Consider the following 56,937-nt stretch of genomic DNA (forward strand, 5'->3'; position numbering starts at 1 on the left):
CCTGGCTCCGACCGTGTGGGTACCGCTGGCCAACCATCCGGACCTCGAGACCCGCGATCTGTCTTCGCTCAAGAAGGCGCAGTACGGCGCCTCGATCATGCCGGTCACGGTGCTCAATCGTCTGCGTGAGCGTTACCCGGACATAGGCTTCTACAACTGCTTCGGCCAGTCCGAAATCGGTCCGCTGGCAACCGTTCTCCAGCCCGGCGAGCATGCTGATCGTCCGTCTTCTTGCGGGCGAGCAGTGTTCTTCGTCGAAACCCGTGTCGTCGACGCCGACGGAAACGACGTCGCCGACGGTGAGTCCGGTGAGGTTCTCTACCGCTCACCGCAGCTGTGCAACGGCTACTGGGAAAACCCGGAAGCCACGGCCGAGGCATTCCGCGACGGCTGGTTCCATTCGGGCGATCTTGTCGTGCGGGACGAAGAAGGGTTCATCACGGTCGTCGACCGAATCAAGGACGTCATCAACACCGGCGGCATCCTGGTGGCGTCGCGCGAGGTCGAAGATGCGGTCTACACACACCCGGCTGTGGCAGAAGTCGCCGTGATCGGTACGCCCGACGAGAAGTGGATCGAGGCCGTCACCGCGATCGTCGTGCTCAAGGACGGCAACGACGAGTTGACGCCTGAGGCGTTGATTGCCCACGTCAAGGAGCGAATCGCCCCGTTCAAGGTCCCCAAGCACGTGCGTTTCGTGGCCGAACTCCCGCGAAATCAGAGCGGAAAGCTGCTCAAGCGGGAACTGCGCACTGTCTGACACTTGCTATAGGTTCTGCCTTACCTTCGGTTCGTTTTCAGGTCTTTGACTCCGATTGCCTCACGGTATTGACTTCGGAGGACGGCATGGACTTCGGAAACAGCAAGGTGAGTGGTGGGAATGCAGGTCGATGCAGATGACTTCGCAGATATCTTGGCGACTGCGCGGGAGTTCATCCGCAAGGAAGTCGTGCCGCGTGAGCAGGAGATAGCCGACACCGACGCCATTCCTGAGGACATACGAAAGAAAGCCGCAGCCATCGGGCTCTTCGGCTACGCGATTCCTCAGGAATGGGGTGGGCTCGGACTCGACCTCACCCAAGACGTCGAATTGGCAATGGAATTCGGTTACACGTCCCTGGCGCTGCGTTCGATGTTCGGTACCAACAACGGAATTGCCGGGCAGGTGCTGGTCGGCTTCGGTACCGACGAGCAGAAGGCTCAGTGGCTCGAGCGCATCGCCTCCGGTGACGTCGTGGCTTCCTTTGCTCTGACCGAACCAGGCGCAGGTTCCAACCCGGCCGGTCTTCGGACCAAGGCCGTCCTGGACGGATCCGAATGGGTCATCGACGGCAACAAGCGGTTCATCACCAATGCTCCACTGGCACAGCTGTTCGTGGTGTTCGCGCGCACTCGCCCGGCGGATTCCGATGGTCCGGGAATTGCAGTGTTCCTGGTGCCGGCCGACACGCCGGGAGTCACAGTTGGTCCCAAGGACAAGAAGATGGGTCAGGAAGGTGCCTGGACCTCCGAGGTCACCTTCGACAACGTCCGGGTTCCCGAGTCGGCCCTCGTCGGTGGCGACCAGGACACCGGATACCGCGCAGCGATGACGTCTCTCGCACGCGGACGAGTCCATATCGCGGCCCTCTCGGTGGGAGCAGCGCAGCGAGCGCTCGACGAATCTGTCGCGTTCTCCGTGGTCACCGAACAAGGCGGCACCGCTATCGGCGACTTCCAGCTTGTTCAAGCGATGCTGGCAGACCAACAGGCCGGTGTCATGGCCGGGCGGGCGATGGTGCGTGAGGTGGCCGCGCGGTACGTCAGCGGTGAGGATCGACGTCTCGGCCCCTCGGCGGCAAAGCTCTTCTGCACCGAGATGGTGGGCAAGGTCGCGGATCTCGCCGTGCAGATCCACGGTGGCAACGGGTACATGCGAGGTGTGCCGGTCGAACGCATCTACCGTGAAGTTCGCCTGTTGCGCCTGTACGAGGGAACCAGTGAGATCCAGCGACTGATTCTCGGCGGTGGGCTCGTGGCGCAAGCGAAAAAGCGCAACCAGCGCTGACACATTTACCTGACGAGCTTTAACCTCACGAACGGAGTGGACATGGGATTGTTGGACGGCAAGGTTGCGGTAGTGACCGGCGGAGCCCAGGGCATCGGGCTCGAAATTGCGCGCACCTTCATCAAGGAAGGCGCGACCGTCGTTCTCGGCGACATCAACGAAACCGTGGGAACGGCTGCGGTCGCCGAACTCGGTGGAGAGTCGGTCGCCCGTTTCGCTTCCTGCGACGTGCGTGACTCCGGACAGGTCGAGGCCATGCTCGATCTGGCCGAAAGTGCCTTCGGTCCAGTCGATGTCATGGTCAACAATGCCGGCATGACGCGCGACGCCACGATGCGGAAGATGACCGAGCAGGACTTCGACGACGTGATCGCCGTACACCTCAAGGGCGCCTGGAACGGAACACGCGCTGCCGCCGCCCGCATGCGCGAGCGTGAGAAGGGCGCAATCGTGAACATCTCGTCGATCTCCGGCAAGGTGGGCATGCTCGGGCAGACCAACTACTCGGCCGCCAAGGCCGGCATCGTCGGATTGACGAAAGCCGCGGCAAAGGAGGTCGCGTTCAAGAACGTTCGGGTCAACGCCGTTCAGCCCGGACTTGTCCGCACGGCGATGACCGAGGCGATGCCCGAACGGATCTGGAACGAGAAGCTTGCCGAGATTCCGATGGGTCGCGCGGCCGAGCCCTCGGAGGTCGCTTCGGTTGTGCTGTTCCTCGCGAGCGACCTCTCGAGCTACATGACCGGCACAGTTCTCGAGATCACCGGCGGCCGCCACATCTGATCCGTCCTGTTCGAGTGCAAGAATCCTGAGTGCAAGAATTCTGAGCGTGAGACTTCTGAGTGTGAGAATTCAAGGGTGACTACTGACATGGGACAGCCGAACTCGGATCTTCCGCTCGACGGAATCACCGTGGTTGCACTCGAACAGGCGGTGGCGGCACCGCTCGCCACCAGACATCTCGCGGACATGGGTGCGCGGGTGATCAAGATAGAACGCGTCGGCGAGGGCGACTTCGCGCGTCACTACGACCAGGCGGTTCACGGTCAGGCGTCACACTTCGTGTGGCTCAACCGTTCCAAGGAATCGATCGCTGTCGACGTGAAGTCGGAATCCGGCCGGCAGATCGTTCTCGATCTTGTCGCGCGCGCAGATGTGTTCCTACAGAATCTGGCTCCCGATGCAGCTGCGCGACTGGGGTTCGGCGCGGAGGCACTGCGCGAGGAATTCCCTCGGCTCATCGTGATCGACATGTCCGGCTACGGTAGTGCCGGTCCACGGCGCGAGCGCAAGGCGTACGACATGCTGGTCCAAGCCGAGACCGGAATGATCTCCGTGACCGGCACACCGGAGACGGCCACCAAGACGGGTATCCCGGTCTCGGACATTGCCGCGGGAATGTACGCGCTGACTTCGATTCTGAGCGCCTTGTTCCGTAGAGAGCGAACGGGTAAAGGAGCGCTAGTCGAGGTCTCGATGTTCGATTCCACCGTCGAGTGGCTGGGGCATCCGATGTACATGAAAATGTATGCGGACAAGCAGATTCCGCGTGTCGGTCTCGGCCATGCCGCGATCGTTCCCTACGATTCGTACCCCACGAGCGACGGCGAGATCCTGATCGGCGTCCAGAACGACCGTGGGTGGCGTGCACTGATGGTGGACGTGTTCGAGCGCGAGGATCTGGTCGATCATCCGCGGTACCGCACCAACATCGTGCGCGTCGAAAACCGCGGCGAGGTAGACGAATTGGTGGGTTCGCTGACTCGTCTGTACTCGACAGCGGACCTGGATCAGCGTCTGGCCGCCGCCGGTGTTCCGGCCGCAGCACTCAACGACATGGCCGGTCTGCTGGAACATCCGCAGCTGGAGAAGCGGGCCAGGTGGCGGTCAGTGGGCACCGAGAACGGTCCGATCGATGCTGTGATGCCTCCGATGACGTACTCGGATGTCGAAATGCGTATGGGTGACGTTCCGGCGCTCGGCCAGCAGACGGATTCGCTACTGGCCGAGCTGGGACGGACGGGCGACCAGATCGCAGACCTTCGCCGCGACGGATCGATCGGTTAACGCTTCTCACGTCGCAGGTTCTCGAACACCGCTGCAATCCCTTGTCCACCACCGATGCACATGGTCTCGATCCCGTACCGTGCCTGGCGTCGGTCGAGTTCGCGCAGCAGATTGGCGAGGATCCGTCCGCCGGTAGCGCCGACAGGATGTCCGAGCGAGATCCCGGAACCGTTGACGTTGAAGCGCTCCTCGATGTCCTGCGCGCTCAATCCCCAAGCCTTGGCGCACGCGAGAACCTGTGCGGCGAAGGCCTCGTTGACTTCGATGAGGTCGATGTCGCCGAGCGACAGGTCGACACGGGAGAGGGCTTTCGCTACCGCTGGCACCGGGCCGATGCCCATCCGGTTCGGCTCCACGCCGGCGACGCCCCAACTGACCAGTTTCGCGAACGGACGCAGGCCCAGTCGTTCGGCGTTGGCAGCAGTGGTGACGATGGCCGCAGCTCCGGCGTCGTTCTGGCCGCAGGCGTTTCCGGCGGTGACTGTGGCTTCGGGGTCGACGCGACCTCGAATGGGGCGCAGTGCAGCAAGATCGGACAGCTGAATCCCCCGGCGCGGATGCTCGTCGCGAGTGACGACTGTCTGCTCACCACGGCGCCCGCGTACCGAAACGGGAATGGTCTCGTCGTCGAAATACCCACTGTCCTGGGCATGAACGGCCCGTTCGTGCGATCGCACCGCGTATCGGTCCTGCTCGTCGCGGGTGATCGAGTACTCCCGGCGCAAGTTCTCGGCGGTCTCGATCATGCCGCCTTCGACCGGAAAGTTGACCCCGCCGGAGTTCGTGCGCGGTTTGGCCAATCGGTCGTGAAACTCGACCGAAGGGCGCTTTGTGCCCCAACGCATATCGGTGGAGTAGAACTCGGTTCCGCTCATGCTCTCGGCGCCGCCGGCGATGACCAGATCACTCATCCCGGTCTGTACCTGCATCGCGGCGTAGATGATCGCCTGCAATCCCGAACCGCAACGGCGATCGAGTTGTATTCCGGGAACGGACACGTCCAGACCGGCGTCGAGTGCCGCGATTCGTCCGATGGCCGCGGCCTCTCCGTTGGCGTAACCCTGACCGAAGATGACGTCGTCGACATCGGTGGACGCAATGCCGGTTCGTTCGACGAGGCCACGCACAACAGTGCTGGCGAGTGTGGTGACGGGAACGTCTTTGAAGACTCCGCCGAATCCGCCCACCGGGGTGCGAACGGGTTCACAGATGACTGCGTCGTGCATGGAATGTGCCTGTCTCGAGGAGAGGTGGGGAATGCGTCGCGTGAACGGGCCGATCGAAGGGCCCACCGCGACCTGCTCACTCGAATATCCAGCACGCGTGGCGCGGTTGTCAACAGCAGGAATGACCTGTTCGGACATAGTTTCCGCCATACGGTTCGTATGCGAAATCGACTTTGACACATATACCGTTCGGGGATTGAATGGATGCAGCGTCTCTGCCGCACACACGTCGTGGTGGGATGAAAGTTCCTGGAGTCGAATCAGTTTCGTCGACAGGAGAGCACAAAGTACCGACTGACAGGTGGAACAGTGACTCGTTTGGCTCAGACGGCGGGATTGACCGAAACCCAGACCGATATCGTCGGGGCGGTACGCGAGTTCGTCGATCGGGTGGTCATCCCCGCGGCGCAGGAACTCGAACACACGGATACGTACCCGACCGACATCGTCGAGCAGATGAAGGACATGGGCCTGTTCGGTCTGACCATCGACCCCGAGCACGGGGGTATCGGCGAATCACTGCTCACCTACGCACTGTGTGTCGAAGAGCTGGCCCGCGGATGGATGAGCGTGTCCGGTGTCATCAACACCCATTTCATCGTGGCCCACATGATTTCCGCGCACGGGACGCCGGAACAGAAGGCGAAGTACCTGCCGCGTCTGGCTTCCGGGGAGCTCACCGGCGCTTTCTCCATGTCGGAGCCCGCACTGGGCTCAGATGTTGCTGCCATATCGACCAAGGCAAAGCGCACGGAGTCCGGCGATTACGTGATCACCGGGCAGAAGATGTGGCTGACCAACGGTGGTTCGTCGACGTTGGTGGCAGTCCTGGTCAAGACGGACGAGGGTGCGGAGAAGCCGCACAATAATCTGACGACGATATTGATCGAGAAGCCGGCAGGTTTCGGTGAGGTACTCCCGGGCCTGACCATTCCGGGCAAGCTCGAGAAGATGGGCTACAAGGGAATCGACACCACCGAGATGATCTTCGACGGTTTCGAGATCGGAGCGGAAGAGGTTCTCGGTGGCACCCCTGGCTTGGGATTTCGGCACATGATGGACGGTGTCGAGGTCGGCCGGGTCAACGTCGCCGCTCGCGCGTGCGGAATCGCCCAGCGTGCTTTCGAACTGGCTGTCACCTACGCCAAACAACGAGAGACGTTCGGCAAACCGATCGCCGAACATCAGGCCATCGCATTCCGGATCGCCGAGATGGGCACCAAAGTCGAAGCGGCCCATCTGATGATGGTCAATGCTGCCAGACTCAAGGACTCGGGCGAGCGCAACGACGTCGCAGCAGGTATGGCGAAGTATCTGGCGAGCGAATTCTGCTCGGAGGTCACACAGGACAGTTTCCGCATCCACGGCGGGTACGGCTACTCCAAGGAATACGAGATCGAGCGGTTGATGCGTGAGGCACCGTTCCTTCTGATCGGTGAAGGCACCAGCGACATCCAGAAGCAGATCATCAGCAAGGGCCTGCTGCGCACCTACAACTGAGCCGAGAAGCGGCACCGCGAACATGCGCGGTGCCGCTTTGTCGTGTCAGATCAGTAAGCGGACGGGTAAAAATCAGCGGGTGAAGGCCAGAGTCGTCACCGGTGACCGGTTACCGTATGCGTCAACGGCTTCGACACGGGCTTCGTATGCTGTGCCCGCTGCTGCATCGGGAATCGGAATGTCGAGGCTGTTCGGTCGTGGCATGAAGTAGAAGTCGGAGAGCACCTTCGACGAGACGACCTTCGCCCCGGTGGCTGTGTCCGTGATCTCGACGGCATAGTGATGGACCATCTGGTCGTCCTTCGCCTGCGCGATCCGTAGCGCTGCTTCACCGTTCGCTCCGGTGCTCACCGAGAGCGGGGTGGCCGTGGTGAATTCCGGTGCATTCGTGTTGCGTGCACCGGAGGTGTAGCGGAAGTTGTCCTTGATCTGCTGGTTGGTCGACCCGTCGAGTTCGACCGTCCACCCCGAGCCGCTCAGCGTGCCCGCGCTCGAGTACGGCGGCTGCCAGTTGGCCGACCACGCGCCTCCGGTGTAGATGTCGTGCTTGTCTGCCGCCATGTTGATGCGGTTGATTTCCGTGCGGTCCTGGTAGACCTCCACGAAGAGTGCTTGGGCAGTGGGTGATTCGAAACGGTTCGCGAGACCGGACTCGGTCACCATCTGGTAGCCGTGATCGATCTCGATGTACGACATCGAGCCGTCGTTGACCGACGTGAAGTCGCGCTGATGGATCGACCGGTCGTCGTTGTTGTTCAGGTGCGAGTGCCCGGAGAAGAAGATTGCCTGAGGGAAGGCACTCAAGTCTTCGGTCAGTCGAGGATTCGACGCCTGTTGGCCGTCCATGGCTGTGTTGCTTGCCGGCCGGTGTCCCTGGACCAAGATCGGCTTGGTCAGGTTTCCGGATTCCGAAGTGATTTCGGTCAGGCGGGACTTCAGCCAATTACGTTGCGCTGAATCATTGTTGTATGTCTCGGTGTTGACCGTGAAGAGATGGACACCGCTGACGTCGGATTCGTAGTATCCGCCACCGGAATCCGGGAACCACTCCGCCGGATATCCGGCTCTGATCGCCGCGAGACTTGCATCGTGATTGCCGTTGGAGATCAGGAGTTGTGTGTCGTTCATGCCCTTCCTGGCGAGGTTTGCCTGGAAGATTTCTGCGACGATCTTGTGGTCGGGCCCCTTGCCGTCTCCGTTGTCGTTGATCATGTCGCCGTTGGAGAGGATCGCGTCGGGTTTCGGGAAGATGGAACCGATTGTGTCGAAGAAGCTTTCGTACTTCTTGTCATTGTTCGCGTGATCGCCGACGTGGACGTCGGACATCACGACGACCTGAGCCAGCGGCTTTTCCGAGGTCTTGATCAGGTAGCCGAACGAGACGGCCGCGCTCGCGTGATCGCCGCGGAAAGCGGCGACAGTGACGTTGGTGTCCTGTGCGATCTGCAGCGGACGTCCCGGCGTGGCAGCTTGGCTGTCGGTGGTGGGTGTCGTTCCGTCCAAGGTGTAGCGGACGGTGGCGCCGCGCTCGGCGGTGAAGGTCAGGTCGACAGGGTGCTCGTACCGTCCGCCGGGGACGCTGACGCCGGGCGCTGCGGGTGGCGTGTTGTTCTCGCCCGAAGAGCTGCCCCATTCGAAGGACGAACTGCCCCAGCTGGGTTCGGCTTGGGATTCGGCGGGGGCGATGCCGGGAACGGCGAGAGCCGCGGTCACGGCTGCTATCGCGATGGTCGTACGTCTCACGAGGATTCCTTGTCTTCGACGCGGTGGTTCAGACCCATACGTAATTGGTCTGGACCAATTACGGTAGGCGGCGCCGGGTAGAAAAAGGTGTGTCCTGTATGTCCGACTAGTGAAGCGTGTATGAACACCGTCCGCGCTTGCCGGCGGTACTGTCGGCCGCGCTTATGGCAAAGTCGATGCCGTGGACCTACGTCAGATCGAGTACTTCCTTGCCGTTGCCGGTGGGGAGTCCTTGTCGACGGCTGCGCAGAATCTGTCGGTCACCAAGCCGTCGCTGTCGCAGGGTATTCGTGGTCTCGAGCGTGAACTCGGAGTCGAACTGTTTCACCGAGTCGGTCGTGGATTGGTTCTGACGGCGGCAGGTCGGGCGTTGGTAGGGCCGGCGAGGCAGATGATGCGCAGCAGTGCGGCCGCGTTCAACGTCGCGACCGGTACGGCCGACGAGCCTCGTGGGCGGCTCGACATCTGCTCCGCGGCACATGGTCTCGAAGGTCCGATCGCACGCATCGTGGCGGGCTTTCGTGAGCGATGGCCTGCTGTGACCGTTCGGGTCGGTGAACTGCCGCAGGATGCATCGTCTGAGCAGGTGTTGGCAGACGGCGCATGCGAGGTGGTCTTCAGCTATTGGCCACCCGACATGTCGGCGCTGTCCACGAAAGTGATCGGGGTGAACGAATACTGGCTGGCAGTGCCGTCGGGGGTTCATCCTGACGTCTGGCCGAATGGCGTGAAACCCGCTGCGGGAGAGCCGGTGTCATTGACGGCGTTGCCCGATCTCCCCGTGGTGGGTGTGCTCAAACACTCGCGGGCTCGGCTTGCCATCGAGTCGTCTCTGCAGGCCGCCGGGGCCCGGACTCGGATGTCGACGGAGTTGGCGCAGCGGGAGACCGTCGGCGCGTTCGTCTTTGCGGGTTTGGGTATGGCATTCATGGAGCGTTCGCTGGCCGAGAGATCGGTCGCGTCCGGCGCGGAGATATTTCCGGTGGAGCCGCCGATCTCTCTGAATTACGGCATCGAGTTCGATCCGGATACGCTCTCGCCGTTGGGCAGGCTGTTCGTGGACGGCTTGTGACGTGCGGAGACGTTCTCGATGTACGCAGACCCGGCCGGCGAGAGCGGGCCGTCGCGGTAGACCAAGATCGTCTGCCGCGTGATCGTTGGGAAAAGCGAACGAACCTCGGATGCTGGGGAGTCTTGTTCGGCGATCGATCTGGGCAGCAGCGCGGCGCCTACACCTTGCCCGACCATTTCCCGGACGGCAAGGCGATCAGGTACTTCCACGACGACGTTGGTGAGCTCCAGATCGTCGTCGATCGAATGCTCGCGCCGAAATGTCGATGCCTCGACCACCATCGGCAGGTGCGTAACCACGGCGCGCGGAACCGGATCGGGGAGGTCTGTGGCCAGGCGAACGGGGATCGACAAGACCGTTTCCTGGCTACTCACGGCAATTTCTCGAAGCCCGTCGGAGACATCGGTACCCGGGTGGGTCTCGAGAAACCCGAGTTCACACGTACCTGCTCTGACCAGTGCGCGCACGTCCTGCGCGTTCGCGACGGCGTTCGTGGAGAATCGAATTCCGGGTGCCGTCAGATGGAGGCGTCCGGCGACCTCTGCAACAGGGTCGATGGCAAGATCGGACTGAACAGCTATGGCGAGTTCCCCGGCGCGCAAAGCGGTTACCGCGGCCACGGCGGATTCGGCCCGAGCAACGTCGGCGAGCAACGCACGTGCAGAATCGGCAATTGCCAGTCCGACTGCGGTGGGAGCCAAACCGCGAGTGGTGCGCTCGAAGAGTGTGGCTCCGAGTGCTCGTTCGAGGTTGCGTACGGCCTGCGAGAGTGACGGTTGCGAGATACGCAGGACGTCCGCGGCGGCGGTGACGCTGCCGTGATCGACAACGGCGACGAGATACTGTGCGCTGCGTATGTCCATCCCGGGTGCCTGCATCTGACAAATTCTCCCAGATGACGGCGCCCTGGCGGTGGTGACTTACTGCGACCTGCAGACATAGGTCTGAGCTATGGCTCTGTGCGCCTTCTCGTCTTTGTGGCGCAGGCCATAGCGATGGTCGACTGTTCCAGTACCACCGACCGCGGTTCGTGCTCGGTGAGTACCTGGAACACAGGAGCGTGATGTGAGCGAGCTTCACCTACCCAACCGGATACGCCACTCGGCGTCGACACGGCCGTCCGATCCGGCGATCACGTGCGGCGACCGAACAGTGACATGGGCTGCGCTGGATGGCGAGACCAGTGCCTTGGCGAGTGCGCTGGCGGGAGTGACCGCAACGGGTGCTCGCGTCGGTGCGCTACTGCGGATGGGGCTCGAAGGTGCGGAAACCTTCATCGCGTGTGCGAAGGCGGGCGCAGTGTTCATCCCGTTGAACTGGCGGCTCAACCCACTCGAACTCGTCGACATCGCCGAGGACGCGGAGCTCGACGTCTTGATCGTCGACGACGAGTTCGCCGCGGGGGCGGCGGCGATGTCCTCAGCGTTGCCGGACATCGAGGTCGTAACCGTGGGAGCTGAAGGGGGTCTGCCGGATTCGCGAACCTGGGCGGAGTTTTTGGCGACAGGGACCGGCGTCGACCCCGGACAGGGGCACGATCCGGACGCAGCAGTTCTGCAGTTGTACACGTCCGGGACAACCGGCCGGCCCAAGGGCGTCGTGGCCACGCACCGGAATCTGTACAACGAGCCCGAGGGGTTCGACGTCTACGAATTCGGTTCGGATGCAGTCGCACTCGACGCACTTCCCCTCTTTCACATCGCCGGTGCCGGCTGGATGAGTACGTGCTTGTCGGCCGGGGTCCCTTTGGTGCTGCTCGGAGACCTGGCGCCGGCTCGGGTCGCTGATGCCATCGCGACTCACCACGTCACCCACGCATTTCTGGTACCTGCCGTCATTCAGACGCTGGTAGATCTGCCCACTCTCGACAGTTTCGATCTGACCAGCCTGGAGGTGGTCGCCTACGGGGCGTCGCCGATCACTCCGGCACTCCTCGCTCATGCGATGGCTGTCTTCAACTGCAAATTCGTCCAGCGATACGGGATGACCGAGACAACGGGTTCGGTATCCGTCCTTCGTGCTTACGACCATCACGTAAGCGGACCGCGTTCGGAGTTGCTCCGATCTGCGGGAAAACCGATGATCGGCGTCGAGATCTCCATTCGAGACGTCACCACTGGTGAGGTATTGCCGCCCAACAAATCCGGTGAGATCGTCGCGCGTAGTAGAAACAACACTCGCGGGTACTGGCGACGTGAACGAGAGACGGCGGAATTGTTCACTCAGGACGGCTTTCTCCGAACGGGGGACGCCGGCCATCTGGACGACGAGGGGTATCTGTTCGTCACCGACCGCCTCAAGGACATGATCATCACCGGCGGTGAGAACGTCTATCCGATCGAGGTGGAATCCGTTCTGGCCGAACACCCCTCGGTCGCCGAGGTCGCGGTGGTCGGGGTTCCCGACAAGCGCTGGGGTGAATCCGTCACCGCGGTGGTCAAACTGGTCGACGGTGCCGACATGCCAAGCGTCGACGAGTTGATCGCTTTCAGCACAGCGAAGTTGGCGTCGTACAAGAAACCTCGCCAGATTCATTTCGTGGACTCCCTACCTCGCAACGCGAGCGGAAAACTGCTCAAGTCGAGCCTGCGGACCATGCTGAACGCGAGCGGAGAAGCATCATGATCGTGACCGAAGACGTCGGTGTCGCACAACGTGAGGCGTGGGCGAACAAAGTTCTTCCACCGGTGGAACAAGTGCGGGACGGATTGTGGTCGATCCCTGTTCCCATGCCGGACAACCCTTTGCGCTACGTACTCGTCTACGCACTCGCGCTCGACGACGGACTTGCCCTCATCGACGTCGGCTGGGATCACGAACAGTCGTGGCAGGCTCTCGTCGACGGCATTACATCGATCGGATACCACGTTTCCGAAGTGCGCTATGCGGCAATCACCCACCTGCATCCCGATCACTTCGGCCTGGCACCGCGTCTTCGGCAGGTCAGCGGCGCGACGCTTGCGATGCACGTGGCCGATGCGACGCTTCTCGGATACCATGGTCCCGAGCAGACCCGCGACGACATCACCGGCTGGAACCTGCAGTTGTCCGAACTCGGTGCACCGGCCGAAGTGCTCGACGCGTCTCGGGTCGACCTGGTGCGGTTCGCTGAGCACGAAACCATCGACGTTGTTCTGGGAGAGGGGGATTCACTCGACCTACCCGGTTGGAATCTCCGGGCCCAATGGACACCGGGGCACACTCCCGGACATCTCTGCTTCGTGGAAGAGGACAGAGGCTTGTTGTTCAGCGGCGATCACATGCTGCCGAGGATCAGCCCGAACATCTCCACGATTCCCGGTGAACTCGAGAACCCGCTTCATCGTTATCTTCTTTCGCTCGAGGCGACGACGACACTGGGCGAATGCGAAGTGCTTCCGGCACATGAATATCGATTCCGTGGGATCGCCGATCGTGCACGTCAACTGATGGGGCACCACGAGGAGCGATTGGCGGAGATCGTGGCTGCGGTGCAGGCTGAGCCCGAATCCACGGCCTGGGAACTCTCGCGCACGATCTCCTGGTCTCGCCCGTTCGACCAGATGCCGCCGCGACTACTTCGCTTGGCAGTTCGCGAAACCCATGCTCATCTTGTTGTTCTGGCCAAGCGGGAGATCGTGACACCGTCCGGCGGCACGCCCGTGCGCTGGAGTCTTCGCGCGCAGTGACCTTTCAAGAATCTCATCACGGAAGTAGGAACCGAACATGAGCGTCGTGCTCACCGACTTCGCCGACGGCGTTGCCGTCATCACCCTCAATCGTCCCGAGGCCAAGAACGCGGTCAACCTGGACCTCGCAAAGGCACTCGCAGCCGCGATCGACGAGTTCGAGGAACGGTCCGATCTCACCATCGGAATTCTGACCGGAGCCGGTGGAACCTTCTGCGCCGGTATGGATCTGAAGGGTTTTGCCCGCGGGGAGCGGCCATCGCTGCCGGGTCGTGGATTTGCCGGTCTGACCGAGGCTCCGCCGTCGAAGCCGCTGATCGCAGCCGTCGAAGGTTGGGCACTCGCCGGCGGTTGTGAACTGGCCTTGGCGGCCGACTTGATCGTGGCATCCACGGACGCGAAATTCGGCCTGCCCGAGGTGAAGCGGGGGCTTGCCGCGGCGGCCGGCGGACTCTTACGTCTGCCGAAAATTCTCCCGTACCAGTTGGCCATGGAAATCGCGATCACGGGGGATCCGCTCAGTGCCACCGTGGCGCATCATCATGGCTTGGTCAATCGGCTCGCCGAACCGGGACAGGCGTTGACCGTCGCACGCGAGCTTGCGGCCCGAGTAGCGGCAAATGGTCCACTGGCTGTGCGGGCGACCAAGCAGGTACTGGCAATGTCCGCCAAGTACACCGATCCGGACGCCTTTGTCGCGCAACGCGAATTCATCGATCCGGTCTTCACCTCACGTGACGCCAAGGAAGGCGCCACGGCATTTGCCGAGAAGCGCTCTCCCGTGTGGAGCGGTTCATGAGTGCCGAGACGATAGAGCGCGCGGCCGTGAGCATCGAACGTGACGGTGCTGTCGCGACGATTGTTCTCTGTCGGCCGCAACGCCGCAACGCTCTCGATCTCGACGCCTGGATCGCTCTACGTGAAGCAGTCCTCGAACTTCAAGAGGACTCGCAGATTCGCTCTGTGATCCTGACCGGCTCGGACGGGACCTTCTGTGCGGGATCCGATCTGGACAAGCGTGGCTCGTCGCACCCGCTCGATCGCATGCGTGTCATCAACGCAACGGCGATCGCACTGGGCGAGTTTCCCAAGCCTCTGGTGGCGAAGGTCGACGGGTTTGCCGTCGGAGCCGGATGGAACATGGCGTTGCTCTGCGACTTCGTCGTGGCAGCCAAGGGTGCGAAGTTCAGCCAGATCTTTGCCAAACGGGGGTTGTCTGTCGACTTCGGGGGTTCGTGGATCCTGCCGAGACTGGTCGGCCTCCAACAAGCCAAGCGACTGGTGATGCTCGCCGAGACGATCGACGCACAGGAAGCCTACGAGCTCGGGTTGGTGACGTATCTGGTCGAACCGGCCGAACTGGACGAACACACGTCCACACTGGCGCAGCGGCTCGCCGACGGTCCGCCGGCCGCACTGAGTCAGTCTGCTGCGATGCTCGAACATCACACCTCACTCTCGTTGCGGGAAGCCTTGGACAACGAGGCGAGGGCCCAGGCGGTCAATTTTGCGACGGATGCTACCGACGCGGTTCGTGCCTTCGTGGAAAAGCGGGAGCCGGTCTTCACCGGTGAGTGGGCCGTACCAGGGGTAACTCGGGTGGAGTGAGCGTCAGATCGCTGGTCGTATGATGGATGAGTGGATCTGCACTTCGTTACCTACTTCGTCGCTGTTGTCGACCACGGTGGGATAACGAAGGCCGCTCAGGCTCTCTACATTTCGCAGCCCTCGCTGTCACAGGCAATTCGCACGCTCGAGCGTCGACTCGGCGCCACGCTCTTCGACCGGACCGGTAGGCGGTTGGTTCTTACCGACGCGGGCCGCACGTTCGATCTCGCGGCCAGGAGAATCCTTGCCGACGTCGAGCGCGCGAAGGCGAAAGTGACCGCCGTTCGCGAACTCGAGTTCGGCCGGGTGGACGTCGTCTCGTACTCGGCGTTCTCGATCGATCCGATGGTCGATTTGGTCAGGCGATTCCGCACCAACTTCCCCAAGATCGTCGTGCGCGTTCTCGACACGTACGGCCCGGCCGGGGTCGACAATGCGTTACGGCGAGGGTCGGCCGAGGTCGGCGTCACCGATCTGAGTATCGGGTACGAAGGTTTGGTCACGGCTCCGATTGCCACTCAGGAGTTGGTACTCGCCACCCATGCGTCGTTGTCCGGCCGGCTTGCAACGCCGTTGACGGATCCGGTTCCGCGAGCGCTCTTGCACAGTTTGCCGCTGGTGGTCGATCTCGGTGATCAATCGAATCAGTTCCGGGGTCTACTCAGCGAAGGCGCCGAAAACGTAGTCGTGGACTGCGTCCATCCTGTGACCACGTGGGAACTCGTGCGTCGAGGGATCGGCGCCACTGTCGTGCCGAGAAGGGTTGCACAGCAGCAGATGACAGACGTCTGCGCCTTCTCCTTCGATCCGCCGCTGACACGCGACGTCGGCATCGTCTATCGCTCGGGCGAGCAATCTCCGGCGGCCGCTGCATTCATCGCGACGGCTGCGGAAATGGCTACCTCCGCCGTTCCGTCCGAGGAAGAGGAGTGAACTGTGGAGTTCCGGCAGATGGAGTACTTCCTCGCGGTCGTCGAGAACAAGGGGATCAACGGCGCCGCAGCGGCTTTGGGAGTTGCTCAGCCGACCGTGTCACAAGCGTTGCGCGGGCTCGAACGTGAACTGGGAGTGAGGCTGTTCCATCGCATCGGGCGCGGCATGGTGCTCAGTGCGGCCGGTCGCAGCCTGGTCGGCCCGAGTCGACAGGTCCTGCGAGACGTAGCTGCGGCGGCTGAACAGTTGACGGCATCCGATGGCGCCATCGTCGGTCGCCTCGACATCATGGCTTTCCCGGCACTGACCTCGGGGACGATCGTCGATCTGATTGCGGAGTTCTGTCGACGGTATCCGCAAGCACGAGTCAGATTCTCGGAACTCGAGCGTGAGGACAATCTGGAAAGTCTCATCCGGGACGGCCACTGCGAATTCGCGGTGGCTCATCTGCCACTGGAGGCGGGAGAAGGGCTCGAGATCGTCGAATTGGGGGAGCAGGAGTACCGCCTGGTCTACCCGGCGGGAACCGAACTACCCGAGGGACCGGTACGCCTTTCGGAAATGCCGGAGATTCCCATGGTGTTCGTTCCTCGCGGGGCAGCGATGGGTGACGCGATAGAAGATTCGATCCGAAAGGCCGGTACCAGAACGGAACTCGCGGTGGTGACCGAGCAACGGGAGTCGCGGCTCCCGATGGTCATCGCCGGGCTCGGCGGTTCGTTGGTCGAGCGCTCGGTGGCCAAATCGATGCCAGGTCAGGTGGTGGAACGGGCCTGTGAGCCGAGATTCCTGCGTGCGTACGGTCTCGCCTTCGACCCCTCGACACTGTCGCCGGTGGGACAGGTATTCGTGAACCTGGTCCACGAGTACCTGTCCGACGAATCCCTGCCTGACGAATCCCTGCCTGACGAACGCCTGCCTGACGAACGCCGGTCACAGCACTAGAGTCGGCAGATACGTTCTCGAGCGGCAGCGTACTCGGCGGCGAGACGCTCTACTACTGCATGCGTCGGAAGGACTGCGTCGATCGCTCCGATGCCCTGTCCGGCGCCCCAGATGTCACGCCACGCCTTGGTATCGGTGTCGGTGGTCGCGAAACTCATTGCGGATGGATCGGATTCGGCCAGGTTGTCGGGGTCCAAGCCGGCGGCAACGATGCTGCCTCGCAGGTAGTTTCCGTGTACTCCGGTGAACAGGTTGGAATAGACGATGTCGGATGCCCCTGAACCCACGATCATCTCCTTGTACGCAGGATCCGCGTTGGCCTCTTCGGTGGCGATGAAAGCCGAACCGACATAAGCAAGGTCGGCACCGGCCGCGAGCGCAGCGAGAACCGAATCGCCATGAGCAATAGCCCCCGACAGCAGTAGCGGACCGGCGAACCACTCACGAATCTCACGAATCAGGGCAAACGGCGACTGCCTACCGGCATGACCACCAGCCCCGGCAGCCACCGCGATCAGTCCGTCGGCGCCCTTCTCGATCGCCTTGCGTGCAAAACGATTGTCGATGACGTCGTGAAGGACGATTCCACCGTATGCGTGGACTGCGTCGTTGATGTCGGTGCGAGCGCCGAGGGACGTGATGACGATCGGGACCTCGAACTCGGCGATGGTCGCCAGGTCCTCTTCCAGGCGGTTGTTGGACCGGTGGACGATGAGGTTGACGGCAAATGGCGCCGACGGATTCTCCGGGTGCTCACGATCATGTTCCTCACGAGCCACGGTGATCAGTTTGAGCCAATCCCGAAGTGCCGACTGCGGACGAGCATTCAGTGCCGGGAAGGACCCGATGATCCCGGCGGTGCACTGCGCGATGACGAGGTCAGGAGTCGAAATGATGAACATCGGTGAAGCGAGAACCGGGACACGCAGTTGCGACGTCAGGTCTGCGAAGGTCGTCACCTGGAACCGCCTTTCTGATCGACGGATTCGAGAAGTCTCGAGCGGAGGTCGGTCTTGAGAACCTTACCGGCAGCCGATGTCGGGAGGAGTTCTACCTCGACGACTTCGCGAATCTTCTTGTACGGCAATACCTGCTCGGCGACAAACGCTTTGATCTGCTCGGCGTCGAACTCGGCGCCCGGAATCATCACCACGAAGGCTACGGGCTCCTGGCCGTTGCTCCCCACTTCGCGGCCGACGACCGCAGCAGTCGAGATCGCCGGGTGCGAAACCAGAATCTCTTCGAGTTCACGCGGATAGACGTTGTACCCCTTGTAGATGAGCATGTCCTTTGCCCGGTCACAGATGAAGAGATATCCGTCCGAGTCCAGGTACGCGATGTCTCCGGTATCCAACCAGCCGTCGACGAACTGTTCTGCGGTGGTTTCCGGGTGTCCGAGATAGCCGTCGGTGACCTGAGGTCCACGCACCCACAGTTCGCCGCGTTCGTTCTCGCTCAGAACAGTCTTTCGGTCGAGCTGATCGCGAATCTGGATTTCGGTGTCGAAGATCGGGAGGCCGACGCTGCTCTGCCGGTACTGCGAGCCGTTGATCAGCGGAGCGGCCGTGACCACACAGGTGGCCTCGGTAAGCCCGTACCCCTCGACGACGAGCGCTTTGGGAAATGCCCGGCGGAGTGCGGCGAGGGTGACGCTGTCGATCGGGGCAGCGCCCGAAGAGACGACGCACACGCTGTCGGTGTTGCGCACCGTGGCGTCGGGATGAACCGACAGTGCGTGCCACATGGCGGGAGACCCGGTGAGATAGGTGGCCTCGTGCTTTTCGATCAGCTCGAGCATGCGGCCGGGTTCGAACCGACCGGCAAATACCTGGGTGAGACCGGAAATCAACAGGAACGACGTGTTGAGCAATGAATGTGCGTGGAAGAGAGGTGAGACGACGATGGTCGCCCCGGTCCCCGGCGTCGGACCGAGCACGTCGAGGCCTTCGATGCGTCGAGGCGTGACGAGACCGTCAGGACCTGCTTCCAACTCGTGCCCGGTTCTCCACCCACACATCTGCGTGATGTTGCCGACGACGTTGCGGTGAAGAACACGAACACCTTTGGAGACTCCGGTGGTTCCGCCGGTGAACGCGATGTGTGCGATGTCGTCGCTACGAACGGAGGCAGGGGTGAATTCGGTGGGTAGATCGGCGATGAAGGTGTCGAACGCGACGACCGACTCCGGTGTATCGAGCGTGCCCTCGGTGTCCTGAACCATCACGATCGTACGTACGGAGGTTCCTGAAGAGGCTGCAAGCAGTACGTGCAGCTGCGAACTCTGAGTGACCGCAGCAACGGCGGACGTCTCCTCGATCTGCTTGCGCAGTCCGAGTTCTGGCTGCAGCGGGTTGACCAATGTCACGGTCGCCCCGGCCTGCAGGCAGCCGTAGTAGGCCTGCAGGAACTCGACACAGTTCCCGAGATGTAGCAACACGACATCGCCGACGCCGACCCCAGCCCGCCGCAGTGCACCGGCGAATTGCGCACTGCGCTGCCCGAGTTCGCGGAACGTGCACGTGCGCTCGCCGTCCACGACGGCGAGGCGATCACCGTACAGTGCCGCCATGCTGGGTGCCCAGTACGCCATGGTCGTATCCGGGTAGTGCATGTTGTGGCGCAGTTGTGGATTGGCGATCACGCTGGTGCCCGTCACCGGGGAGCCATTCGGATAGCGCCGTCGAGTCTGATGGTTTCGCCGTTGAGATAGCCGTTCTCGAGCATCGAGACGGCGAGCTGGCCGAACTCGTCCGGGCGACCCAGCCGTGAGGGGTTGGGAACCGAGGCTTCGAGGGCCGTGCGCACGTCTTCGCGCAGGCGCGCCAGCAGGGGAGTGTCCATGATGCCGGGAGCAATGGTGTTGACGCGGATTCCGCGGCTGGCGAGATCGCGGGCAGCGGTGACCGTCATACCGACGATGCCGGCTTTGGACGCTGTGTAGTTGATCTGACCGATCTGACCTTCGAATGCTGCGACCGACGCCGTCATGATGACGGCACCTCGCTCACCGTCCACGGCGTCGAGTTCCGCCATCCGTTCGGCGCCGAGACGGAGTGCGTTGAACGAACCGACAAGATTCAGCTTGACGACGAACTCGAAATCTTCGACCGATCCGGCTTTTCCGTCCTTGTCGAGAATGCGCATGCGACGTCCGGCACCCGCGCAGTGGACGACGCCGCGAAGGCCGCCGCGCTCGTGCGCCGCGTCGAGTGCTTCGGCGAACTGTTCGCTGTCGGTGACGTCGGCCGGGGCGAATTGTGCGGCAGCTCCGAGATCGGCCGCCACCTGCTTACCGTCGGACGAAGGCAGATCGATCAATGTGACCTGCGCTCCGGCGTCGAGCAGTCGTCGAGCGGTAGCCAGGCCGAGACCTGAAGCGCCGCCGGTGATCGCGGTGGAAAGTCCCTCGAGTTTCATGAATCAATTCTTCTTTCCTGCTGGATGACGTGTCGGCCCGAAAGCGTTGTCGGGTCAGATCAATTCGAGAATGGTCGCATTGGCCATGCCGCCGGCCTCGCACATCGACTGGAGTCCGTATCGAATTCCGTTGTCGCGCATGTGATGTGCCAGGCGAGTCATCAAGATCGCGCCGGATCCGCCGAGTGGGTGGCCGACCGCGACAGCGCCGCCGAGAGGATTCACACGATCGATGGCTGCGCCGGTTTCAGCCTGCCAGGCAAGGGGGACGGGGGCGAATGCCTCGTTGATCTCGAACGCTCCGATGTCGTCGATGGACAGGCCGGAGCGATCCAATGCCTTTGCGGTGGCGGCAATCGGACCGGTGAGCATGATGACCGGGTCGTCGGCTGCGACCACTGCGGTGTGAATACGGACGAGCGGCTTCCACCCGCGTGCGCGGGCGTACTCGCTGGTCGTGACGAGTGTGGCGCCCGCCCCGTCGGAGATCTGAGAAGAGTTGCCGGCGTGGATGACACCGTCGGCGTCGAAGGCCGGGGGCAACTTCGCGAGCGACTCCAGACTTCCACCTCGCCGAATGCCTTCGTCCTGGGACAAGCCGGCGATCGGAGTGATCTGCCCGGTGAATGCTCCTGCATCGGTGGCACGGCCCGCGAGTTCGTGTGAGCGGAGGGAATATTCGTCCAGAGCCGTTCGAGTGAGTGCCCATTTCCGGGCCATCATCTCGGCGCCGGTCCCCTGGCTGAAACTGTCCACACCGTAGCGTTCGAGTACCGAAGCCGGGAAATGCTCACCGTTCTTGCTGGCGGTTCCCATCGGAACTCGCGACATCGATTCGACGCCTCCGGCTACGACCACGTCGTTCTGCCCGGAGATGACGGTGGCCGCAGCAAAGGAAACTGCCTGCTGGCTCGATCCGCAGGCCCGTGTCAGTGTCACGCCGGGAACGCTGTCGGGCCAGCCGGCGGCGAGTGCTGCTGTACGGGCGATGCTTCCGGCCTGTTCGCCGACCTGACTGACGCATCCCCAGATCACGTCGTCGACCGTCGCCGCGTCGAGTCCGGTCCGTTCAGCGAGTGCACGCAGCACATGTGCAGACAGTTCGGCCGGATGGATCTCCGAGAGGGCGCGGCCGCGACGGCCGATCGGTGTACGTACTGCGTCGACGATGACGGCATCTCGCATGTATCTCTCCTGCTGTTCGTGCCCGGTTCTGCGACTGTGCGGTCGGGGCGTGCCTCGAGTCGATCACGAGCGGGTCGACCCGGCAATGTCTTTCGGTGAATAGCTTTGTTAGCGAATGGCTATACGTGGAGTACTCAGCCGCGAATGAGCTTGCGATCGCGCTCGGGATTGGCGAAGACGAGGACCAGAACCGCGGCGATGACTCCGATGACGCCGATTGCCTGGAAGGACTGGGCGTAACCGTCGGCCGGGGTTGCAGCGTTGTCCACGATGACTCCCGTTGCGTAAGGAGCGATCAGGCCACCGATCGACATGATGGCGAGGAAGAATCCCATCGTTCCGGCAGTCTGCTGCGGCGGGCACAGTTCCGAAATTGCAGCGTTGATGAGCGGGAAGGTGATTGCCGAGAACCCGTAGCCGATCGAGACCATGGCGACAGCGACGATGGGAGTGGAGATCTGTGGCAGGAACAGGAGAATCGATCCGCAGATCAGAACGCCGACGCAGGGAACGATGACGCGGACCGTGCGAGAAGTGAAGCCGCGGCCGATCAACTTGTCCGTGACGGAACCGGAGGTGATCATGAGGACGAGACCGACGATCGAGGGCAGCGCGAACATCGAACCGGCTTGCATCGCACTGTATCCGAGGCCGACCTCGAAGTACGACGGCAACCAGGTGAGAACGACGGTGGTCAGCGCGTAGATGGTGGCGATGAGGAAGCAGCAGCTGACGAAGGTGCGGGAGAGCAGGATCTTGCGCCACGGAACGTTGGGCTCGGTGACCGTCTTCGTGGCTGCCTCGGTTGCTTCTGTATCCGCAGTCTTTGTCGCCTTGACGGCCTTGCTCGTGTACGGGCCCTCGGACCAACCGGCCAACCAGCAACCCATCCACACGAGACCGAGAACGGAGAGCGAGAGAACCGCTGCGCGCCAGCCGTAATGAACGGCGATGAAGGTCAGTACCGGCGCGAGGGCGATCTTTGCCACAGAGGCGGATCCGGCGAGCATTGCGCCGGGAAGGCCGCGCTTGGCCGGCGGGTGCCACGAGTACGCCGCGGTGTGCATCAGCGCCGAGCTGGGACCCTCGGCGAATCCGAGGAGCATACGCGAGACGATCAACATCGCGAGGCTGGCGCCGAGAACGAGGGGGAGCATGACCACAGACCAGATTGCGGCCAGGATCAACAGTGCCCAACGTAGGGTCAGGTACTTGTTGAGTGGTCCGGCGAGGAATCCGCCGATGCAGAACATCAGGAAGAAGAGCGAGCCGACCATGCCGATTTGCGAAGACTTCAGTCCGAGCTCACGAGCGAGGGGCTGAGCGATGATTCCGAGGACTGCCTTGTCCGCGTAGTTGACGATGTAGAGGAAGACGACGAGCCCGGTCATCGTCCACGCACGCTTGCGGGTACCGAAGACGGGGACTGCTGACGAATCTGGCGTTGCTGTTGCTTCGGGCTGGACGTCGTTACGCTGTGGCGCGATGGGGGTCACGTGGCGTCCCTTCGAGACTGGTGGGCGGATGCGATCGTGCTCGAAGCGCGGCCTCGAAGCGATCGATGGTGTTGTGTTTGCCGGCTGACCCATTCAACGTGTTCTGGATCACTTTGGGCAATGTCGCGTCGATGATCGGAACGATAGCGGTTGCCTATGTATCGCAGGTCAGGCCATATTGGTACGCCCTATCGGAGCAATAGCCGATGAGTGTTGGATCGGATGCGGAACATTGAGGCAAGGTGAGATCAGGATCACCCTGTTCCCTCGACCGACTGGAGTTCATACATGCAGCGCACCGTGTTCAACGAGGATCACGAGGCATTCCGGGCTACCGTCCGCGATTTCATCGCGAAGGAAGTAACCCCGGTCCACGAGAAGTGGGAAGAGGACGGTCACCCGCCCCGCGATTTCTACCGACGACTCGGAGAGTTGGGCGTACTCGGAATTCAGGTGCCGGAGGAATACGGCGGAGGCGGCGAGAAGTCGCTCAAGTTCAACGTCGTCGTCGCCGAGGAAGTTGCTGCCGCCGGGGCTTCCTTCGGCTCGCAGTCGGTGCATACGAACCTGATCCTGCCCTACCTGCTCGAGTACGCGAACGACGAGCAGAAGAGTCGCTGGTTGCCGGGCTTCGCTTCCGGAGATCTGATGTTCGCGATCGCGATGACCGAACCGGGAACAGGGTCGGATCTGGCGAACATCGCGACGACGGCCAAGCTGTCGGAGGACGGTACGCACTACGTGGTCAACGGTTCCAAGACGTTCATCACCGGCGGGGTACTTGCCGATCGCGTCCTGGTGGTGTGCCGCACCGCGCCCAGCACAGCGGAGAACCGACGCACCGGGTTGTCGATTCTGGTGGTCGACACGTCGTCGCCCGGATACTCGGTGGGGCGCAAGATCAACAAGATCGGTCTCAAGACCTCCGACACCGCGGAGCTTTCGTTTGTCGACGTACAGGTACCCGTCGAGGACAGGCTCGGAGAAGAAGGCGACGGATTCAGCTACCTGACCCACAACCTGGCTCAGGAGCGCCTGACTATCGCGTTCGGAGCGGCCGCCACTGCCAGTGCAGCGCTTCGCTTTGCCATCGACTACGTCAAGGACCGCAAGGTGTTCGGCAAGCCGGTTGCGGCATTCCAGAACACCAAATTCGTTCTGGCTGAATGTGCCACCGAGGTCGATGCCATCCAGTTGGTGTCCGACAACGCACTCGAATGTCATGACCGTGGCACGCTGACGATTCCCGATGCAGCGAAGGCGAAACTGTTCTGCACCGAGGCGGCAGGTCGAGTGATCGACAAGTGCCTCCAACTCCACGGCGGATACGGGTACATCACGGAGTATCCGATCGCACGCCTCTACGCCGATACGCGTGTCACGAGAATCTACGGTGGCACAAGTGAAGTCATGAAGACCATCATCGCGAAGGATCTTGGTCTCTGAATTGCTCGTTGCATGTTTTCGGCCTCGGAACTGTGTTCCGAGGCCGAAAGTAAGTTCGTGAGTGGGTCAGTTCGCCGGAACCCCGACGACGCCGTCCGCAATGAGCGTCGAGGCGTGATCAGCGGTGGTTCCGAGGATGTCGGTGAGCACCGCGACCGAATCGCCGCCGACCTCGGAGGCCGGTCCGGTGCTCAGATGCGTGCCGTCGAACGACGCCGGGTTGGCGGCAGCGAGATAACTTCCGATTCGAGGCTGGTCGAGTGCGGAGAACATCGGGTTGTTCTCGAGTTCACCGGATTTCACAACCTCCTCGAAACTACGGTACCTCTCGAACAGTACTGACGACTGGTCCAGCGCGGCAGTGATCTCGGCGGCGCTGTGTTCCCGGAACCAGTGTGAGAACAGGGCTGTCAGGACCTCTCGATGACGGTAGCGGTCCGCTTCGGTGGAGAAATCGGCTCCGAGGGCGGCTTCGACGGCGTCGACAGCCGCCGCGGTGCCGGTGACCGACGCAAGGTCACGGAAATGGCGAGTAGTGAGTGCAATGATCATGAACCGGTCGTTGTCGTTGGAGACGAAATCGATTCCGTACGTGCCGTAGACGGCGTTCCCGCCGGACTCGCGACTGCGGCCGTTCACCTGTACTTCGGTGAGGTAGCCGAGGGTTCCCGCGGTGGCCAATGCGACGTCTTCGAGTGGCAGCGTGATCTGCGTGCCGTGTCCGGTCGAGTCACGTTGGCGCACAGCGGCAGTGATCGACAGGGCGGCGTAGAGCCCGCACGCGACGTCCCAGGCCGGCAAGGCGTGATTGACAACTCCGGCGTAGTCCGCGGGGCCGGTGATCTGTGGGAATCCCAACGCGGCGTTGACCGTGTAGTCGACGCCGGGGCTGCCGTCGCGGCGTCCGAGAACCTCGAGGGTGATGACGTCGCTACGCAATTGGGCCAGGGAGTCGTGGCCCATCCAGGTGCGTCCGCCGGCATTGGTGACCAGGATTCCCCCGCCGGGTCCCGGAGCCGTGACCAGCTGCCGAATCAGTTCTTGGCCGCGCTCGGCGCGCATGTCCACTGACAGTGACCGTTTACCTTTGTTGAGTCCGGTCCAGTAGATGCTTTCACCGTTGTCGGTGACTGGCCAGCGCTTGTAATCGGAGGCACCGCCGATCGGGTCGATCCGGATCACCTCGGCGCCGAGCTGGGAGAGAGTCAGTCCGCACAGGGGCGCGGCGACAAAGCTCGAGACCTCGACGATTCGAAGCCCGGACAACGGGCCAAGGGTCTGATTCATCTGTGTTCCTCCGTGGTGGAAAAGTGTGTGCTCATGCCATCAACACAGTGAAACGCCAGTCGAGGACCGGGGTGTGTGCTGCAGAAGCATTGTGAGAGAACACGAGTGAACGTAGCTGCACTGCGGTTCCATGTTCGAGGGGCGACGAGCCTTCGACGTGTAGTTCGCTGGTGAGGGTATCGCCCTCGTGCACGGGCCCGGTGTGATCGCACGAGTGCCACCCGAGCACTGTCACCAAGTTCGGCAGAGCGCGGGTTGCCTGGGCGAGTGCAATCCCGATGGTGTGGCCGCCGTAGACGAGGCGACCGTGGGCGCCGACGCGCTCGTCGTGGTGCGTCGCTGCGATGTTCAAGCTCAGCCGGGCAAGCTCGGGGGCGCTGGAGACGACGTCGCCGCTGCTGCGAAACACCGAACCCAACAGGTCGGATTCGAAGTGCCTGCCGGGTACGCGCTCTCGATACGTGTCGAGGTCCCAGCCGTCAGGTGACAGGTACGGATCCGGTTCGGACGGACCGATCGCCCCGAGGTCGTCGGCGTGGCGAACTCGCGCCTCGATCGGATCGGGGCTCAGTGGGAGCATGGCGCAGCGGTAGAAGTCGAGGACCGTGTTGCCGTTCTGGTCGGTGGACGTCATCCGCAGCGCGGCAAGACCGGTGCAAGCGCGTCCCGGCTTGGCCGAGTTCTCCCTCAGCCCGACCACCTCGGTTCGTGTGTACAGGGTGTCGCCGAGCACCGGGAAGCGGTGGAATCGCAGTCCACGGTAGAAGAGGTTTGCCTTGACGTGGTGTGTGACCACGGTCGACTGGCCGATGGCGATGTCGGTGACGAGACCTGGATTCGCCACTGGTGCAGCGGAACCCGTGACACTCGACGACAGATGTGCGTCGAGCGGCAGGCGCATGCGGTCGCCGAGGATCGCCTGATGGGCGGCGGCGAGTCCACTGGTCAACGTGACCGCGGGGGCTTCGTCGAATACCTGTCCGTGGGTGAGGTCGTCGAAGTACGGTCCTCCGACGTAGTGCTCGCTCATACAGTGACTCCTTCGGCTCGGGCAAGCGTACGACGCGCTGCCACGGCCACTGCCTCGTCGAGCATCTGGCCGTCGAGCTGGGCGGCACCCGAACCCAGGGTTTCGGCCTCTTCGAGTGCGGTCAGTACCCGTCTGGCGTCACGGACGGCGTCGTCCGAGGGGGTGAATGCGATAGTGGCCGAGTCGATTTGCGCCGGGTGGATGACCCATTTGCCGTCGAACCCGAGAGCGCTGGTCCAGTGCGCGGCGTGTCGGAAAGCGTCGTCGTCGGTGATGCCGAGGAAGGGCCCGTCGATTGCTGCGACGCCGGCTGCGCGGCAGGCGATCAGGATTCTGTCCTGAATGGCAAGCCAGTGTTCAGGCAGTGCCGAGCGTGAGCGACCCAGCGCTGCACCGAGATCGGCGTATCCGATGATCGCGGCCTGCAGACGAGGAGTCGCGCGGGCGATGGAGTCGGCATTCTGGACGCCGAGCGGAGTTTCGATCAGGGCTTGCAGGGTGGTGTGGTTCCCACCGGCAGTGAAGAGGATGTGCTCGGCCTCGAGTAGTTCGTCGGCGGACTCGACCTTCGGGACGATCACGCTCGTCAGCGATTCCTCGAGGCTGCCGCAGGCGATCAGGTCGTCGCGGGCCCACGGCGTGGTCAGGCCGTTGATTCGGACCGAGATGGTGCGCGCCCCACCGAACTCGAGCACCAAGGAGCTCACGAGGGTTCGTGCCAGGTCCTTGTTCGACGAAGTGACGGCATCTTCGAGGTCGAGAATCACCTCGTCCGCGCACGAAGAGAGTGCTTTGCGGGCCTTGCGCTCGTCCGAACCCGGTGCGACCAGGGACGCGCGGCGTCTGGTCGCGCGGTAGTGGTTCTCGTCCATGTGTGTCGATTACCTCGATCTGGGGATCAAATGTACGGCCAGTTGCGAAATAGATGAGCTGCCGTGAACGGCGTTGATGTGCACCGAACTGCCTCGATGCTGGCAGTTGCTGCGTATCGATGTCAAGGCCGGTATTGACATTGCGCGAACAATATCGAAATATGGCCGTACAAACTTTTTCAAGTCGAGGCGGATTCATGCTCAAGCTCAACGACGAAGAGACATTTCTGATCGAAACCGTGCGCCGGTTCGTCGACCGAGAGGTCAAGCCCACGGTCCAGGAGGTGGAGCACGCGAACGAGTATCCCGAGAAGTGGATCGATCAGATGAAGCAGATCGGGATCTACGGCCTCGCGATTCCCGAGGAGTACGGCGGATCGCCGGTGTCGATGCCTTGTTATGCGCAGGTGACGCAGGAACTGTCGCGAGGGTGGATGTCCTTGGCGGGAGCGATGGGTGGACACACGGTGGTCGCGAAGCTCATCTCGCTGTTCGGTACCGAAGAGCAGAAGGTGAAGTACCTGCCGCGAATGGCAACCGGCGAGATCCGGGCAACCATGGCGCTCACCGAGCCCGGCGGAGGCTCCGATCTGCAGGCCATGACGACCAACGCCAAGAGTGACGGCACAGATCTGATCATCAACGGCGCAAAGACATGGATCACCAATGCCCGCCGGTCCGGCGTGATCGCATTACTGTGCAAGACCGATCCCAGCGCAAGCCCTCGTCATGCGGGCATCTCGATCGTCCTCGTCGAGCACGGCGAAGGGCTGACCGTCTCTCGCGACCTCCCGAAGCTCGGATACAAGGGCGTAGAGAGTTGCGAACTGTCCTTCGACAATTACCGCATCTCCGAGTCGGCCATTCTGGGCGGTGCTCCCGGAAAGGGCTTCGCGCAGATGATGAAGGGGCTGGAGACCGGCCGTATCCAGGTGGCTTGCCGCGCACTGGGCGTCGCCACGGCCGCTCTCGAGGATTCACTTGCCTACGCGCAACAGCGCGAGAGCTTCGGCCAGCCGATCTGGAAGCACCAGTCGATCGGCAATTACCTCGCCGACATGGCAACGAAACTGACCGCCGCGCGGCAGCTGACCTGGCACGCGGCGCAGATGTACGACAGCGGCGAGCGCTGTGACATGGAGGCAGGCATGGCCAAGCTGTACGCCTCCGAGGTGGCGATGGAAATCGCGTTGTCCGCCGTCCGCATCCACGGCGGCTACGGCTACTCGACGGAGTACGACGTCGAGCGGTATTTCCGTGATGCACCACTGATGATCGTCGGGGAGGGAACCAACGAAATTCAGCGCAACGTGATCGTTTCGCAGCTGGTTGCCCGCGGCGGTCTGTGACGGAGCGGTGAGCAAGTAGGATCATGTCGCTATGAGCGGTAAGGAAAGAGAGACGGAGCCGGCGTACCAACGCCTCTCTCGTGAGCTTCGTCAGCAGATCTCTGCCGGTACCTACCGCGACGGCATTCAACTGCCCACCGAATCCGAACTGGCGCAGCATCACGGCGTGAGTCGGCAGACGGTCCGCCGAGCCTTTCACGACCTGGTTGCCGAGGGCATCGTGTACCGAGTACCCGGGCGCGGAACGTTCGTGACCGAGAACAGCGGCCGCTATCTCCGTCATCTCGGATCCATCGAAGATCTCATGAACCTTTCGCGGGACACGACGATGGAAGTTGTGTCACCGCTGCAACGGCGCGTGGACATCGAGGCGGCCAGTCGGCTTCGGCTCGACACCGACGTCGTGTACACCGTGGTCTTCCGGCGGATACACGAGGGAGTTCCGTTCGTGCAGACGACGGCGCATCTGCCGGAGGCGATCGCGCGGCAGATCATCGACCTGCCCGCCATGGCGGCCGGTGCGGTGAGCGCCAATACGGTGATCGGCCTGCTGGAACCGCTGATCGACAGTCCGATTGTCGAAGCAGCACAATCGATCACGGTGTCCCCGGCAACGGCGGACGTTGCCAGGGACGTCGGTTGCGAAATCGGCCACGCCATGTTGCGGGTGGACCGTTTGTACTCCAACGCGCAGGGCGTTGCCAACGAGTTGTCGGTGAGCTACTTCTTGCCGGAGCAGTACACGTATCGGGTGACACTGCGCCGGGGCGCACATTAGAACTGCGCCGGGGCGCACATTAGAACTGCGCCGGGGCGCACATTAGAACTGCGCCGCGGCGCTGTTGCTTTTCTTTGCTGTTCAACACCTTTCAGGAGAGAACTATGCGAATTTTCAATGGAATCGACGACGTGGAGACAGCTGTCGGTGAGCACTTGGGCTACAGCGCGTGGTTCCCGGTCACGCAGGATCGGATCGACAAGTTCGCCGACGCCACCGAGGATCACCAGTGGATTCACGTGGATCCCGAGCGGGCAGCGCAGGGTCCGTACGGCGGCACCATCGCCCACGGCTATCTGACTCTTTCGTTGTTGCCAGTGCTCGGTGCTCAGGTGATGCGTGTCGACGGAATCTCCATGACCGTGAACTACGGCAGCAACAAGGTGCGATTCCCCGAACCGGTCAAGGTCGGTTCTTCGGTGCGAGCCGGTGCGGAGATTCTTTCTTTCGAGCGCTCCGCGAAGGGCGCGACGATTGTCGTGCGGTACACGATCGAAATCGAAGGAGCGGGTAAGCCTGCGCTGGTGGCGGATACCGTGCGCCTGTTGGTCTCCTGATTCCTTTTCCATTCTTCCAGAACGAGATTCGAGGTCAGTTGTGAAACGAGCAGCATTGGTCGCGCCGGTCAGAACCGCGGTGGGCCGGTTCGGAGGGGCACTTCGTGACGTGTCTGCGGAAAGTTTGGCTGCCACTGTCGTCAAGGAGACCGTGCGTCGCAGCGGAATCGATCCGTCTCGCATCGACGACGTCGCGATGGGGCAGTCGTATGCTAATTCGGAGGCACCGTGCATCGGCAGGTGGGCGGCGCTCGAAGCCGGGTTGCCGATTTCGGTAGCCGGCTTCCAGACCGATCGCCGATGTGGAACGGGTCTGCAGGCCATCGTTACCGCAGCCATGATGGTCCAGACGGGTGCGGCCGACGTGGTTCTCGCGGGTGGCGTCGAATCGATGAGCGGGATCGAGCACTACACCACCGGGGCGCGGTGGGGCACCAAATCCGGTGGGCTGCAACTGTTCGACCGCCTCGATCGTGGCCGCGAGCGCTCGCAACCCGAGTGGCGATTCGGCCGGATCAGCGGAATGATCGAAACGGCCGAGAACGTCGCGACACGCTGCGGGATCACGCGGGAAGAGTCGGACGCCTTCGCTGTCGAGAGTCACCGAAAAGCAACACTGGCAAGAGATTCCGGCCGATTCGATGCCGAAATCGTTGCCGTCGAACAGACTGATCGAAAAGGGAACGTCACACAGTTTCGTGCTGACGAGGGGATCCGTCCGGATACCTCACTCGAAACCCTGGCACGGCTGCGTGCGGTGACACAGGGAGGCGTCGTGACCGCCGGTAACGCCAGCCAGCAGAACGACGCTGCGGCAGCGATGTTGGTGGTCGCCGAGGATCGTCTGGACGAGCTGGGGCTGGAACCCATCGGGTTCCTCGACAGCTGGGCCGCGGCCGGTTGTGAACCGGCGCTGATGGGCCTCGGGCCGGTTGCCGCCGTCTCGAAACTGTTTGCTCGAACAGGGGCAGGCTTTGACGACTTCGATCTGGTCGAGCTGAACGAGGCGTTTGCGTGCCAGGTTCTCGGCGTCGTGAAGGAATGGGGCTTCGAGGACCTCGATCGCCTGAACGTCAACGGTTCCGGCATCTCACTAGGGCACCCCGTGGGAGCGACGGGTGCGCGTATGGCAACGACCGCGCTTCACGAACTCGGCCGACGCGGCGGCGGAAAAGCACTGTTGACCATGTGTATCGGCGGTGGCCAGGGTATGGCGGCCGTGGTGGAGTCCGCCTGACGGGGTTCGCTTCTGGGTACACTTGCGGCGGGGGATCGGAAGTTCTACGGAGGCAGTCGGTTGACGAATGCAGGTGCAGCAGACACCAGCGGCGCGCTGAGCATCGAGGATGTTCGTCGCGCCAGGGCTGCACTCGAGGGTCTGGACGTCACCAGTTGGTCCGGTCGCTTCGAGCTGCTCTCCGACGCAAACCGTCTGCGTCTGCTGCTCTGCCTTCACCACGCACCGGGGATCTGCGTCACGGATCTGTCCGTGGCGCTGGGGATGAGCGGCACTGCGGTCTCACATGCGCTGCGCCTACTGCGTAGCCAGGGGTGGGTGAGCGCGACGCGCGACGGCCGATCGATGCGATACCAACTGGCAGACGACACCGTTCACCAGCTGTTGCATTCGATCGGCGCCACACATTTTCACGACGAGACACCCACCCCCGGGCACACGCACAGCTGAGCGTCTCTCAAGGAGTCGCGAAGAACTTCTCGACGGCCGGCGCAGCGTTCGGGTTTCCGTTGGTGATTCCCGCGCCGACTCCGGCAACCGTGCCGATGACTCCACCGACGATGCAGCCGGCGATGAAGTTCGGGAAGATCGACAGGCAGCCGATTCCGACGCCGAGGTTGGCTCCGATGAGCGTCGACTGCAAGCCGCCGTTGTTCCAGCCGATATTGACCTCGTTGGCCATCGTGTCGAACGCGGCTTGCTTCGGATCGTTACCGGGGAAGAGCATCAACGCCGCCTGGCTGTTCGACTCGGCGGTCGGGGTCAGTAGGGGCTGGGACGGATCGAAGCCCGCATTCGGGGGCGCTGCGACCGCGGTGCCGGCTCCGGCGCCGACTGCGGCGACAACGAGAACGGACATGGTGAGAGTTCGGGACAGTTTCATGGGGACGGCCAATCTGTCTGTGTGGAACCAGTCGTGAATGGTGGCGGTGCAGTTCGTTAGCCAGAACTCCACCGTCTGGATCGATCGTGCGGACCTCCTCGGGCACAACGGGACCCGTCGTCTCCGCGCGACGGGCCGTGTTTGGTGGCTACCCGACTCCGGGTGCCCTGAAACCGCCCAGTCTCATTCGTTCTTCGACAAACGCGCGCGCAATTCCTCGACCTCGGCTGTGAGCCGGTCGACCTCGGCTTGCAGGGGTTGGCGTGCCAGAGCGAGGGATTCGTCCATGCGCTCCTTGTCGAAGCGAGGTGTGATGTTTCGACTGCAGTTCCAGTCGAACGCTTCGACCTCGATGACGATGGAACGCTGGGCTTTTGCGGTCATGGTGCCGCCGGGAACTTGCAAGAGCTGTTGCAGTAGTGCAGGGTCCTGGTCCGCCTCGATCACCTGCGCATGCCCGTAGATCTTCAATCTCGTCCGCGTCGGGTAGTCGATGACGAACAGCGAGATGCGATTGTTCGCTTCCAGATTGCCGAGTGTCACGAATTGCTGATTGCCGGGAAGATCGGCGAATCCGATTCGATTCGGACCCAACACATGCAGGATTCCGCGCGGGCCGCCGCGATGTTGGACGTACGGCCACCCGTCGGGCGTCACCGTGGACATGAAGAAGGAATCCACGGATTTCACGAATCCCTGAGCGCGGAAATCGAATTCCATCGGGCCTTCGTCGGGCTGATCGAGTTTCGAACCGTAGACGGTGAAACTCCCGGTCGACCGCTGACGCTCCACCGCAGCGGGGGAGAAGGCGATGTGTGCGTATCGGGTCGACATTTCTTGTCTCCTGGTTCTCGGTGCAAACCCTCAGTGCCAGCGGTGGTCGGCAACGGCAGTTCGCGGACCGAACTTGGGTTTGACGGCTTGGCCGCTGACCTGCAGAAGCCTCACGGCGCGGTATCGATGCGGTTGAAGGGGCGCGAGGTACTCCACCATCTCGGCGTCGTCTATCGGTTCACCCAGCAGTGACCACCCGACGACGGCAGCGAGGTGGTAGTCGCCGACCGAGAGTGCATCGGAATCGCCGAAGGCGCGCTGAGCCACTTCGGCGGCAGTCCAGATTCCGACGCCGGGCACCGCTCGCAATCGTTTGGTCGCTTCGGCCCGGGGGAACGTGGATGCCTGCTCGAGGCGGTCGGCGACGCGAGCACACTGAACGATCGTCTTGGACCTCGCGGGATCGACGTTCGCGCGATGGAACTCCCATGACGGCATTCGACGCCATTGGTCCGCGGTGAGTGGAACTCGCATTCCGTCGGGTGCCGGGCCGGGCGGGCGCTCACCGAACTTGGTCAGCAGGCGGCGCCACGCGGCAAACGCGTCGATGCCGTGGACGCGTTGCTCGAGGATCGCGGGAACGAGAGCTTCCATGACGCGGCCGGTGCGGCCGATGCGCAGATGCGGGAAGCGTCGATGAGCTTCGGCGAGCTTGGGATGTTCGGGGGCGAAATCTTCGGCTTCGTCGTCGAGACCGAGCAACGCTTCGGCGCCGATCAGTAATTCCGTGGCGCCGGGACCCCACGCCTGCACCCGCACCGAGTGGCGATCCGACTGAGTGATGCGGTAGGTCACAGGACCCGAAAGTTGGCGGGAAACTCGCCAGATCGCTCCGTCGGCGGACCGCCGATGTGCGGGGTCGCCGGGTCCGCGCTGATGCGGGCTGAGCGTCAGCGCGGCATCGAGTGGTCGCTGAGAAGTCACCGTGACTTCGTCGACCGGAGATAGCGGCGTCATCGAGGTCAGCGTATCGCCACCGTCCATCCTCCGTTAAGGCGTGTGTCGGTGGCGCAACGTATTGTCCGAGCCATGATCATCGTGAGCACCGACGGATCCTGTCTGCGAAACCCCGGCGGGGCTATCGGCTGGGCGTGGGTCAATCACGAGGGTCCGAGCATGTCCGGCGGAGAAGCGTCCGGCACCAACCAGATTGCCGAGTTGCGTGCTCTGTTCGAGGCCGTCGTCGCCCATCCCGGTGCAGATCCTCTGCTCATCGAATCCGACTCGCAGTACGCCATCAAGTGCGCTTCCGAATGGTTGCCCAGCTGGAAGCGCAAGGGCTGGAAGACCGCGAGCGGCGGGGCGGTCAAGAACCTCGAATTGGTGCAGAGTATCGATCGAGCCATCACCGATCGTGTCGGACCGGTGCGCTTCCGCTGGGTGCGCGGGCATGTTGGCAACCACTACAACGAAATGGCAGACAAGCTGGCCGGCGAAGCCGCACGCGCCATCGTCTCGGGGGACATCGCGTCGGTGCCGCTTGCTGCCCCGGTGAAGAAGGAGCCGACCGCCGTGAACTCTCCGTACAAAGAGAAGTCCACGACGGCCGAAGAGCCGGCAGATCTTTTCACACTTTTCTGAGCGGTTCAGAAACCGTCGGCAACCTGAACCAGCGCACGGCCGGTGTACTTGCCTTCGCGTACCTGATCGATCACCGAGACGACGTCGCGGACGGCAACGAGGTTCGTGATCTCTTTCAGATGACGTGGTGCGAGGTCGGAGCCCAGACGGGCCCACAGCGCGCGACGGGGTTCGATCGGCATCAATACCGAGTCCATGCCCAGCAGTGAGACTCCGCGGAGAATGAACGGCAGCACGGTCGTAGGCAGCGCGGCGCCACCGGTCAATCCGCTGGCGGCCACAACACCGCCGTAGTTGATCGTGCTCAGAACGTGAGCGAGGGTCTTTCCACCGACGCAGTCGACGGCCGCCGCCCACTGAGATTTTCCGAGCGGGCGAGGCTTGGCGTCGGGATCCTCGGGGAGCCGGCCGATCACCGAAGACGCACCGAGTGAGACCAGAAGGTCTGCCGCGCCGGGCTTGCCGCTGGAGGCGACCACGTCGAAGCCTGCGCTTGCCAGAAGGTCGACACTGACGGTGCCGACTCCGCCGCTCGCGCCCGTCACCAGGACGGGACCGTCGGCGGGCGTCACTCCGCTGGCCAGAATGGCTTGGACACTCATGGCCGCGGTGAATCCTGCCGTGCCGATCGCAGCAGCGTCGGCGGTGGAAATGCCGTCGAGCTTCACGACCCACTCGGCAGGCAAACGGGCGATCTCGGCGTAGCCGCCGTTGCGGGCGGTCCCGATCTCGTAACCATGTGCGACGACCTTGTCGCCTGGGGCGAATGCGTCGGACTCGGAGGCAATGACCTCGCCGGCGACGTCGATGCCGGGGACGATCGGGTACTCGCGAACTACCCCGCCTTTCGGGGTGACCGCGAGCGCGTCCTTGTAGTTGACGCTCGAATACTCGACGCGAATGGTGACCTCACCTGCGGGGAGGAAGGACTCGTCGACGGTTTCGGGGGCGAAGTCGATGGTGCCGTCGCTTTCGCGGGCGACCCAGGCGTTGAAGGTAGTCATAGGTCGAACATAAAGGCCTTCGGCCCTGTGCGCCTTGTCGGTAGTGCGAACTACCGGAAAGGCGCACAGGGGGCGGAGCCCCTAGATCAAGCTGCCCTCATGCACCGCTCGATCGAACGCGGGCAGCGGACCACCGTCGCGCAGGGTCGACGCCAACGCCGGATCGGCGAGATGGAGGCGGCCGATCGCGATCAGATCGAACTCACCGCTGCCGATGCGCTCCTCGAGCTGTGGGATGTTGTCCACCACCGGCGCAACGCCTTCGATGCGGCTGTCCCGCAGCGACTTTCCGATGCCGACGCTGCCGACCGCCATCGTGACGGCGCCGGTCAGTTTCTTCGCCCAACCCGCTAGCGAGAGATCGCTGCCTTCGAAGGCCGGGACGTCGAAACGCCTGATGCTGGCATCGAGAACGTCGACTCCGGCGTCGACCAGCGCGCCCAGGATGACGCCCAACTCCTCGGGAGTTTCCGCGATCTTGGCGGTGAAATCCTGCTGCTTGTGCTGCGAGAAACGGTAGATGATCGGCAGATCCGGTCCGATGGCCGCACGGATCGCAGCGACGACGGCGGCCGGGAACTTGGTACGACGCTCCAGGTCGCCGCCCCACGCGTCGTCGCGCTGGTTGGTGCCCTCCCAGAAGAAGGAGTCGAGGAGGTAGCCGTGACCGCCGTGGATCGCGATGCCGTCGAAGCCGAGTTCGACGGCGTGCTTCGCGCTGCGGACGTACGCGTCGATGACGTCCTGGATGTCCTGCTCGGTCATCGCTTCGGTGCTCGCCTGTGCGCGCTCGACGTAGGCAGCAGAGTACGAGGTGACGCCGAGCGGGCCCCATTCACCGGAGGGGCGCATCGGCTTGAGTGAGGGGTCCATTTGCGTCATCGCACCCCACAGCGGTCCGACGTGCCAGAGCTGAGGCACGATCTTGCCGCCCGCAGCGTGCACGTCGTCGACTACCTTGCGCCAGCCGGCCTGAGCGGCAGGGGTGTGGAGGTTGGGGACATTGGCGTGATCGACAGCAGTCTCGTGATCGATCGCGACGCCCTCGGTGACGATCAGTCCGGTTCCGCCCTCGGCGCGTCGGCGGTAGTAGTCGGCGACGTCGCGCCCGGGCACGCCCTCGATGGAGTACGTGCGCGTCATCGGCGACATGACTATGCGGTTGGACAATTCGAGCGAACGGATACGGAGCGGTTGGAACAGCGGGTTGGTCACTTCGTCACAGCGCTTTCATGAATCGGAAGAATCCGGGGTCCTGGTCGACACGGAGCCGCGTGAGCGTTCGGTAGCTGATCAGCCACCTGCCGTCTTCTTTGCGGTATTCCTCGTGGTAGTGGCCGTAGCCGTGTAGATGCAGTTCTTTCTCGCCGTCGTTCCACCACAGCATGTCCTCCATCGCCCAGATACCGGTTGCGGTGGTGGGCGAGGTCAGCACGATTTCGGGAGTGTGTGCGTGGTGTGCCGTGGTGAGGGGGATGTCGCCGTCGAGCATGTTCCGAATTGCCGCGGTGAGCTTGTCGATACCCACTACCTGGTTCGAGGTGTCACCGGTCTTGGGTTGCTTGTCCGTCGGGAGTCCGCCCCACGTCTCACTGACGACGTCTGCGGTGTGCAGGGTCGGGTAGACGTGCCACTGCTTGGTGTCCATGCAGCGTAGGCGCGCGGCGAAGACACGTTTGATTTCCTCGATTGCGAGCAGTTCCTCGACGGCACTGATCGACCCCACTTCGGACTCGGCCTGAGACATTCAACCTCCAACGGTGATCGGCAAGATGGGTTCACACTCGGGTGCTCATGGCGGGCCGTCAACGACCTGTCCCGGTGAGCGCGACGGCGCTCGGTATGGTCGAGCGAACGAAAGGGGTGTCAGACGTGTGTACCGAAGAGGTCCCATCGACCGGACCGGAAGAGATCGCCGAGGTTCGGGCTTTCTGGCGCGAGTTGGGTGTTCCGGGCGTGATCGACGTCCATACCCATTTCATGCCGAAGAGCGTCATGGACAAGGTGTGGGGTTACTTCGATTCGGCGGGCCCGATGATCGGGCGACCATGGCCCATCGCCTACCGCCTTGCCGAGGAGGAACGGGTACACCGTCTCCGCGAGTTCGGCGTCCGAGCTTTCACGTCCATGATCTACCCGCACAAGCACGCGATGGCCGAGTGGCTCAACCAGTGGGCCGTCGAGTTTGCCGCGCAAACACCCGATTGCCTGCACACGGCCACTTTCTATCCCGAGGAGTCGGCAGCGTCGTACGTCGGGAAGGCGTTGGAGTCGGGTGCGCGAATCTTCAAGTCCCACATCCAGGTCGGCAACTACGATCCGAACGACCCTCTGCTCGACAACGTCTGGGGTCAACTCGAAGACTCCGAGACACCCATCGTGATCCACTGTGGATCGGGCCCGGCGCCGGGGGAGTACACGGGGCCCGATCGCATTGCTTCGCTGCTGTCACGGTACCCGCGCCTGTCGTTGATCGTCGCGCACATGGGGATGCCCGAGTACAGCGAATTCCTCGATCTGGCAGAGGCTTACGGCAACGTTCGCCTGGATACGACCATGGCCTTCACCGACTTCACGGAAGAGCAGTGTGCCTTCCCGAAGGCCGACGTGTCACGGCTCGTCGACATGCAGGACCGCATCCTGTTCGGCAGCGACTTCCCCAACATCCCGTACCCGTATCTCACGGCCTTGCAAGCGGTTACACGCTTCGATCTCGGAGACGAGTGGCTGCGAGCCGTCGTGCACGACAACGCTGCCAAGCTCTTCTCGGTGAGCTGAGTCTCACCGAGAAGTATTTCGCTCAGCGCAATTTGATGCTGCCGCCGTCGGCCATCAACGTCTGTCCGGTCATGTACTTGGAATCCTCGCTCGCCAGGAATACCACGACGGGAGCGATGTCGGTTTCGGGATCACCGATGCGTCCGAGCGGTACCTTGGCAACCGATGCGGCTGCACGTTCGGGGAAGGCTTCCTGCCACTTGACGACGCCTTCGGTGGCAGCGAACGGGCAGACCACGTTGACCCGAATGCCTTCCGGCGCCCACTCGTTGGCGACGACGCGCGTCAGGCCTCGCACAGCTTCCTTGGCCGCAGCGTAGGACGTCTGGGTGGGCATTCCGTCCAAACCTGAACCCGATGCGAAGTTGACGACCGAACCCTTGGTCTTCGCGAGTTCGTCGTGGCACGCCTGCATCAGGTGGACAACGGGGTAGAAACCGGTGTTGAAGGACAGGTCGAACATGTCCTGCGTGGTTTCGAGCAACGGAGCCTGACGGGACGCGTGAGCGTTGTTCACCAGGATGTCGAGCTTGCCGAAAGCCGCGAGCGCAGCGTCACGGATCTGCTCGGCCGAACCGGCAGCAGCAAGGTCGACGTTCAGAAACTTGCCGGAGCCGGCCAGTTCTTGTTCGAGGGCCTGGCCCTGCTCGTCGTTGATGTCGACGAACAGGACCTTCGCGCCTTCACGGGCGAAGACTCGGGTGATGGCGCGACCGATTCCACCGGCGCCGCCGGTGACGATCGCTACCTTGCCGTTCAACCTCATGAAAACGCTCCTCTTCGTCAGTGCTGCTTAAACTGTTGCGGTCTCGTCGACTGCAAGTGCGATCTTTTCGAGGCCGGCGACGCTGTAGGCGGCATAGGTCTCGTACGGCCCACGGCCGGAGAAGTAGGACGAGAGCTGGCCACCGAGTTCTTCGACCGTGAACGCGGATCCGGCTGCGTCGAAACGGTTCTCGACCTTGGGTGCTTCCATCAACGCCACCATCTTGCCGTAGACGACGAATACCTGACCGTTGATCTCGTCGGAATCGGGGGATGCGAGGTAGCTGACCAGGGTCGCGACGCGCTCGGGTGCAAGCGGATCGAGGCCGACGACGCCGGTGTTGTTCTCGCCGAAGGCTTCTGCCGTCATGGCGGTGCGGGCGCGGGGGCAGATCGCGTTGGTGCGGACGCCGTAGCGGGAGAGACCTGCTGCGCTCGAGAGCGTCAGCGCGGTGATACCGGCCTTGGCTGCCGAGTAGTTGGGCTGTCCGGCGCTGCCGAAGAGAAAGGCTTCGGAAGAGGTATTGATGATGCGGCCGTAGACCGGTGCGTCGGCGGCCTTGCTGGCTGCGCGCCAGTGGACTGCGGCTGCGTGTGAGGTGGCGGCGTGACCCTTGAGGTGTACGCGGATGACGTCGTCCCAATCGGATTCGGTCAGGTTGAAGATCATCTTGTCGCGCAGGATGCCTGCATTGTTGACGAGGATGTCGAAGGATCCGAAGTTCTTGACGGCCTCTTCGATGATGCGCCCGCCGAGTGACCAATCGGAGACGTCGCCGGTGATGGCGAGTGCCTGTCCGCCTGCTGCCTTGATCTCGTCGACCACGTCGTTGGCCGCTGCCCCCATGTCGTTGACGATGACGGCTGCGCCGGCAGCGGCGAGTCCGAGTGCCTCGGCGCGACCCAGGCCGGCGCCGGCGCCGGTGACGGCGGCAACTTTGCCTTCCAAGCTCAGTGATTGCGTCATGTCGTGCTCCTTCGATCCGGTCTGGCGAGTAGGTTCAACAAAATTAGTATTCATTCTAATTTGAAGTCGAGAGTTCGGTTGTCGTTCCGAAAAAATCATTCGAGCAAAATCAGAATTAGTTCTAGTTTTGAGCAGAAGATCGGCCGAAAGACGAGTAGTCTCACTGAGCGGGAGCGGTGATCTGGGTCACGAGCGGCGCATGCCACCTTGGGTCGACGCGGCGACCCCACCGCGTACGCGCCCTGCGTCACCACCGATCCTGTCCCGGAGCCACCATGGTTGTCGACACCCAGAAACGTCCCCATCTCACACCGCCGTCGGAGATCCTCACGGCGGGATCGGCTTTCGCGACTTCTGGTGGCGCAACGGGTGAATCCGCCCAGTTCTTGGCCGCATTCGTCGGCACCAGGGTCGGATAGTTCTCACCGAAAACGCAGTACGGTCGGTCCCGAATTCCCCGGGCCGGACATCAAGGAAGGCACCAGTAGTGTCACTGAATTTGGCAGATCTGTACGAGGGCATTTCGGATTTGATTCCGGACCGCACCGCACTCGTGTGCGATGGCCGTCGTCGCACCTACGTCGAACTGGACGAGGGATCGAACCGCATTGCCCGGCACTTGGCGAGTGTCGGTGTCGGGCCGGGCGATCACGTCGCTCTGCACATGCGCAACAGCATCGAGTTCGTCGAGAGTTTGCTCGGCTGCCTCAAGATTCGCGCAGTCCCGATCAACGTCAACTATCGCTACGTCGACGCCGAACTGACCTACCTGTACAACGATTCGCAGTCGGTAGCGCTGATCGTGGACGAGGAGTTCGTTCCCGTCGTGGAGACTGTCCTCCCGGCCGCGCCCGGAATCAAACACGTCGTTGTCGTCGGCGAGTCGGTGGTCCGCGACATCGAAGGCGTCGACGTCGTTCGATATGCCGACGCTGCCGCGGAGCAGCCCGCTACTCGTGACTTCGCGCCCCGCAGCAACGACGACCTCTTCGTCATCTACACCGGTGGCACGACGGGTATGCCCAAGGGGGTCATGTGGCGTCACGAGGATTTCTACTTCGCGGCACTCACCGGCGGAAATCCGTTCGGTCCGCCGCACACCACCGCTGAAGCTCTGTACGCCGCGGTCCCGAACGTGCCCGCGATGAACATGCTCAGCACTGCACCGTTGATGCACGGCGCAGCGTCGTACTCGCTGTTCACCGGATTCTTCATGGGCGCCAACGCAATTCTCATGGCGCGCTTCGACGCGAAGACGACCCTGCAGCTCGCCGGGAGTGAGAAGGCCGTCTCCATCACCGTCGTCGGAGATGCGATGGCGCGTCCGCTCGCAGACGAATTGGCTGCCAATGCTGCGGATTACGATCTCAGCACGGTCGGAATGGTCTCGTCGGGCGGAGCATTGTTCTCGCTCTCCCTGCGCGAGCAGCTCAAGTCCATACTCCCGAACCTGGTGATCCGCGACGGATTCGGCTCCTCGGAGTCGGGCGTCGACGGCAATCTCGAGATCGGCGAAGACGGTTTGATGCGCATCGCGGCTCGCGACGAGACCCGCGTCGTGGACGAAAGGATGCGGCCGCTGGAGCCGGGATCTCCCGAGACCGGGTACATCGCTCGCAGTGGTCACGTGCCGGTCGGCTACTTCAATGATCCGGTCAAGACCGCGGCTACGTTCCCGGTGATCGACGGGGTGAGGATGTCGGTGCTCGGCGACGTCGGACGTGTCGAAGCCGACGGCTCGATCGTCCTGCTGGGGCGCGGTTCTCAGTGCATCAACACCGGTGGGGAGAAGGTGTATCCCGAGGAGGTCGAGCAGGCACTCAAGAGTCACCCGGCTGTGCTCGACGCACTGGTCGCGGGAATTCCGGATGCGAAGTTCGGTGAGCGCGTCGCTGCGGTCATCACGACCCGCGAAGGCTTCGACGTCCCGGACGCTGCCGAGATCGGTGAGCATTGCGCGTCGCAGGTCGCTCGGTACAAAGTGCCGCGCACCGTCATGAACGTTCCGTCGATCAGGCGTTCTCCCAGCGGAAAGGCCGATTACCGCTGGGCCAAGGCCACTCTCGCCGAGCAAGCCTCCTAGTCCGGCCGGAGCCGTCCAGCGCGTTTGTGAGGGACGCGTTGGGTGGCTCCGGTGCTCTAGCCTGTCACCGTCAGAACCAGCAGAGCGACGTTGAGTGCAACGATCAAGCCCGCCGCAATCCACGCCGCGACGGTCGTGATCGGGGCATTTCGCGCGTCGCCCATGAGTTCGGGGTCCGAGGTCATACGCACCAGCGGGATGATCGCGAAGGGGATGCACAGGCTCAAGACCACTTGGCTGAGCACGAGCGCCAGCGTCGGGTCGACGCCGAGTCCGAGAACGATCAGCGCCGGGATGAGAGTGACGATTCGGCGTGTGATCACCGGAATGCGAATGGCCAGAAGACCGTGCATGATCTCGGCGCCGGCTGCGCATCCCACGGAGGTCGACGCGAGTCCCGAGGCGAGGAGCCCGATTGCGAAGACAACGGCCACGCCCGGGCCGAGCGAATTCTCGATCGCGGCATGCGCGCCGTCGATGGTGTCGGTGCCGGGTACTCCGCGCAGAGCCGAAGCGGCCAGAAGCAGCATGCCGATGTTCACGCCGCCCGCGATGATCAAGGCGACGACGACATCCCAACGGGTGACTTTGAGTAGTCGCTGCAACCGTGGCCCGGGTTTGATGTGGCCGTGGCGATCACGTGCCAATGCGGAGTGAAGGTAGATCGCGTGCGGCATGACCGTGGCGCCGAGCATGCTGGCGGCGAGCAGTACGGTCTCGGTGCCTTCGAAGCGGGGCACCAGTCCCGCGACTGCTTCGCTGCCGGAGACGTCGGTGAAGGCGAGCCCGGTCAGGAAGCCGATCGTGATGATGGCCAGTAATCCCATGACCACGAACTCGAAAGTGCGCTGTCCGCGCCGACTTTGAATCGTCAGGATCACCATCGACACGCATCCGGTGATCAGCCCGCCGAGGAAGAGCGGGATGTTGAAGAGCAGGTTGAGTGCGATGGCGCCGCCGATGACTTCGGCGACGTCGGTCGCGATCGCCATCATCTCGGCTTGGAGCCAGAACGCGCGACGGTTGTTCTTGCGTAGCCGCTGACCGAGCATCTCGGGCAAGGATCTGCCGGAGACCAACCCGAGTTTCGCGGACAGATACTGCACCAGGACGGCCATCGCGTTGGCGAGGACGAGCACCCAGATGAGGAGATAGCCGTACTTCGCGCCGGCTGTGAGGTTGGCGGCGACGTTGCCCGGATCGACGTACGCGATTGCCGCGACGAACGCCGGACCGAGCAGAGCGATGGATCTCCCCGTAGGTCGTCGGCGCGGAGTCGTCGGCTCTTGCGTACTGGTGCTCATCGGTCTCCTGGTCACACGTACTCGGACCTGTTGGTTCGAATAAGTGAACTATAGAGTTCGGGGAGCCAAACTTTCAACAGCTGTGCGCGGTTAGCGACCGCAGAGGGTCCTTAACCGCGCACAGGGGGTTAGGCCGTCACCCCGGCGGCCAGGAGAGCGCGGGCCTCGGGCCGTCCGTCGAGGAGGGCGTTGGTACGCAGTTCGACCTTCCACTCGCCGTCCGTCTTGATCAGTTCCCAGCGGTTCGCGGTGATACGGAGGACCTTGAACCCCGTCGGGTTCTCGGGGTCCTTGATGACCAACTGTGAATGGCAGGTTGCGACGGCCTTGTTGCCGTCGATGCGGATGTGCGCTGGCGTCATCATGTGGGCCGCGCCGTTCATGATCCAGTTCTGGTGAGAGGCGCTGTGAACCATGGCCCGGAGTTCGCCGCGGCCGTGCATCGCGCCGGTGTCGACGTCGTAGACGCCGTCCTCGAGCCACAGGTTCGCGACCGCGTCGGCTGATCCACTGTCGACGGCAGGGCTGTAGGTGGTCAGCAGTTCGGTGATCGCGAGTTTGTCCTCGAGCAATTCCACTCGGGCCAGCAGAGATTCGATCAGGGCGGTCGTGTCGGTCATGGGTACGTCCTTTACTCGGGAAGGTTGACGGATCAGGAAGTGGTGAAAGCGACGCCCTCGGTGAGGGCGATTCGGTGAAGTTCTTCGAGTTGTTCGCGGTAGTGCTCGACGTTTCGAGCGCCGATCGAGCAACTGGCGATGGTCGCCCCGGCGTCGCGGACGCGAGTGAGGGCACGAAGCGTGGATTCGGGATTGCCGAGGGGGTCGAGCGGAGCGCCGGCGGGGAGGACGACGTCGAATCCGTCGGGGAGCGTCGTGGCGTCGAGCATTTCCTTCAGTTCGGAGAATCGCAGCCCGAACGGAACCCAACCGTCGCCGTGTGCGGTGGCCCGGCGCAACGACCTCTTGGTCCTGCCGCCGATCCACAGGGGTACGCGCTTCTGGACGGCATGGGGTTCGACGACGAATCCGGAGTAGTCGTAGAACTCGCCGTGATACTCCGGAGTCGGCGTCGACAGTGATGCACGAAGTGCTGCCAGAGCATCGTCGGCACGCGCTCCCCGGTCGACGAACGGAGCATTTATGAGATCGAATTCTTGTTTCAGAGTTCCGACTCCGAGCCCGAGTATCAGGCGTCCGTTGCTGACGCGATCCAGTGTTCCGTAGCGCTTGGCGATCTCGAGTGGGTGGTGATAACCCAGTACCAGCACCTGCGTCGCCAAGAGGATTCGCGACGTGCGGGCGGCCAGATAGCCCAGTGTGGCGAGTGGATCCCAATAGGTTCCGCCGCGTTCGGTGGCAATCTCTTCGGGAACTGCTACGTGCTCACTGCAGGTCAGATGATGGAAACCGAGTCGATCCGCCGTAGCGGCCACTGTGGCGATCTCACCGATGTCGGCACTCGCCTCCCACTCCGAACGTGTGCTCGGGTGCTGAATCAGGACCGGCGTGACGATTCCCAGGTGCATCGGGCGTTTATAGCCCTCCTGCTCGCGCGGCAGCGGGGGAATTACCGCTGATCGGGATCGAAAAGGTGGATTCACTTTCCAGGAACTGTGACCTGGGTTATAGTCGGTAGAATCAATTCCAGTTTTCGGGAGGCGTCCATGACCATCGTTGACATGAACGACACACTGTCCACCGTCCAGACTGCCGGTGGGCAACCCAAGAAGGATCTGCCGCCGTCGATGGTCGAGCGGATGACGCTGATTCTCGACGCCTTCGACGGCCGTGCCGCGCGGCTGACGCTGGAAGAGGTCGCGTGCCGTACTCAGTTGCCGCGGTCCACCGTCCACCGCATTCTCGATCAGCTCGTCAAGCTGGACTGGGTCGATCACGCATCGTTCGGCTACTGCCTCGGGCGCCGCGCACTCGGCCTCGGTGGTGGCGACGGCGGCCACAGCCAGATCCGCGAAGCCGCAGCACCGCTTCTGCACGAACTGCACCTGCAGACCGGCATGGTCGTTCACCTGTCGGTGCTCGACGGACGCGAGAGTGTCTACCTCGACAAGGTCGGCGGACGGTTTGCCGCGGCCCTGCCGTCCCGCGTCGGCGGCAGAGTGCTCGCTCATTCGACGGCCGGCGGCAAGGCGATGCTGGCATGGATCGACCCCGAGCGCGTCGACGCTCTGTTCGGGTCGGCTCTTCCCCGCTGCACCGAGAACACGATCACCGACGTCGCTGTGCTCCATCAGGAACTGAACCGCATCCGTCAGCGTCGGGGACTGGCCTTCGAACGCGGGGAGTCGGCGCGTGGAGTCGCGTGCGTGGCTTCGGCAATTCGCGGACACGAGGGTCCCGTCGGCAGCATCGCGTTGTGTGGCGACATGCGGACCGCTCAGCTCGAGCGAGTTGCTCCGCTGGTCGTCGACGCGGCTCGTGAGGTCTCGCGGACGTTGTACCCCGAACTGGGTGCTCCTCGCCGCGGCCGCAAGACGCCTCCCGTTCCGACCAATACGTTCTCGGCGGAGACGATGGATCGCCTGCTGGCAGCGTCGTCCGACCACTGGATCTGACGTATTTCGATCGACTTGTCTCGCTGATCGGGACGGGTCATAGCAGCTCAGCGGTACTGATGGCACCGTTCGGACCATGACGACTGAACTGAGCTACGAGGGAACTCTGAAGGAACTGCAGACCGATCTCGGTGTGCTCCGGTACCACGAAGCCGGCGACGGCCCGCCGCTCCTGCTGCTGCACGGATCGGGCCCCGGTGTCACCGGTTGGCGTAACTACCGTGGCGTTCTCGCGGACTTCGCGGAGCACTTCCACTGCTACGTTCTCGAGTTCCCCGGATTCGGCGTCAGCGATCCCGGCCCCGACCACCCGATGATGATGGCGCAGGCATCGGTCGGGATGTTCCTCGACGGCCTCGGACTCGGACCGGTCCACATGATCGGCAACTCCATGGGCGGCATCGTCGCCACCAAGGTCGCGATCGACGAACCGCACCGCGTGAGCAAGCTCGTCACCATCGGCGGAATGGGCAAGAACACCTTCTCTCCCGGTCCCGGTGAAGGCATCAAACTCCTCATGGAGTTCACCGACAACCCCACCCGCGAAGCTCTGGTCCGGTGGTTGCATTCGATGGTCTTCGACCGTGCCGTCGTCACCGAGCAACTCATCGAAGAGCGTTGGGCCCTGGCCACCGAGCCGACGACGCTCGAGATCGCCCGTCGTATGTACAGCAGCAAGGCCATGGCCGCCATGGGCGCAGCTGCCGCTGCATCGACCGCCGTGCCGTACTGGGCGCAGCTGAACAAGATCAAGGCACCGACGCTGTTGACCTGGGGACGCGACGACCGCGTCAGCCCCGTGGACATGGCCATACTGCCGATGCGCGACATCCCGAACGGCGAAGTTCACATCTTCCCCAACTGCGGACACTGGACGATGATCGAAGCCCGTGACGCCTGGGTTGCGTCCGTTCTGGCATTCCTGACGCGTCCAGAAGGCAAGTAATGGGTGCTCCCACTCACCGGGAAGCGTTTCTGCACTTCGGCGGGCTACCTGCCACCGTTTCACCAACAGATTTTCATTCTGCCTAGGCACTCGCCGGGTACCGAAACCAGAAAGCCGGAAAAATCATGGGTCAGGTTCTGGACAACATCTCACAGTTCGCCGACGAGATCCGCGCCGACGGAGTCGAGGGCGACAAGCTGATGCGCTTGACGGACGGCAGCGCGAAGCGACTGCGCGACTCCGGCGTCATTCGGATGTTCCAGCCGAAGGAATTCGGAGGCCTCGAGGCACATCCGCGTGAATTCGCCGAGACGGCAATGGCTATCGGCGCGATGGACGGTGCCACGGGTTGGGTCAGCGGCATCGTCGGTGTGCATCCGTGGGAGCTTGCGTTCTTCGACCGCAAGGCTCAGGAAGAGGTGTGGGGAACCGATCCCGATACGTGGATGGCGTCGCCGTATGCGCCGATGGGCGTAGCGAGGCCGGTCGAGGGTGGGTACATCCTCAACGGTCGCTGGTCGTTCTCGTCCGGTACCGATCACTGTGACTGGATCATGATCGGCGCGATGGTCGGTGACGAATCCGGTAAGCCGTTGATGCCGCCGAAGCACCTGCACGTACTGCTGCCGCGCTCTGATTACGACATCGACCAGGACAGCTGGAATGTCGTGGGCCTGCGCGGAACCGGGTCGAAGGACCTGATCGTCAAGGACGCATTCCTGCCCACCTACCGCACGATCGACGCCGGAAAGGTGTACGACGGGACGGCGTGGAAGGAAGCGGGCCGTACGGAGACGTTGTACAAGTTCCCGTTCTCGTGCATTTTCCCGCTGGGAATCACCTCGTCGTTGATCGGTATCGCGGAGGGTGCGTTGGCGTGCAACATGGCTGCGCAGCGTGAGCGTGTGACGGTCAGTGGTGTTCCGATCAAGGAAGATCCGTACGTGCTGTTCGCGATCGGTGAGGCGGCGGCCGAGATCGCTGCTTCTCGGGCTGCGATCTTGGAGACGGTGGATCGTTTCTGGGACATGACCGAGAAGGGTCAGGAAGTTTCGTTCGAGCTTCGTGCGATCGGTCGCCGTACGCAGACTGCTGCGGCGTGGCGGGCGGTGCGGGCGGTGGACGAGATCTTTGCTCGTTCCGGTGGTGGCGCGTTGCAGTTGAACACGCCGATGCAGCGGTTCTGGCGTGATGCGCATGCTGGTTTGGCGCATGCGATTCACGTGCCTGGTTCCATTTTCCACGCGTCGACGCTCTCGCAGCTCGGTGGCGAACCTCAGGGCATCCACCGCTCGATGATCTAGTCCCACAATCACTCTCGAAGCAAGGACGGTTAGGCATGACTGAAATTCGGGGCCTGGGGTATCTCAGGATCCAAACGCAGGACGTGGCTCGCTGGCGCGAGCTCGTGGTCGACGGACTCGGCCTCGCGGTCGGTAGTGGCCCGGAAGCCGACGGCCTCTACTTGCGCCTGGACGAGCGTCGTGCGCGACTGATCGTCCTGCCCGGCGAGACGGACAAGGCCCTCGCAGTGGGCTGGGAAGTGCGAGATCAGTTCGCGCTCCAGCGCGTTCGTGAAGCAGTGGAGAAGGCCGGAGTCGAGGTCGAGGTTCTTTCCGAGGTCGACGCAAGCTACCGCGATGCCGAGCAGGTCATCGCATTCGACGATCCCAACGGCAACCGCGTCGAGGTCTTCTTCGGACCGGTGCTCGACCACAGCCCGTTGGTCACCCCGCACGGCGGCCGTTTCGTCACCGGCGATCAGGGCCTCGGCCATGTGGTGCTTCCGGTTACGCGTTTCGACGAGGCGTACACCTTCTACACCGAGGTGCTCGGATTCCTCCCGCGCGGTTCCATCCGTCTCGGCGGAATCGATGCGCCGCCGCCGGCTCGCCGCGTTCGCTTCATGGGTGTCAACCAACGCCACCACAGCCTGGCGCTGTGCCCGGCGCCGCCGGTGGACGAGCCCGGTCTCGTGCACCTGATGATGGAAGCAGAGACTCTCGACGCCGTCGGTCAGGCTCTCGATCGTGTTGCCAAGCTCGGCTTCTCGATCTCCTCGACGTTGGGTCGCCACACGAACGACAAGATGGTGTCGTTCTACGTGCGCGCACCGGGTGGCTGGGATCTCGAGTTCGGTTGCGAAGGCATGCTTGTCGACGAAACCTTCTACACCGCTGAGGAAATCACGGCGGACAGCTACTGGGGCCACGACTGGTCCGACAGTGAACCGCTGGCCGCGTTCACTCCCAAGAGCTAGTTCTGACGCAACGAAAAAGCTCGGTCCCGACGCTTGTCGGGACCGAGCTTTTTCGTGTGCTCGATCAGGAAGCTGCTGCTGCCAAACCGGTTTCGAGGTCGGCGAGGATGTCGTCGATTCCTTCGATACCGACCGCGAGGCGGACGAGCCCCGGGGTGACGCCCGAAGCGAGCTGCTCCTCGGGGGTGAGCTGTGAGTGCGTCGTCGAGGCGGGGTGGATGACGAGTGAGCGAACGTCACCGATGTTGGCGACGTGGCTGTGCAGCGTCAGTGCGTTGACGAACTTCTTGCCTGCGTCGACTCCGCCGGCGAGCTCGAACGCGACGATGGCGCCGGTTCCCTTGGGCGCCAGCTGCTTTCCGCGCTCGTGCCAGGGTGAGGATTCCAGTCCGGCGTACGCGACCGACGTGACTTCGGCGCGGCCCTCGAGGAACTGCGCGACCTTCTGTGCGTTGGACACGTGGCGCTCGATACGCAGGCTCAATGTCTCGATGCCCTGCGAGATGAGGAAGGCGTTGAACGGTGCGATGGCTGAGCCGAGATCACGCAGAAGCTGAACGCGCGCCTTGAGGGCGTAGGCGGGTGCACCGAGATCGGCGAAGGTGACGCCGTGGTAGCTGGGGTCAGGGGTGGTGAAGTTGGTGTGGCGTCCCTGGGTCCAGTCGAAGGTGCCACCGTCGACGATGACGCCGGCGATCGCGGTGCCGTGTCCGCCAAGGTATTTGGTGGCGGAGTGGACAACGATGTCAGCGCCGTGCTTCAGCGGCTGAATGAGGTAAGGAGTTGCCACCGTGTTGTCCACGATCAGGGGGATGCCGTGCTCATGGGCGACTGCGCTGATGCCGGGGATGTCGAACACGTCGTTCTTGGGGTTGGAGATGGTCTCGCCGTAGAACGCCTTGGTGTTCGGGCGGATTGCCTCACGCCAGTGATCGAGGTTGTCCGGGTCTTCGACGAAGTCGACGGTGATACCCAGCTTGGGCAGCGTGTAGTGGAAGAGGTTGTACGTGCCGCCGTACAGGCGAGGACTGGAGACGATGTGGTCACCGGCTTCGGCGATGTTGAGGATCGCGAAGGTCTCGGCGGCCTGGCCGGACGCAACCAGCAGAGCCGCGACTCCGCCTTCGAGTGCGGCGATCCGCTGCTCGACGGCGTCCTGAGTCGGGTTCATGATGCGGGTGTAGATGTTGCCCGGCTCGGCGAGGCCGAAGAGTGCTGCCGCATGGTCGGTGTTGTCGAAGACGTAGCTGGTGGTCTGGTAGATCGGAAGTGCCCGAGCGTTGGTGGCGCTGTCCGGGCCCTGTCCGGCGTGGACCTGCTTGGTTTCGAACGACCAACCGGCGGTCGGATCGGTGTCGACGGGGGTGTTCTCGCTCATGAATTCATACTCCGTGGTGAAGGTGGGTTGATGCGGGTCAGGCGGTTTCGACGACTGTATGCACTGGGACGGGATTGCGGGTGAGATCGAGTACGGGGCAGTGGGCGTCGACCGTCTCCTGCAGCTCCAGGTAGCGTTCGCGGGTTTCCGGGCCGGTCAGGGTCACGACCACGCGTACCTCGGAGAATCCCGGACGGACGGCGTCGTCGAAGCCGAAGAATCCACGAACGTCGAGGTCACCTTCGGCTCTGGCCGAGATGTCGTCGAGAGCGATACCGAGCTTGTCGGCCCAGACGCGGTAGGTGACCACCTGGCACGACAGAAGCGAAGCAAGGTAGTACTCGACAGGATTGGCTGCGGTGTTCTCGCCGCCGAGGGCCGGCGGCTCGTCGACCTCGACGCTGTACTTACCGAGAGAAATGGTGCTGGCAACGGCGTCGTGCGCCTGGGCGGAAGCCTTGAAGACGACGTGCGCTTTGCTCGCGTCCTTGTCGATGGCGTCGGCGTTGGCTGCTACGACGGAACTCAGGTGTGAGATGGAAGCGGTGGTCATGACAGAAATGTCCCCTGATCTGGGTGTACATACGAGTATCGACGTGAGCGGCGCTCACGTCGTAGGTCCGATCAGTAGATCGGACACCCGGATGTACAGACATGCGCAAAGTCGACATGGCGCCGCCGCGTCAGCAGCGTGCCCGTCTCGTATGCGCCGATTCCCGTCACAGGAGAGACTGTAACCGGTTCATACCCTTTCCGACCAGACGTATAGGAAATCTGTCTCGGATCGTGGTCGCTCATGCGGGCGGCAATCCGCTCCATCGGGGTGTCCGACGACTGGCAAAGGCGTCGAGCCCTTCGGCGATGTCCGGGGAGCGCAACACTGCATCCTTGGCGTCGTCGGTGACCTCCCATCCGACGGCGTCGGCGTCGGCGTAGAGCGCGTCGATCGCCTTCAGGCTCAAGCTCACAGAGGTGGGGGAGGACTCGCAGATCTCCGCTGCCATCACCAGTGCCTCGTCGAGTGCTTTGCCCTCGGCAGTGACTGCATTGACGACGCCGAGGTCCTTGGCCCGTTCGGGATCCAGTGTGCGGCCGGTGATCAAGAGTTCGCGGGCGACGTTGATCGGAAGCGCGCGAGGCGCCCGAAAGAGCGCACCGGACGTCGCAACCAGGCCGCGTTTGGTTTCGGGAAGGCCGAATTGTGCTGTGGCGGAGGCGACGATCAGATCGCAGGCCAATGCGATTTCGAAACCGCCACCCAGCGCGTATCCCTCGACTGCAGCGATCAGGGGCTTGTTCCGCCGGCGCCGAATGACGCCGTACTCGCCGCCGCGGGGCATGCGAAGATCGGCCCGCTCTCGGATATCGGTTCCGGCGCAAAAGATGCTGGGGGTTCCGGTGATGATGCCGACCCACAGATCGGGGTCGTCGTCGAGAAGGTTCAGTGCGGCTTCGATTCCCTCGGCAGTTTCACGATTGATCGCATTGCGACGTTCTTCGCGTTCGATCCTGACGATGAGAACGCGGTCGTGGTGGTCTGTGGAAACAGTCGACATAATTGGACTGTAGTCCATCTATCGAAGGGGTGGTGCTTCAACTGGCGAGACCGACATTGGACACATTCCGGACTGTGGCGAAGACTGTGTCCTGAGGCGGAGAAAGGCAGGTCGACGTGATTTCCAAACGAGAACAGAACAAGCGCGATACCAACGACAGGTTGCTCTCGGCTGCTCGAATTCTGTTCTCGGCGCAGGGTTTCGCCAGCACGACCGTCGACGACATCGCCGAGCGGGCCGAGGTGTCGCGAGCCACCTTCTTCAATTACTTCCAGGGCAAGGACTCGGTTCTCGAGGCGCTGCACAGTGATCACCTCGATCAGCTTGCGGCACTGGTGGATCAGCTCATGGAATCACCGATGCCGACCTCTGATCGGATCTCCAGGATTTTTCAGGACTTTGCGCAACAGGCGATCATGCATCCGCGCTATCTGCGCATGGTGACTGCAGAACTGGAGCGCGACTTCGCCTCCTCCGGAGCGGGGGCGGCCCACGATCATCGGTTCCACGTGGAACTCCTGCGGATCGTCACTGCCGGTATCGAAGCCGGCGAAGTGAGATCGGACTACCCGCCGCTGTTTCTCGCGCAGATGATCGGTGGTACCTACGGGGCGTTGGTCCGCTTCTGGCGGCAAGACGCCGATTACGACGTGGTCGGCGAATTCGATCGCGGAGCCAGGTACGTCGCGGAAGGCATCGCTGCCCGCTGAGTCGACTCAGGGTGTGGGCACGACCAGGGGCAGCATCTGCTGGACGCTCTCCGAAAGATAGTTCGCAGCAGTCTGATCACCGGACAGATGGCGCAGCAGACTCTGCTGGAACAGGCCGTCGAAGATCGCGTACATCGCCGGCGAGGTGACCGATGCTTCGACGTCGAGAAGCTCGGCGTAGCGAGACACGATGCGCCAGATCATGTTTTCGAGACTCTCGTCGATCGCGGCCACGTCCGTTCGGAACGACTCCTCGAACATCGACTGCGCGCGCAGGTCGTACCAGAGGCGGTGCATCGTCGGTTCTTCGATCATGGTCTCCGCGAGCAGCGCGCCGAAACCGGCTTTCAGTTCCTCCGGCGTCTGAGCGGTGGCGACGATGCCGTCGTAGCGGGTGACGCAGCGCGCCTTGTAGTGGCGCACACAGTGGGTGATCAGGTCGACTTTGTCGCTGAAGTAGTAGTGCAGAACGCCGTGTGAGAACTCCGAATTCTGGGCGATTTCGCGCAGGCTCGTGCGTGCGTAACCCAGTTCGGCCAGTGTTTGCAGTGCCGCCTCGGCCAGTTGATCGCGTCGCTCGGAGAACTTGTCGACCTGGCGACGTGACACCTTGTCGGCGTTGGACCGCTTCTCCGAAGAGGCAGGAACCGCCTTTTTTCCTGCCCCACTTGGCTTCTCGACTGTCGTGGTCACGATGGCACGTCCTGTTCCCTGCGGTTTCCACAGCGGCACGATCGCCGCGTTCGACCCAGTGTAACCCCTGGTCTTTGACGAGCGTGTAACAAAATCTTGACAGTCGTCAAGATTTCTCTTGACACTCGTCCAAAGTTGAATACTCTGTGACTCACACCACTTGGCAGCGTCGCTGTGAACGGTGGCATCGCGAGAGTCGTTTCAGTCATGGAGGCAGTCGAAAATGAGTGTGTTTGATCTCGAGGGACGAAAAGCACTGGTCACAGGTGGTGCCAAGGGGCTCGGAGCCGGTATGGCTGAGGCGTTGGCAAAGGCGGGAGCGTCAGTGATGATCGGCGACGTTCTCGAAGACGAGGGCCGCGCCACCGCGGAGGCTGTCGGTTCCGGCGGAGTGAAGACCGGCTTCGTGAAGCTGGACGTCACCGACGACGCGAACTGGGGAGAGGCGGTTGCTGCCACCGCGGAGACTCTCGGCGGCTTCGACATCCTCGTCAACAACGCCGGCATCGAGATTTCCTCGCTGGTGGTCGACCTCGATCCAGGCGACATCCGGCGCATGTGTGAGGTCAACATCCTCGGAACGGCGCTCGGAACCAAACACGGACTGCGCAGCATGCGTCCGGGCGGAGTGGCCGGCACCGGCGGTTCCGTCATCAATATCTCCTCGGTCGCCGCAACCATTCCCTTTCCCGGCATCAGCGGGTACTCCGCGACAAAGTCCGCGGTCGATCGCTTCACCAGGGTTGCCGCCGCAGAGTCGGGCAAGCTCGGCTACGGAGTCCGCGTCAACTGCATCTACCCGGGCCTCGTAGCCACCGAGATGGGGCTCGGACTCGCGGCGGACATGGAGAAGCTCGGCCTCTGGCCCAGTGCCGAAGCAGCAGTCGGTGACGTCATCGGTCTCACCCCGCTCGGCCGTCTCGGTGAAGTGAACGACATGGCGGACGCCGTGGTGTTCTTGTCTTCCGACGCCGCACGATTCATCACCGGTATCGGCCTCCCGGTCGACGGTGGAATGGGCATGTAACTCGCCCCCGATTCGTAACTATCCCCTTCTCTCGTCTTCGAAAGGTTCCACGAACATGTCCGAAAAGAAGCCAGTCATCGTCTACGGCGTCTCCGGGTACACCGGTCGCCTGGTGTGTGAATACCTGCGCGAGTTCAACATCCCGTTCATTGCAGCCGGCCGGGACGCCGCTCGCATTCAAGAGGTGCTCGACAAGATCCCCGGTTTGGACACCGTCGATCACGAGGTCGTCGAGGTCGAGCACACTGTCGAGGCGCTCACCGAATTGTTCACCGGTGCACAGGTTGTCAGCAACATGGTCGGGCCGTTCATCAAGCTTGGCGGCACCGTCGTGGAGGCCGCGTTGAATGCCGGTTGCCACTACATGGACACCACCGGTGAGCAGGACTGGGTACTCGACGTCCAGGAGAAGTTCAGCGACAAGTACCAGGAGAAGGGCCTGCTTCTCTCACCCGGCATCGCGCAGATGTACACCACCGGTGAGATCGCGGCCAACATCGCACTGGAAACGCCGGGCCTCGATACGCTCGACATTCTGGTGCTGTGGAAGGGATTCCCCACTTACGCCTCCACTCAGACGATCTTCACCATCCTCAAGGCGAACTGGTACTACCTCGAGCAGAACAAGTACGTGCAGTGGGCGCCCGGTCAGACTTTCGACGTCGTCGTTCCCGGCCAGCACGAAACCGCGCTGGCATTGCCGTGGGGCGGAACGTGTCACCCGGTGTGGTTCAAGAACGATCCGCGAGTTTCCAACGTCAAGGCTGCGGGCGGTGTCTTCGACCGCACCGTGATGGAAGGTGTTGTCGCGACACAGAAGATCGTGGAGGAGCAGATCAAAACCCTGCCTGCCGACGAGCAGGAAGCCGCCCTGGCCGAGATCGCCGGTTCGGTGCAGGCTGGTATGCCGCCTCGTGAGAATCCGCGTATCAACACCTCATTGGACTCCGTCTACGCGTCGGGCCCGCTCGGTCGCTCGCACGTCGTGATCCACGGCAACTGCAACTACAAGCAGACGGGCCTACTGCATGCATATGCAGCACATTCGCTGCTTCAGCAGGCGCCCAAGCGGACCGGGCTTGCCTCGGCTTGCCAGGCGTTCGGCCATCGCGAACTGCTCGGCGCGCTACGTAGTTTCGGGCTGGCGCTGGAACCGGAAGTAACCATCAACGCCTAGCTCGTCATCCTCGTCATCATGTTCACGGCTCCCGGCGTGCATCGCGCCGGGAGCCCCGCCCTGGAGGCTCCCCATGCGTTTGACCGACTATCTCGACAAGGGAGCCTCTCTGGGTTCCACCGCACCGTGTTTGACGATGGGGGAGCGCACTCTCTCCTACGGCGAGGTGCAACAGTTCAGCCGACGCTTCGCAGCGTCGCTCGCGGCTTCGGGCATCGGGCCGGGCGAGAAGGTCGCGATTCTGTCCGGCAATGACCCGATCTCGTTCTCCTGCGTGTTCGGTATCAGCAGGGCCGGCGCGGTCTGGTGCCCGATCAACCCTCGTAACGAAGCCACGGAAAATCGGGATCTGTTGGATCTGTTCGACTGTCGTGCGCTGTTCTTCCAGAAGTCGTACGCGTCGCTGGTCGACCAGATCAAGGACGCGCTTCCCCAGTTGGTGACGCTCGTCTGCATCGACGGCGAATGGGAATCGGCTCAGTCTCTCGAAAGCTGGCTCGGGGAACAAGAACTCGATGTCGTTGCACCCGACGACGTCACTATGCTGGTCGGCACCGGTGGTACGACGGGTCGGCCGAAGGGCGTGATGCTGACCGGGCACAACATCGAGACGATGACGGCCATCACCTTGATGAGCTATCCGTTCGAGGGACGACCGGTGTATCTGGCGTTGGCGCCGTTGACTCACGCCGCCGGTGTTCTGTGCTTCCCGATCATGGCCCTCGGCGGCGAAGTGGTGATCATGCCGAAGCCCGATCTCGGGTACTTCCTCGCGAACGTTCAGAAGCACAAGGTGACTCACACCTTCCTGCCGCCGACGCTCATCTACATGTTGCTCGAGCACGAGAGTCTTGCGGCCACGGATCTCAGCTCGTTGCAGTGCTTCTGGTACGGCGCGGCACCGATCTCCCCGACCAGGCTCGAGGAGGCGATCGACAAGATCGGCCCGGTCA

56 protein-coding genes (2 of these 56 cut by a window edge) are annotated in these 56,937 nt (G+C 62.8%); 30 read left to right on the top strand and 26 right to left on the bottom strand.

The window, feature by feature from the left end; translation table 11 throughout:
* From G8767_RS00595 to G8767_RS00610, 4 genes are all read left to right on the top strand, one after another.
* Positions 1-760, top strand: the end of a protein-coding gene (locus tag G8767_RS00595) for an acyl-CoA synthetase (RefSeq protein WP_124569190.1). 761 nt of this gene lie to the left of the window's left edge; only the last 760 of its 1,521 coding nucleotides appear in the window; the start codon falls outside the window, past its left edge; it ends in the stop codon at positions 758-760.
* Positions 761-880: 120 nt separating this feature from the next.
* Complete coding sequence (locus G8767_RS00600) at positions 881-2,047, top strand: acyl-CoA dehydrogenase family protein (protein WP_124569191.1); 1,167 nt, start codon at positions 881-883, stop codon at positions 2,045-2,047.
* A 42-nt stretch (positions 2,048-2,089) separates the two neighbouring features.
* A complete protein-coding gene (gene fabG, locus G8767_RS00605; protein WP_095973140.1) occupies positions 2,090-2,830 on the top strand; it encodes a 3-oxoacyl-ACP reductase FabG in 741 nt (246 codons plus the stop codon).
* Positions 2,831-2,917: 87 nt separating this feature from the next.
* Complete coding sequence (locus G8767_RS00610) at positions 2,918-4,114, top strand: CaiB/BaiF CoA-transferase family protein (protein ID WP_166809464.1); 1,197 nt, start codon at positions 2,918-2,920, stop codon at positions 4,112-4,114.
* Here G8767_RS00610 and G8767_RS00615 read toward each other — a convergent pair.
* Entirely contained in the window at positions 4,111-5,340 is a 1,230-nt protein-coding gene (locus G8767_RS00615) for an acetyl-CoA C-acetyltransferase (RefSeq protein WP_166809465.1), read from the bottom strand. The two genes, G8767_RS00610 and G8767_RS00615, sit on opposite strands and share 4 nt — an antisense overlap.
* A 309-nt stretch (positions 5,341-5,649) precedes the next feature.
* On the opposite strand from G8767_RS00615, the gene G8767_RS00620 reads away from it, so the two are divergent.
* On the top strand, positions 5,650-6,840 hold the full coding sequence (locus tag G8767_RS00620; protein WP_166809050.1) for an acyl-CoA dehydrogenase family protein: 1,191 nt from the start codon (positions 5,650-5,652) through the stop codon (positions 6,838-6,840).
* A gap of 72 nt (positions 6,841-6,912) precedes the next feature.
* Here the strand turns inward: G8767_RS00620 and G8767_RS00625 are convergent, their stop codons facing one another.
* Positions 6,913-8,583, bottom strand: coding sequence for a chitobiase/beta-hexosaminidase C-terminal domain-containing protein (locus G8767_RS00625; RefSeq protein WP_166809051.1), 1,671 nt, complete (start codon positions 8,581-8,583; stop codon positions 6,913-6,915).
* Positions 8,584-8,764: 181 nt separating this feature from the next.
* On the opposite strand from G8767_RS00625, the gene G8767_RS00630 reads away from it, so the two are divergent.
* Positions 8,765-9,655, top strand: coding sequence for a LysR family transcriptional regulator (locus G8767_RS00630; RefSeq protein ID WP_166809052.1), 891 nt, complete (start codon positions 8,765-8,767; stop codon positions 9,653-9,655).
* Here the strand turns inward: G8767_RS00630 and G8767_RS00635 are convergent.
* A complete protein-coding gene (locus G8767_RS00635; protein WP_166809053.1) occupies positions 9,589-10,533 on the bottom strand; it encodes a LysR family transcriptional regulator in 945 nt (314 codons plus the stop codon). The genes G8767_RS00630 and G8767_RS00635 overlap by 67 nt on opposite strands.
* A 187-nt stretch (positions 10,534-10,720) precedes the next feature.
* On the opposite strand from G8767_RS00635, the gene G8767_RS00640 reads away from it, so the two are divergent.
* From G8767_RS00640 to G8767_RS00665, 6 genes are read left to right on the top strand one after another with little or no spacing between them, the layout of a single operon-like run.
* Positions 10,721-12,280 carry a long-chain-fatty-acid--CoA ligase gene (locus tag G8767_RS00640; protein WP_166809054.1) on the top strand — a complete coding sequence of 520 codons (1,560 nt, stop codon included), beginning with the start codon at positions 10,721-10,723 and terminating at the stop codon, positions 12,278-12,280.
* Positions 12,277-13,323, top strand: coding sequence for an MBL fold metallo-hydrolase (locus G8767_RS00645; RefSeq protein ID WP_166809055.1), 1,047 nt, complete (start codon positions 12,277-12,279; stop codon positions 13,321-13,323). Before G8767_RS00640 ends, G8767_RS00645 begins: the two co-directional genes overlap by 4 nt.
* 37 nt (positions 13,324-13,360) lie before the next feature.
* Positions 13,361-14,122 (top strand): crotonase/enoyl-CoA hydratase family protein, encoded by a 762-nt coding sequence (locus tag G8767_RS00650; protein WP_166809056.1) that lies wholly within the window; start codon positions 13,361-13,363, stop codon positions 14,120-14,122.
* The gene (locus tag G8767_RS00655; protein ID WP_166809057.1) at positions 14,119-14,931 is read left to right on the top strand and encodes an enoyl-CoA hydratase-related protein; all 813 of its coding nucleotides are present in this window, start codon (positions 14,119-14,121) and stop codon (positions 14,929-14,931) included. The genes G8767_RS00650 and G8767_RS00655 overlap by 4 nt, the downstream gene beginning before the upstream one ends.
* 30 nt (positions 14,932-14,961) lie before the next feature.
* Positions 14,962-15,864, top strand: a complete 903-nt coding sequence (locus G8767_RS00660) for a LysR family transcriptional regulator (RefSeq protein ID WP_166809058.1) — start codon at positions 14,962-14,964, stop codon at positions 15,862-15,864.
* A 3-nt stretch (positions 15,865-15,867) separates the two neighbouring features.
* Positions 15,868-16,809 carry a LysR family transcriptional regulator gene (locus G8767_RS00665; RefSeq protein WP_166809059.1) on the top strand — a complete coding sequence of 314 codons (942 nt, stop codon included), beginning with the start codon at positions 15,868-15,870 and terminating at the stop codon, positions 16,807-16,809.
* Here the strand turns inward: G8767_RS00665 and G8767_RS00670 are convergent.
* The 5 genes from G8767_RS00670 to G8767_RS00690 form a co-directional block, all read right to left on the bottom strand.
* A complete protein-coding gene (locus G8767_RS00670; protein WP_095973151.1) occupies positions 16,806-17,768 on the bottom strand; it encodes a nitronate monooxygenase family protein in 963 nt (320 codons plus the stop codon). The genes G8767_RS00665 and G8767_RS00670 overlap by 4 nt on opposite strands.
* Entirely contained in the window at positions 17,765-19,420 is a 1,656-nt protein-coding gene (locus G8767_RS00675; protein WP_166809466.1) for an AMP-binding protein, read from the bottom strand. The genes G8767_RS00670 and G8767_RS00675 overlap by 4 nt, the downstream gene beginning before the upstream one ends.
* A gap of 41 nt (positions 19,421-19,461) precedes the next feature.
* On the bottom strand, positions 19,462-20,226 hold the full coding sequence (locus tag G8767_RS00680; protein ID WP_124569201.1) for an SDR family NAD(P)-dependent oxidoreductase: 765 nt from the start codon (positions 20,224-20,226) through the stop codon (positions 19,462-19,464).
* A 54-nt stretch (positions 20,227-20,280) separates the two neighbouring features.
* A complete protein-coding gene (locus G8767_RS00685) occupies positions 20,281-21,411 on the bottom strand; it encodes a thiolase family protein (protein WP_095973154.1) in 1,131 nt (376 codons plus the stop codon).
* Between the two features lie 134 nt (positions 21,412-21,545).
* On the bottom strand, positions 21,546-23,000 hold the full coding sequence (locus G8767_RS00690; RefSeq protein ID WP_172436749.1) for an MFS transporter: 1,455 nt from the start codon (positions 22,998-23,000) through the stop codon (positions 21,546-21,548).
* 195 nt (positions 23,001-23,195) lie between these two features.
* On the opposite strand from G8767_RS00690, the gene G8767_RS00695 reads away from it, so the two are divergent.
* Positions 23,196-24,353, top strand: a complete 1,158-nt coding sequence (locus G8767_RS00695; RefSeq protein ID WP_020970861.1) for an acyl-CoA dehydrogenase family protein — start codon at positions 23,196-23,198, stop codon at positions 24,351-24,353.
* Between the two features lie 66 nt (positions 24,354-24,419).
* Here the strand turns inward: G8767_RS00695 and G8767_RS00700 are convergent, their stop codons facing one another.
* From G8767_RS00700 to G8767_RS00710, 3 genes are read right to left on the bottom strand one after another with little or no spacing between them, the layout of a single operon-like run.
* Positions 24,420-25,640, bottom strand: a complete 1,221-nt coding sequence (locus tag G8767_RS00700; protein WP_166809060.1) for a CoA transferase — start codon at positions 25,638-25,640, stop codon at positions 24,420-24,422.
* A 31-nt stretch (positions 25,641-25,671) separates the two neighbouring features.
* On the bottom strand, positions 25,672-26,670 hold the full coding sequence (locus tag G8767_RS00705) for a MaoC family dehydratase (protein ID WP_166809061.1): 999 nt from the start codon (positions 26,668-26,670) through the stop codon (positions 25,672-25,674).
* Positions 26,667-27,542: a CoA ester lyase gene (locus G8767_RS00710; RefSeq protein WP_166809062.1), complete on the bottom strand. Its 876-nt coding sequence runs from the start codon at positions 27,540-27,542 to the stop codon at positions 26,667-26,669. Before G8767_RS00710 ends, G8767_RS00705 begins: the two co-directional genes overlap by 4 nt.
* 197 nt (positions 27,543-27,739) lie before the next feature.
* On the opposite strand from G8767_RS00710, the gene G8767_RS00715 reads away from it, so the two are divergent.
* From G8767_RS00715 to G8767_RS00735, 5 genes are all read left to right on the top strand, one after another.
* Positions 27,740-28,891, top strand: coding sequence for an acyl-CoA dehydrogenase family protein (locus tag G8767_RS00715; RefSeq protein ID WP_095973186.1), 1,152 nt, complete (start codon positions 27,740-27,742; stop codon positions 28,889-28,891).
* Between the two features lie 31 nt (positions 28,892-28,922).
* Positions 28,923-29,669 carry a GntR family transcriptional regulator gene (locus G8767_RS00720; protein ID WP_166809063.1) on the top strand — a complete coding sequence of 249 codons (747 nt, stop codon included), beginning with the start codon at positions 28,923-28,925 and terminating at the stop codon, positions 29,667-29,669.
* Between the two features lie 104 nt (positions 29,670-29,773).
* Positions 29,774-30,226 carry a MaoC family dehydratase gene (locus G8767_RS00725; protein ID WP_095973159.1) on the top strand — a complete coding sequence of 151 codons (453 nt, stop codon included), beginning with the start codon at positions 29,774-29,776 and terminating at the stop codon, positions 30,224-30,226.
* A 40-nt stretch (positions 30,227-30,266) separates the two neighbouring features.
* A complete protein-coding gene (locus G8767_RS00730; RefSeq protein ID WP_166809064.1) occupies positions 30,267-31,463 on the top strand; it encodes an acetyl-CoA C-acetyltransferase in 1,197 nt (398 codons plus the stop codon).
* Positions 31,464-31,523: 60 nt separating this feature from the next.
* Positions 31,524-31,913, top strand: a complete 390-nt coding sequence (locus tag G8767_RS00735; RefSeq protein WP_095973161.1) for a metalloregulator ArsR/SmtB family transcription factor — start codon at positions 31,524-31,526, stop codon at positions 31,911-31,913.
* A gap of 7 nt (positions 31,914-31,920) precedes the next feature.
* Here the strand turns inward: G8767_RS00735 and G8767_RS00740 are convergent, their stop codons facing one another.
* From G8767_RS00740 to G8767_RS00750, 3 genes are all read right to left on the bottom strand, one after another.
* Entirely contained in the window at positions 31,921-32,418 is a 498-nt protein-coding gene (locus G8767_RS00740; RefSeq protein ID WP_003940625.1) for a hypothetical protein, read from the bottom strand.
* A gap of 111 nt (positions 32,419-32,529) precedes the next feature.
* A complete protein-coding gene (locus tag G8767_RS00745) occupies positions 32,530-33,180 on the bottom strand; it encodes a pyridoxamine 5'-phosphate oxidase family protein (RefSeq protein ID WP_166809065.1) in 651 nt (216 codons plus the stop codon).
* 30 nt (positions 33,181-33,210) lie between these two features.
* Positions 33,211-34,164: a DNA-3-methyladenine glycosylase gene (locus G8767_RS00750; RefSeq protein ID WP_124569208.1), complete on the bottom strand. Its 954-nt coding sequence runs from the start codon at positions 34,162-34,164 to the stop codon at positions 33,211-33,213.
* A gap of 45 nt (positions 34,165-34,209) precedes the next feature.
* On the opposite strand from G8767_RS00750, the gene G8767_RS00755 reads away from it, so the two are divergent.
* Positions 34,210-34,761, top strand: a complete 552-nt coding sequence (locus tag G8767_RS00755) for a ribonuclease H (protein ID WP_007729467.1) — start codon at positions 34,210-34,212, stop codon at positions 34,759-34,761.
* Positions 34,762-34,766: 5 nt separating this feature from the next.
* Here the strand turns inward: G8767_RS00755 and G8767_RS00760 are convergent, their stop codons facing one another.
* The 3 genes from G8767_RS00760 to G8767_RS00770 form a co-directional block, all read right to left on the bottom strand.
* Positions 34,767-35,765, bottom strand: coding sequence for an acryloyl-CoA reductase (locus G8767_RS00760; protein ID WP_166809066.1), 999 nt, complete (start codon positions 35,763-35,765; stop codon positions 34,767-34,769).
* Between the two features lie 81 nt (positions 35,766-35,846).
* Positions 35,847-36,980, bottom strand: a complete 1,134-nt coding sequence (locus G8767_RS00765) for a 12-oxophytodienoate reductase (RefSeq protein WP_124569210.1) — start codon at positions 36,978-36,980, stop codon at positions 35,847-35,849.
* A 4-nt stretch (positions 36,981-36,984) separates the two neighbouring features.
* Positions 36,985-37,512, bottom strand: coding sequence for a nuclear transport factor 2 family protein (locus G8767_RS00770; protein ID WP_166809067.1), 528 nt, complete (start codon positions 37,510-37,512; stop codon positions 36,985-36,987).
* 125 nt (positions 37,513-37,637) lie between these two features.
* Between G8767_RS00770 and G8767_RS00775 the strand changes: the two genes are divergently transcribed.
* On the top strand, positions 37,638-38,543 hold the full coding sequence (locus G8767_RS00775; protein ID WP_346842950.1) for an amidohydrolase family protein: 906 nt from the start codon (positions 37,638-37,640) through the stop codon (positions 38,541-38,543).
* 22 nt (positions 38,544-38,565) lie between these two features.
* Here G8767_RS00775 and G8767_RS00780 read toward each other — a convergent pair whose 3' ends face one another.
* Both G8767_RS00780 and G8767_RS00785 read right to left on the bottom strand, forming a co-directional pair.
* Positions 38,566-39,309 carry an SDR family oxidoreductase gene (locus G8767_RS00780; RefSeq protein ID WP_166809068.1) on the bottom strand — a complete coding sequence of 248 codons (744 nt, stop codon included), beginning with the start codon at positions 39,307-39,309 and terminating at the stop codon, positions 38,566-38,568.
* Positions 39,310-39,336: 27 nt separating this feature from the next.
* Complete coding sequence (locus G8767_RS00785) at positions 39,337-40,275, bottom strand: 3-oxoacyl-ACP reductase (protein ID WP_095973168.1); 939 nt, start codon at positions 40,273-40,275, stop codon at positions 39,337-39,339.
* A gap of 275 nt (positions 40,276-40,550) precedes the next feature.
* Between G8767_RS00785 and G8767_RS00790 the strand changes: the two genes are divergently transcribed.
* Both G8767_RS00790 and G8767_RS00795 read left to right on the top strand, forming a co-directional pair.
* Positions 40,551-40,694: a hypothetical protein gene (locus G8767_RS00790; RefSeq protein WP_166809069.1), complete on the top strand. Its 144-nt coding sequence runs from the start codon at positions 40,551-40,553 to the stop codon at positions 40,692-40,694.
* 68 nt (positions 40,695-40,762) lie between these two features.
* Positions 40,763-42,358, top strand: a complete 1,596-nt coding sequence (locus tag G8767_RS00795) for an acyl-CoA synthetase (RefSeq protein ID WP_166809070.1) — start codon at positions 40,763-40,765, stop codon at positions 42,356-42,358.
* Positions 42,359-42,414: 56 nt separating this feature from the next.
* Here the strand turns inward: G8767_RS00795 and G8767_RS00800 are convergent, their stop codons facing one another.
* From G8767_RS00800 to G8767_RS00810, 3 genes are all read right to left on the bottom strand, one after another.
* Entirely contained in the window at positions 42,415-43,662 is a 1,248-nt protein-coding gene (locus G8767_RS00800) for an Nramp family divalent metal transporter (protein WP_095973170.1), read from the bottom strand.
* Between the two features lie 128 nt (positions 43,663-43,790).
* Positions 43,791-44,282, bottom strand: coding sequence for a nuclear transport factor 2 family protein (locus G8767_RS00805; protein WP_166809071.1), 492 nt, complete (start codon positions 44,280-44,282; stop codon positions 43,791-43,793).
* 32 nt (positions 44,283-44,314) lie between these two features.
* Positions 44,315-45,190 (bottom strand): TIGR03619 family F420-dependent LLM class oxidoreductase, encoded by an 876-nt coding sequence (locus G8767_RS00810; RefSeq protein ID WP_166809072.1) that lies wholly within the window; start codon positions 45,188-45,190, stop codon positions 44,315-44,317.
* A 138-nt stretch (positions 45,191-45,328) separates the two neighbouring features.
* Here G8767_RS00810 and G8767_RS00815 point away from each other — a divergent pair, with 138 nt between their 5' ends.
* The 4 genes from G8767_RS00815 to bphC all read left to right on the top strand — a co-directional run bounded on the left by G8767_RS00815 (position 45,329) and on the right by bphC (position 49,443).
* Entirely contained in the window at positions 45,329-46,237 is a 909-nt protein-coding gene (locus tag G8767_RS00815; RefSeq protein ID WP_095973173.1) for an IclR family transcriptional regulator, read from the top strand.
* A 76-nt stretch (positions 46,238-46,313) separates the two neighbouring features.
* Complete coding sequence (locus G8767_RS00820) at positions 46,314-47,183, top strand: alpha/beta fold hydrolase (RefSeq protein ID WP_019745379.1); 870 nt, start codon at positions 46,314-46,316, stop codon at positions 47,181-47,183.
* Between the two features lie 125 nt (positions 47,184-47,308).
* Complete coding sequence (locus tag G8767_RS00825; RefSeq protein ID WP_003940250.1) at positions 47,309-48,487, top strand: acyl-CoA dehydrogenase family protein; 1,179 nt, start codon at positions 47,309-47,311, stop codon at positions 48,485-48,487.
* A gap of 35 nt (positions 48,488-48,522) precedes the next feature.
* Positions 48,523-49,443 (top strand): biphenyl-2,3-diol 1,2-dioxygenase, encoded by a 921-nt coding sequence (bphC, locus tag G8767_RS00830; RefSeq protein ID WP_095968411.1) that lies wholly within the window; start codon positions 48,523-48,525, stop codon positions 49,441-49,443.
* 64 nt (positions 49,444-49,507) lie between these two features.
* Here bphC and G8767_RS00835 read toward each other — a convergent pair whose 3' ends face one another.
* From G8767_RS00835 to G8767_RS00845, 3 genes are all read right to left on the bottom strand, one after another.
* The gene (locus G8767_RS00835) at positions 49,508-50,821 is read right to left on the bottom strand and encodes a bifunctional o-acetylhomoserine/o-acetylserine sulfhydrylase (RefSeq protein WP_166809073.1); all 1,314 of its coding nucleotides are present in this window, start codon (positions 50,819-50,821) and stop codon (positions 49,508-49,510) included.
* 37 nt (positions 50,822-50,858) lie between these two features.
* Positions 50,859-51,374 carry an OsmC family protein gene (locus tag G8767_RS00840; protein WP_007732784.1) on the bottom strand — a complete coding sequence of 172 codons (516 nt, stop codon included), beginning with the start codon at positions 51,372-51,374 and terminating at the stop codon, positions 50,859-50,861.
* A 241-nt stretch (positions 51,375-51,615) separates the two neighbouring features.
* On the bottom strand, positions 51,616-52,377 hold the full coding sequence (locus tag G8767_RS00845) for an enoyl-CoA hydratase-related protein (RefSeq protein WP_206028788.1): 762 nt from the start codon (positions 52,375-52,377) through the stop codon (positions 51,616-51,618).
* Between the two features lie 116 nt (positions 52,378-52,493).
* Here G8767_RS00845 and G8767_RS00850 point away from each other — a divergent pair, with 116 nt between their 5' ends.
* Positions 52,494-53,087 (top strand): TetR/AcrR family transcriptional regulator, encoded by a 594-nt coding sequence (locus G8767_RS00850; protein WP_003940428.1) that lies wholly within the window; start codon positions 52,494-52,496, stop codon positions 53,085-53,087.
* A 6-nt stretch (positions 53,088-53,093) separates the two neighbouring features.
* Here the strand turns inward: G8767_RS00850 and G8767_RS00855 are convergent, their stop codons facing one another.
* Positions 53,094-53,696 (bottom strand): TetR/AcrR family transcriptional regulator, encoded by a 603-nt coding sequence (locus G8767_RS00855; protein ID WP_095968842.1) that lies wholly within the window; start codon positions 53,694-53,696, stop codon positions 53,094-53,096.
* A 307-nt stretch (positions 53,697-54,003) separates the two neighbouring features.
* Between G8767_RS00855 and G8767_RS00860 the strand changes: the two genes are divergently transcribed.
* The 3 genes from G8767_RS00860 to G8767_RS00870 all read left to right on the top strand — a co-directional run.
* On the top strand, positions 54,004-54,807 hold the full coding sequence (locus G8767_RS00860; protein ID WP_166809075.1) for an SDR family oxidoreductase: 804 nt from the start codon (positions 54,004-54,006) through the stop codon (positions 54,805-54,807).
* 55 nt (positions 54,808-54,862) lie between these two features.
* Entirely contained in the window at positions 54,863-55,984 is a 1,122-nt protein-coding gene (locus G8767_RS00865) for a DUF5938 domain-containing protein (protein ID WP_003940189.1), read from the top strand.
* A 73-nt stretch (positions 55,985-56,057) separates the two neighbouring features.
* A protein-coding gene (locus tag G8767_RS00870; protein ID WP_166809076.1) for an AMP-binding protein crosses the window boundary here: on the top strand, positions 56,058-56,937 show its 5' portion. 641 nt of this gene lie beyond the right edge of the window; the window shows 880 of its 1,521 coding nt (coding positions 1-880); the start codon lies at positions 56,058-56,060; its stop codon lies off the right edge, out of view.

The sequence above is a fragment of the Rhodococcus sp. IC4_135 genome (assembly GCF_011602025.1).
GTDB classification, from domain to species: domain Bacteria; phylum Actinomycetota; class Actinomycetes; order Mycobacteriales; family Mycobacteriaceae; genus Rhodococcus_F; species Rhodococcus_F baikonurensis.

Bases quoted from the DNA above. Each gene is read 5' to 3' on its own strand.
- G8767_RS00600 (WP_124569191.1), top strand. From the start codon at position 881: ATGCAGGTCGATGCAGATGACTTCGCAGATATCTTGGCGACTGCGCGG.
- fabG (WP_095973140.1), top strand. From the start codon at position 2,090: ATGGGATTGTTGGACGGCAAGGTTGCGGTAGTGACCGGCGGAGCCCAG.
- G8767_RS00610 (WP_166809464.1), top strand. From the start codon at position 2,918: ATGGGACAGCCGAACTCGGATCTTCCGCTCGACGGAATCACCGTGGTT.
- G8767_RS00615 (WP_166809465.1), bottom strand. From the start codon at position 5,340: ATGCACGACGCAGTCATCTGTGAACCCGTTCGCACCCCGGTGGGCGGA.
- G8767_RS00635 (WP_166809053.1), bottom strand. From the start codon at position 10,533: ATGCAGGCACCCGGGATGGACATACGCAGCGCACAGTATCTCGTCGCC.
- G8767_RS00645 (WP_166809055.1), top strand. From the start codon at position 12,277: ATGATCGTGACCGAAGACGTCGGTGTCGCACAACGTGAGGCGTGGGCG.
- G8767_RS00650 (WP_166809056.1), top strand. From the start codon at position 13,361: ATGAGCGTCGTGCTCACCGACTTCGCCGACGGCGTTGCCGTCATCACC.
- G8767_RS00655 (WP_166809057.1), top strand. From the start codon at position 14,119: ATGAGTGCCGAGACGATAGAGCGCGCGGCCGTGAGCATCGAACGTGAC.
- G8767_RS00675 (WP_166809466.1), bottom strand. From the start codon at position 19,420: ATGCACTACCCGGATACGACCATGGCGTACTGGGCACCCAGCATGGCG.
- G8767_RS00680 (WP_124569201.1), bottom strand. From the start codon at position 20,226: ATGAAACTCGAGGGACTTTCCACCGCGATCACCGGCGGCGCTTCAGGT.
- G8767_RS00685 (WP_095973154.1), bottom strand. From the start codon at position 21,411: ATGCGAGATGCCGTCATCGTCGACGCAGTACGTACACCGATCGGCCGT.
- G8767_RS00690 (WP_172436749.1), bottom strand. From the start codon at position 23,000: ATGGGTCAGCCGGCAAACACAACACCATCGATCGCTTCGAGGCCGCGC.
- G8767_RS00695 (WP_020970861.1), top strand. From the start codon at position 23,196: ATGCAGCGCACCGTGTTCAACGAGGATCACGAGGCATTCCGGGCTACC.
- G8767_RS00700 (WP_166809060.1), bottom strand. From the start codon at position 25,640: ATGAATCAGACCCTTGGCCCGTTGTCCGGGCTTCGAATCGTCGAGGTC.
- G8767_RS00705 (WP_166809061.1), bottom strand. From the start codon at position 26,670: ATGAGCGAGCACTACGTCGGAGGACCGTACTTCGACGACCTCACCCAC.
- G8767_RS00710 (WP_166809062.1), bottom strand. From the start codon at position 27,542: ATGGACGAGAACCACTACCGCGCGACCAGACGCCGCGCGTCCCTGGTC.
- G8767_RS00715 (WP_095973186.1), top strand. From the start codon at position 27,740: ATGCTCAAGCTCAACGACGAAGAGACATTTCTGATCGAAACCGTGCGC.
- G8767_RS00720 (WP_166809063.1), top strand. From the start codon at position 28,923: ATGAGCGGTAAGGAAAGAGAGACGGAGCCGGCGTACCAACGCCTCTCT.
- G8767_RS00725 (WP_095973159.1), top strand. From the start codon at position 29,774: ATGCGAATTTTCAATGGAATCGACGACGTGGAGACAGCTGTCGGTGAG.
- G8767_RS00745 (WP_166809065.1), bottom strand. From the start codon at position 33,180: ATGTCGACCCGATACGCACACATCGCCTTCTCCCCCGCTGCGGTGGAG.
- G8767_RS00750 (WP_124569208.1), bottom strand. From the start codon at position 34,164: ATGGACGGTGGCGATACGCTGACCTCGATGACGCCGCTATCTCCGGTC.
- G8767_RS00755 (WP_007729467.1), top strand. From the start codon at position 34,210: ATGATCATCGTGAGCACCGACGGATCCTGTCTGCGAAACCCCGGCGGG.
- G8767_RS00760 (WP_166809066.1), bottom strand. From the start codon at position 35,765: ATGACTACCTTCAACGCCTGGGTCGCCCGCGAAAGCGACGGCACCATC.
- G8767_RS00770 (WP_166809067.1), bottom strand. From the start codon at position 37,512: ATGTCTCAGGCCGAGTCCGAAGTGGGGTCGATCAGTGCCGTCGAGGAA.
- G8767_RS00780 (WP_166809068.1), bottom strand. From the start codon at position 39,309: ATGAGGTTGAACGGCAAGGTAGCGATCGTCACCGGCGGCGCCGGTGGA.
- G8767_RS00785 (WP_095973168.1), bottom strand. From the start codon at position 40,275: ATGACGCAATCACTGAGCTTGGAAGGCAAAGTTGCCGCCGTCACCGGC.
- G8767_RS00790 (WP_166809069.1), top strand. From the start codon at position 40,551: ATGGTTGTCGACACCCAGAAACGTCCCCATCTCACACCGCCGTCGGAG.
- G8767_RS00800 (WP_095973170.1), bottom strand. From the start codon at position 43,662: ATGAGCACCAGTACGCAAGAGCCGACGACTCCGCGCCGACGACCTACG.
- G8767_RS00805 (WP_166809071.1), bottom strand. From the start codon at position 44,282: ATGACCGACACGACCGCCCTGATCGAATCTCTGCTGGCCCGAGTGGAA.
- G8767_RS00810 (WP_166809072.1), bottom strand. From the start codon at position 45,190: ATGCACCTGGGAATCGTCACGCCGGTCCTGATTCAGCACCCGAGCACA.
- G8767_RS00815 (WP_095973173.1), top strand. From the start codon at position 45,329: ATGACCATCGTTGACATGAACGACACACTGTCCACCGTCCAGACTGCC.
- G8767_RS00820 (WP_019745379.1), top strand. From the start codon at position 46,314: ATGACGACTGAACTGAGCTACGAGGGAACTCTGAAGGAACTGCAGACC.
- G8767_RS00825 (WP_003940250.1), top strand. From the start codon at position 47,309: ATGGGTCAGGTTCTGGACAACATCTCACAGTTCGCCGACGAGATCCGC.
- bphC (WP_095968411.1), top strand. From the start codon at position 48,523: ATGACTGAAATTCGGGGCCTGGGGTATCTCAGGATCCAAACGCAGGAC.
- G8767_RS00835 (WP_166809073.1), bottom strand. From the start codon at position 50,821: ATGAGCGAGAACACCCCCGTCGACACCGATCCGACCGCCGGTTGGTCG.
- G8767_RS00840 (WP_007732784.1), bottom strand. From the start codon at position 51,374: ATGACCACCGCTTCCATCTCACACCTGAGTTCCGTCGTAGCAGCCAAC.
- G8767_RS00845 (WP_206028788.1), bottom strand. From the start codon at position 52,377: ATGTCGACTGTTTCCACAGACCACCACGACCGCGTTCTCATCGTCAGG.
- G8767_RS00860 (WP_166809075.1), top strand. From the start codon at position 54,004: ATGAGTGTGTTTGATCTCGAGGGACGAAAAGCACTGGTCACAGGTGGT.
- G8767_RS00865 (WP_003940189.1), top strand. From the start codon at position 54,863: ATGTCCGAAAAGAAGCCAGTCATCGTCTACGGCGTCTCCGGGTACACC.